Genomic DNA, 55,620 nt, shown 5'->3' with positions numbered 1-55,620 from the left:
CCAGGCCCGCGCGCAGCCGGCGCGAGACGCGATGCGCGCGCGACAGGTTCGCGGTCCACAGCCCGGAGCCGAGGCCATACGGCGAATCGTTGGCCATGCGCACGGCTTCGTCCTCGGTGTCGAACACGGTCACGGCCAGCACCGGGCCGAAGATCTCCTCGCGCACGATCGACAGCGACTGCGACGGGCACTCGAAGATGGTCGGCTCGAGGAAATAGCCGCCGCTCTCGCCGCGCACGCGCTGCCCGCCCAGGCGCAGGCGCGCGCCTTCGCGCCGGCCCGCGTCGACGAACGACAGCACGCGGTCGAGCTGGCGCGCGTCGACGATGGCGCCCACCGCCGAGGCCGGGTCGAGCGGGTCGCCGGGCTGCATGCGCGCCGCGGCCGCTTCCAGCCGCGCCATGAACGCATCGTAGATGCCGCGCTGCACGTACAGCCGCGAGCCGGCGATGCAGATCTCGCCCTGGTTGTTGAAGATGCCCACGGCGGCGGCCTGCGCGGCGCGGTCCAGGTCCGGGCAGTCGTCGAACACGATGTGCGGCGACTTGCCGCCGCACTCCAGCCACACGCGCTTGAGGTTGGACTGGCCCGCGTATTCCATGAAGCGCTTGCCGGTGGCGGTGGAGCCGGTGAAGGCGATGCAGTCCACGTCCGGGTGGCGGCCCAGCGCCTGGCCCGCTTCCGCGCCCAGGCCCGGCACCACGTTGAGCACGCCGGCCGGAATGCCGGCCTGCCCGGCCAGCTCGGCCAGGCGCAGCGCGGTCAGCGGCGACTGCTCGGCCGGCTTGAGGATGACGCTGTTGCCGGCGGCCAGCGCCGGCGCCACCTTCCAGCTCGCCATCAGCAGCGGGTAGTTCCACGGCACCACCGCCGCCACCACGCCGAGCGGCTCGCGCGTGATGGTGGCCAGCGTGTTGCCGTCGGTCGGCGCGATCTCGTCGTAGAGCTTGTCGATGGCCTCGGCGTACCACGCATAGGTGCGCGCGGCCTCGGGGATGTCGTACAGCAGCGCGTCGCCGATGGGCTTGCCCATGTCGAGCGTTTCCAGCAGCGCCAGTTCCTCGCGCTGCGCCTCGATCAGCGCGGCCAGCCGCAGCAGCGCGGCCTTGCGCTCGCGGCGCGGCATCTGCGACCACACGCCGGACTCGAAGGCCGCGCGCGCGGCGGCCACGGCGCGGTCCACGTCGGCGCCGCCGCACGCGGCGACGTGCGCCAGCAGCGCGCCCGTGGCCGGGTTGCGGGTCTCGAAGGTGGCGCCACCGGCGGCGTCGGTCCAGGCGCCGCCGATGTAGGCCTGGGTGCGCATCGGCACCGTGGCGGCGCGCTGGCGCCAGTAGGCGAGGTCGTGCAATTCACTCATCATGTTTCCGCGGTTGAAGTGGAACGAAGGCGCATGGCGGCGCTTACGCGCCGGCCTGCGCCACCATCGCGCCTAGCAGCACGTTGGCGCCGGCTTCCAGGTGCTCGGGCCGGGCGTCCTCCACCTCGTTGTGGCTGATGCCGTCCTTGCACGGCACGAAGATCATGGCGGTGGGCGCCACCGTGGCGATGTACACCGCGTCGTGCCCGGCGCCGGTGACGATGTCCTGGTGCGTGTAGCCCAGCGCCGCGGCCTGGCCGCGCACGTGGCCCACCAGCTCGTGCGCGAACGGCGTGGGCGGGAAATACTGCACGTCCTCGATCTTCACGCCGAGCGGCGCGCCGGTGGTCTCGCCGCGCGCCAGCGCCGCGCAGGCCGCGCGCAGGCGCGCGTCCATCTCGGCCAGGCGGCCGGCGTCCTGGTGGCGCAGGTCCACGGTGAACTTCACTTCGCCGGGGATCACGTTGCGCGAGGCCGGATGCACCGTCATCACGCCCACCGTGCCGCGCCCGTGCGGCGCGAAGTCATGGGCGATGCGCACCACTTCCTGCACGATGAACGAGGCGCCGTACAGCGCGTCGCGCCGCAGCGGCATCGGCGTGGGGCCGGCATGCGCCTCCATGCCGGTCACGGTCAGGTCGTACCAGCGCAGGCCCAGCGAGCCCGTCACCACGCCGATCACGTTGTCGGCGTCTTCCAGCACCGGGCCCTGCTCGATGTGCGCCTCGAAATACGCGCCGATCCTGCGCCCGCCCACTTCGGCGTCGCCGGCATAGCCGATCGCGCGCAGCTCGTCGGCCACGCGCTTGCCTTCGTTGTCGGTGGCGTCCAGCGCGGTCTGCAGCGGGAAGATGCCGGCGAACACGCCCGAGCCCATCATCACCGGCACGAAGCGCGTGCCTTCCTCGTTGGTCCAGATCGCCAGCTCCAGCGGCGCCTCGGTCCGCACGCCGTGGTCGTTGAGCGTGCGCATCACCTCCAGCCCGGCCAGCACGCCGAAGCAGCCGTCGAACTTGCCGCCGGTGGGCTGGGTGTCGATATGGCTGCCGGTCATCACCGGCGGCAGGCTGTCGTCGCGCCCGGCGCGGCGGCCGAAGATATTGCCCACGCGGTCCACCGTCACGGTCAGGCCGGCGTCGCGCATCCAGCCGGCCACGAGGTCGCGGCCCTGCCCGTCGAGCGCGGTCAGCGCCAGGCGCGCGTTGCCGCCGCGCGGCGTGGCGCCGATGCGGGCCAGGTCCATCAGCGACTGCCACAGGCGCTCGCCGTCGATCTTCAGTGCGGTCATGTCGGGTCTCCTTGTTCTCGGTTCAGGCCATCGCCGGGACGAGGCCGGACAGGAAGGCATCGAGCGCCGGGCCGATCGCCTCGACCTCGTAGCCGCCTTCCTGCACCACCACCGTGGGCACGCCCAGCGCGTTGATGCGCTCGCCGATGCCGCGGTAGGCGTCCAGCCCCACGCGCAGCACGCTGATGGGATCGTGGACGTAGGTATCGAAGCCCAGCGCCAGCACCAGCGCCTGCGGGCGATAGTCGCGCAGCGCGTCGAGCGCGTTGTCGAGCGCGGCCAGGAAGCCGTCGTCCTCGGTGCCGTGCGCGAGCGGGAAATTCAGGTTGTAGCCGTAGCCCGCGCCGTAGCCGCGCTCGTTGGCGTAGCCGGTGTAGAACGGGTAGTAGCCGCTCGGGTCGGCGTGCAGCGAGATCGTCATCACGTCGGAGCGCTGGTAGAAGATCTGCTGGGTGCCGTCGCCGTGATGGGCGTCCACGTCCAGCACCGCCACCTTGCCGAAGCGCTTGAGCAGCGTCTCCGCGGCGATGGCCGAGTTGTTGACGTAGCAGAAGCCCACCGCGCGGTCGCTGTGCGCATGGTGGCCGGACGGGCGCGACAGCGAATACGCGATGCCCTGGCGGTGCTGCTGCTCGCACACGTACTGCGCGGCGGCCACCGCGCTGTGCGCCGAGCGCAGGATGGCGCGCCAGCTCTGCGGCCCGAGCGGCGCGCTCAGGTCGCCGAGGTAGTAGCCGGCCTGCGCGATGATGGAATCGGTCGGGCACGGCGCGCGGCGCGGCTGGTCCACGCGGCCGTTGTAGTACGGCGAAAGATTCGGCAGCACCTCGATGCCGGGCTCGAAGCCGGGCCGCGCCAGCGCCATCCAGCGCTCGTAGGCGTAGCCGAGGAAATCGAGATAGGCCGGGCTGTGCACGGCTTCCAGCGGCGCGCGGCCGAAATCGGCCGGCTCGGCCAGCGCGATGCCGCGCCCGGCCAGCGCGCGCTGCAGCGCATGGGCGCGCGCCGGCACGTCGGTCGGTTCGCACAGGCGGCCCGCGCGCATGAACTGGCGGGGCTGGTGCAGCAGTTGGTCATCCGAGAAGAAGGCGCGCATGATGTTGGGTTCGTGGTGAAGCGTGGTGAAACCTGGTGAAACGCGTTGGCTGCCGGTTCGCGCCCCTCTCCCACGACGCGGGAGAAGGGCGCGACACCAGGCGCTAGGCGGCCGCCCGCTGCCGCGCGAACGCCGCTTCGCGGATCTCCGTCAGCGTCACGCCCGGGGCGATGCCGTCGGCGTCGTAGCGCAGCTCCAGCAGCGCCGGCAGCTTTTCCCGGGCGGCGAAGGCCCGCGCGCGCGCGAACGCGGGGCCGAACGCGGCGTCGTTGTCCACCACCTCGCCGTAGCCGCGATAGGCGCGGATCAGCTCGGTGAACTCGGGGTTGTCGAAACCCAGCGCGATCGTGCGGCCCGGGAACTCGCGCTCCTGGTGCGAGCGGATGGTGCCCCAGATGCCGTTGTTGAACACCAGGATCACGATGCCGAGCCGGTACTGCATGGCCACGCCGAGTTCCTGCAGGTTCATCTGGAAGCAGCCGTCGCCGGCATAGCAGACCACCGTGCGCTCGGGGTTCTCCAGCTTGGCGGAGATCGCCGCCGGCAGGCCGTAGCCCATCGAGCCGACCGTCGGCGCCAGGCTGGTGCCCACGCCCTTGAAGCGGTAGTACGCATGCGGGAACAGCGCGTAGTTGCCGGCGCCCACGGTAAGGCAGGCGTCTTCGGGCAGCACGTCGCGCACGTGGCAGGCGGCGCGGTTCAGGTTGAGGCTGCCGGGCGCGGCCTTGGGCTCCTGCGCGGCCAGCAGCTCCTGGCGCGCGGCGCGAGTGCGCGCGGCCCAGGCCGGCTCGCGCGCGGGCGACAGGCCGTCGAGCGCGACGGCGAACGCGTTCACGTCCGCCACCACCGGCAGCGCGGGCTGGAACACGCGGCCCAGCTCGTTGGCGTCCGGGTACACGTGCACCAGCTTCTGGCGCGGCAGCGGGCTTTCCACCAGCGTGTAGCCCTCGGTGGTGGCCTCGCCCATGCGCGTGCCCACGGCGATCAGCAGGTCGGCCTCGCGGATGCGCTCGCGCAGCGCCTCGCCCATGCCCCAGCCAACGTGGCCGACGTAGTTCGGGTGATGGTTGTCGAAGCACTCGAGCCGGCGCCAGGCCACGCCCACCGGCAGCGCGAAGCGCTCGGCGAACGCTTCGAGCCGGCGCTGCGCGGACGCGCTCCAGCCCGAGCCGCCCACCAGCATGAACGGGCGCTCGGCGCGCTCGAGCAGGCCGGCCAGCGCGCCCAGCGCCTCGGGCGTGGGCGCGCCGTGCGCGCGCTGGTAGCGCGGCATGTCGGCCACCGCCGCCTTGCCCCACAGCGTGTCCTCGGGCAGCGCCAGCACCACCGGGCCGGGCCGGCCGCTGGTGGCCACCGCGAACGCGCGCGCGATGAACTCGGGAATGCGCTCGGTGCGGTCGATCTGCGCCACCCACTTGGCCATCTGGCCGAACATGCGGCGGTAGTCGATCTCCTGGAACGCCTCGCGCTCGCTGAAGTCGTTGCCGACCTGGCCGACGAACAGGATCATCGGCGTGGAGTCCTGGTGCGCCGTGTGCACGGCGATGCTGGCATTGGTGGCGCCGGGCCCGCGCGTGACGAAGCAGATGCCGGGCTCGCCGGTGAGCTTGCCGTAGGCTTCCGCCATGTAGCCGGCGCCGCTTTCCTGCCGGCACACGATCGGCTGGATCGCGTCCTGGTGGTCGTACAGCGCGTCGATGCAGGGCAGGTAGCTTTCGCCCGGCACCAGGAACACGCGCCGGACGCCCTGGATGCGCAGTTGTTCCACCAGGATCTGGCCGCCGTTGCGCTCGCGCGGCGCGGCGGCCCGGGTTGAAGATACGCTCATCGCTTGATCTCGATTTCCACGAACACGCACTCGCCTTCGTGCGCGTTGATGACGTTGTGCTCCACGCCCGCCGCGCGGTAGTAGGCGCGGCCCGCCACGAGCTGGCTGACCACCTCGCCGGCCGGCGTCTCCAGCCGCAGCGCGCCGGTGGTCATCGGCACCACCACGTAGTCGTAGCCGTGGCGGTGATGGCCGGTCTCGGCGCCCGGCGCGAAGCGCCACTCGGTGACGGCCACGCGGTCGTTGTCGATCTGCACGGTGGGAACGGCTTGGGGTCTGCTCATGCGTTTCTCCTGAAGGTGTGCCGGTCAGCGATCCACGCCGCCCATGCACAGGTACTTGGTTTCCAGGTATTCCTCGATGCCGTAGCTGGAGCCTTCGCGGCCCAGGCCCGACTGCTTGACGCCGCCGAACGGCGCCACCTCGTTGGAGATCAGCCCGGTGTTGATGCCGACCATGCCGTACTCCAGCGCCTCGGCCACGCGCCACACGCGGCCGATGTCGCGGCTGTAGAAATAGGAGGCCAGGCCGAACTCGGTGTCGTTGGCCATGTCGATGACTTCCTGGTCGCTGCCGAAGCGGAACAGCGGCGCGAGCGGGCCGAAGGTTTCCTCCCTGGCCACCAGCATGGCCGGCGTCACGCCGGCCAGCACGGTCGGCTCGAAGAAGGTGCCGCCGAGGCGGTGGCGCTTGCCGCCCGAGAGCACGCGCGCGCCCTTGCCCACGGCGTCGGCGATATGCTGCTCGACCTTGGCCACCGCGTCCTGGTTGATCAGCGGACCCTGCAGCACGCCGGGCTCGAGGCCGTGGCCGACCTTGAGCTTTTCCACCGCGGCCACCAGCTTCTGCGCGAAGGCGTCGTACACCTTGTCGTGCACGTAGAGGCGGTTGGCGCAGACGCAGGTCTGGCCGGCGTTGCGGTACTTGGAGGCCATCGCGCCTTCCACGGCGGCGTCGAGGTCGGCGTCGTCGAACACGATGAACGGCGCGTTGCCGCCGAGCTCCAGCGACAGCTTCTTGATGGTCGGCGCCGACTGGCGCATCAGGATGCGGCCCACTTCGGTGGAGCCGGTGAAGCTGAGCTTGCGCACCACGGGGCTGCCGGTGAGCTCGCCGCCGATCTCGATCGAGCTGGCGGCGTCGCCCGTCACCACGCTGAGCAGGCCGGCGGGCAGCCCGGCGCGCTCGGCCAGCAGGGCCAGCGCGAGCGCGGACAGCGGCGTGTCCTCGGCCGGCTTGAGCACCATCGCGCAGCCGGCGGCCAGCGCGGGGCCGGCCTTGCGCGTGATCATGGCCAGCGGGAAGTTCCACGGCGTGATGGCCGCGCACACGCCGACCGGCTCCTTGACCACCAGCAGGCGCTTGTCGGCCGCGGGCGTGGCCAGCACGTCGCCGTTCACGCGCTTGGCTTCCTCGGCGAACCATTCGAGGAAAGAGGCGGCATAGAGCGCCTCGCCGCGCGCCTCGGCCAGCGGCTTGCCCTGCTCGCTGGTCATCAGCACGGCGAGGTCGTCGGCGTTGGCGATCATCAGGTCGTACCAGGCGCGTATGACCTGGGCGCGCTCGCGCGCGGTCTTGCGGCGCCACGCGGCCTGCGCCACGCGCGCGGCCTCGATGGCGCGGCGCGTCTCGGCCGCGCCCATCAGCGGCACCGTGCCGATCAGCGCGCCGTCGGCCGGGTTGGTGACGGCGAAGGTGGCGCCGTTGTCGGCGTCCTGCCACTGGCCGCCGACGAAAGCCTGCGCGCGCAGGAGGCTGGAATCCTTGAGTTGCATGATGTTCTGTCTCGTTATGTTGGTGTGGATGTGCCGGAGGGTGCGCGGATGCGGCCCGGTGTCAGCGCGTGAGCACGTCGGCCAGGATGTCCAGGCCTTCGTCCATCACCGCGTCCTGGATGGTGAGCGGGAACAGGAAGCGGATCACGTTGCCGTACACGCCGCACGACAGCAGCAGCAGGCCCTGCTCGAGCGCGCGGTTCTGCACCTCGCGCGTGAACTCGGGGTCGGGCGAGCCGTCGGCGCGGCGGAATTCCACCGCCACCATCGCGCCCAGGCCGCGCACTTCCGCGATCTGCGGCACGCGCGATTTCAGGCTTTCCAGCCGCGCCACCAGGCGCTGGCCGAGCGCGGCGCCGCGCGGAATCAGCTGCTCGCCGTCGAGCACGTCGAGCACGGCCAGCGCGGAGGCCACCGCCAGCGGGTTGCCGGCATAGGTGCCGCCCAGGCCGCCGGGCGCGGGCGCGTCCATGACCTCGGCGCGGCCGCACACGGCCGACAGCGGCATGCCGCCGGCCAGGCTCTTGGCCATCGTGGTCAGGTCCGGCGCCACCTCGTAGTGCTCCATCGCGAACAGGCGGCCGGTGCGGCCGAAGCCGGTCTGCACCTCGTCGGCGATCAGCAGGATGCCGTGCTCGTCGCAGACCGCGCGCAGCGCCTTGACGAAGGCCGGCGGCGCCACGTTGAAGCCGCCCTCGCCCTGCACCGGCTCGAAGATGATGGCGGCCACGCGCTTGGGATCGACGTCGGCCTTGAACAGGTGCTGCAGCGCCTTGAGCGAGTCGTCCACCGACACGCCGTGCAGCGCGCACGGGTACGGCGCGTGGAACACCTCGCCCGGGAACGGCCCGAAGCCGACCTTGTACGGCACCACCTTGCCGGTCAGCGCCATGCCCATCATGGTGCGGCCGTGGAAGCCGCCCGAGAACGCGATCACGCCGGGGCGGCCGGTGGCGGCGCGGGCGATCTTGATGGCGTTCTCCACGGCTTCGGCGCCGGTGGTGAAGAAGGCGGTCTTCTTGGCCGAGCGGCCCGGCGCGCGCTGGTTGATCTTCTCGGCCAGCTCGACGTAGCTGGCATACGGCACGATCTGGTACGCGGTGTGGGTGAAGCGGCCGAGCTGGCGCTGGATCGCCTCGACCAGGCGCGGGTGGCGGTGGCCGGTGTTGAGCACGGCGATGCCGGCGGCGAAGTCGATGTAGCGCTTGCCCTCCACGTCCCAGATCTCCGAGTTCTCGGCGCGCTCGGCGTAGAAATTGCACATCACGCCCACGCCACGCGGGGTGGCGGCGTCCTTGCGGCGAACCAGTTCGGCGTTCTTCATCTGTCGTTGCTCCGTCTTTGATGTCAGGTTGGTGCGCGCCGCGTTCAGGCGGCCGCGCGGATCAGGGTCGGGTCCCATTCCTTGCCGGGGACCGCGGCGATCAGGCGCTGCGTGTATTCGTGGCGCGGCGCGTCGAAGATCTGGTCGGGCGGGCCGGACTCCACCACGCGCCCCTTGTGCATCACGATCACGTGATGGCAGATCTGCGCGGCCACGCGCAGGTCGTGCGTGATGAAGATCAGGCCGATGTTCAGGCGCTTCTGCAGGTCGGCCAGCAGCTCCAGCACCTGCGCCTGCACCGAGACGTCGAGCGCGGAGACCGATTCGTCGGCCACCAGCAGCTTGGGCTCCAGCGCGAGCGCGCGCGCGATGCCGATGCGCTGGCGCTGGCCGCCCGAGAACTGGTTGGGATAGCGGTCGAACGCGGACGGCTCCAGCCCCACCAGTTGCAGCAGCTCGCGCCCGCGCGCCTGCGCCTGCGCCAGCGGCACGCCGTTGGCGACCGGGCCGTCGGTGATGATGCGGCCCACCGTGTGGCGCGGGTTGAGCGAGGCGAACGGGTCCTGGAAGATCATCTGCACGTCGCTGCGCAGCGGGCGGAACTGCCGCTCGGACAGGCGCGCGATGTCCTGGCCGTCGAACAGCAGCTCGCCGCCGTCGATGCCGGTCAGCTTGAGCAGGCACTTGCCGATGGTGGACTTGCCCGAGCCGGACTCGCCCACGATGCCGAGCGTCTGCCCGCGCTGCACGCGAAAGCTCACGCCGTCCACGGCGTTGACCACGCGCTTCTTGCTGAACAGGCCGCCGCCGGAGACGTAGGTCTTGCGCAGGTCGCGCACTTCCAGCACGGTCTCGGCCGCGTCCGCCTGGCGCTCCTTGGCGCGCCCGTGCGGCACGGCGCCGATGAGCCGGCGCGTGTAGGGATGCTGCGGGTGGTTGAGCACCTGCTGCGCCGTGCCCATCTCCACCAGCACGCCCTTTTCCATCACCGCCACGCGGTCGGCGATCTCCGCCACCACGCCGAAGTCGTGCGTGACGAACATCACGCCCATGCCCTTCTCGGCCTGGATGCGCTTGATCAGCGCCAGGATCTGCGCCTGCGTGGTGACGTCGAGCGCGGTGGTCGGCTCGTCGGCGATCAGCAGCGCGGGCTCGAGCGCCAGCGCCATCGCGATCACCACGCGCTGGCGCTGGCCGCCGGACAGGCGGAACGGATAGCTGTGGGTCAGCGTGGCGGGGTCGGGCAGGCCGACGAATTCCAGCAGTTCCAGCACGCGGCGGTGGCGCGCCTCGCCCGGATAGGCGCCGTGCACGCGCATCACCTCGGCGATCTGCTCGCCCACGGTCATCACCGGGTTGAGCGCGGACAGCGGCTCCTGGAACACCATCGCCATGTCCTTGCCGCGCATCGACAGCAGGGTGTTCTCGTCCTGCGCCAGCAGGTCGCGGCCCTTGAACAGGATCTGCCCGCCCTGCGGCTTGAGGTAGGGCGGCAGCAGGCCCATGATGGCGTTGGCGCTCATCGACTTGCCCGAGCCGGACTCGCCGACGATGCACAGGATCTCGCCGGCGTGCAGGTCGTAGGTCACGCCGCTGACCGCGTGCGGGCGGTCGCCGCCGGCGGGCAGCGCGATGGTGAGGTCGCGCACGGACAGCAGCGGCACGGCTGCCGGCGCGGGATTCTGGTCAGGTGATTGCATGTGCGGCATCCTTTGGCTCACTCGCCGCGGCGGCGCAGTTGGGGGTTCATGGCGTCGTTCAGGCCTTCGCCGATCAGGTTGATGGACAGCACCGTGAGCAGGATCGCCACGCCCGGCCACACGCTCATCCACCAGGCTTCGCGGATCATGGTGCGGGCCGCGCCGATCATGAAGCCCCAGCTCATCATGTTGCGGTCGCCCAGGCCCAGGAAGGACAGCGCCGACTCGGTCAGGATCGCCGTGGCCACCATGAACGAGGCCGACACGATGATCGGCGACATGGCGTTGGGCAGGATCTGCGTGAGGATGATGCGCAGCGGCTTCTGCCCGATCACCACCGCGGCCTGCACGAACTCGCGCTGCTTGAGCGTGAGGAACTCGCCGCGCACCAGGCGCGCCACCGGCGGCCAGGAGACCACCGAGATGGCCGCCACGATGGAGTAGATGGTCGGGTTGAAGATGGCCACGATCACCACCGCCATCGCCAGTTGCGGGATGGTCTGGAAGAACTCGGTGAAGCGCATCAGCGCGTCGTCCACGCGGCCGCCGCAGTAGCCGGCCACCGAGCCGATCAGGATGCCGAACACCAGCGCCACACCGGTGGAGATCACGCCCACCAGCAGCGAGACGCGCGCGCCGTACAGCATGCCGGCGGTGATGTCGCGGCCCAGCATGTCGGTGCCGAACGGATAGGCGGCGTCGGCGAACGGGTGCACCAGCGGCTCGCCCACCATCAGCCACGGCGAGTCCTCGTACAGCACGGGCGCGAGCAGCGCCACCGCCACCACGGCCAGCAGCACCAGCAGGCCGATCACCGCGCCGTAGTTGCGCGCATAACGTCGGGCGAAGGCTTTCATGCCGTGGCTCCCTTGCCGCCCACCGCGATGCGGGGGTCGATGAAGCGGTAGACGATGTCCGTCACCAGGTTGAAGAACACCACCAGCGCCGAGGTCACGAAGAAGATGCCGAGCAGCAGCTGGTAGTCGCGCTGCAGCAGCGCGTCGAACATCAGGCGGCCGATGCCGGGCCACGAGAACACGGTCTCGGTCAGCACCGCGCCGCCGGCCATCTGGCCGAGCTGGATGCCGGCGAACGTGATCACCGGCAGCAGCGCGTTGCGCAGCACGTGCACGCGGATCACGCGCCCGGCCGGCACGCCCTTGGCGCGCGCGGTCTTGACGAAGTCCATGCCCATCACTTCCAGCATCGAGGCGCGCGTGAGGCGCACGTACACCGCCATGAAGAAGCAGCCCAGCGAGATGGTCGGCAGCACCATGTGCAGCGCCACGTCCTGCACGCGCGCCAGGCCCGTGTAGCCGGCGCCGATGGTCTCCATGCCGAACGCGGGCAGCCAGCCCAGCACCACCGAGAACAGGATGATGGCCATCAGCGACAGCCAGAACAGCGGCGTGGCGTACAGCAGCAGCGCGCCGCTCATCACCGCGCTGTCGACCCAGCGGCGCTTGTTCTCGTAGCGCGTGCGCGCCGAGATCACGCCCAGCAGCACGCCGAGTACGAGCGAGAACACGAACGCGCCGCTCATCAGCACGATGGTGGCCGGCAGGCGGTCCAGGATCAGGTCCAGCACCGGCAGGTGGTTGCGGTACGAGTAGCCGAGGTCGAGCCTGGCCACGCCCTTGAGATAGATGCCGAGCTGCGTGAGCACCGGCTGGTCCAGCCCGAACTGCTGGCGCAGCTGCCCGACGAAGGCGGCATCGCCGGCGCCGGCCTCGCCCGCCATGACGGTGGCGGGGTCGCCCGGCGCCATGCGGATCAGGAAGAAGTTGATGATGACCACGCCGAGCACGACCACGAGGGCCTTCCACAGGCGGGACAACAGGAAAGAGAGGAAATTCACGGCATGCTCCACGCGGGGCAAAAGCTGGGTCCGGGCGCCATCGCGCCCGCATTGCTGCGCCGCCCCGCACGCGCGGGAGCGGCCCGGTGCGCGCGCGGGTTCCGCAGCGGAACCCGCGCGCGCCCGTCACGCACGACTCAGTTCTTCTCGATGGAAACGTTGTCGAACGACTCGTTCAGCCCGATCGCGGTGGTCACGAGGTTCTTGACGTTCTTGCGGTACAGCGTGGGGAACTCCAGCTCGAACAGGTTGCCGGCGGCCACTTCCGTCACCAGGATCTTCTGCACCTCGCTGTACAGCTTCTGGCGCTCGCCCGCGTCCAGCGCGACGCCGGCCTGGGCCCACAGCGCATCGGCCTGCGGGTTGCTGTAGCCCTGCACGTTGGCGAACGGCGTGCCCTTGACGATGTTCTTGGTCACGTAGAGCCGCTCCACGCCCAGCGCCGGATCGCCGTACTGGTAGGTGTAGGTGACGGTCAGGTCGAAGTCCCAGTTGCTCACGCGGCTGGACCACGTGCCGGCATCGGCCGACTCGATGCTGACCTTGAAGCCGAGCTGCTCGAGCATCTGCTTGGCGTACTCGTCGAGGCGGTCCCAGTTGGCGCCGTAGGAGGTCGACAGGATCTTGACCGGGTACTGGCCGACGTTGACGCCGGACTCCTTGATCAGGTCGCGCGCCTTCTTCAGGTTGAAGTCATAGGCCGGCATGTTCTTGTCGAAGAACAGCGTGCTCGAGGAGAACGGGCTCACCGCCGGCTTGCCCATGCCGAAGAAGATGTTGTCGACGATCAGCTTGCGGTTGAGCGCGTGCATCACCGCCTGGCGCACCTTGATGTTGTTGAACGGCGGCTTGCGCTCGTTCATCAGCATCGTGGACATCGGCGCGAACATCTCCCAGCCCTTGGTGGTGTATTCCACGTTGGGCAGCGCGCGCAGGCGCTTGACGTCCACGTTGTCGACGTCGCCGCCGCGCAGCACCTGCACGTCGCCCTTCTCGAAGGCCACCGCGCGCGAGGCCGAGTCCGGGATCACGTAGAACACCAGCTCGTCCAGGTAGGGCTTGCCCTTCTTCCAGTAGTTGGGGTTCTTGGCCAGCTTGATGTAGGCGCCCTTCTTCCATTCCTTGAACATGAAGGGGCCGGTGCCGATGGGCTTCTGGTTGGCCGGGTTGTTGCGGTAGTCGGTGCCGTCGTAGATGTGCTTGGGCATCATCGGCATGGTGCCGGTCTCGAACATCGAGATGAACGGCGGGAACGGCTCCTTGAGCTTGATCTCCACGGTGCTGTCGTTGACCGCGCGGATCGAGTCCATGTACTTGTTGATCACGGCGCGCGTGCGCACGTGCACCTCGCGCAGCATCTTGTCGATCGAGAACACCACGTCGGCCGAGGTGAACGGCTTGCCGTCATGCCACTTCACGCCCTGCTGCAGCTCGAAGGTGTAGGTCAGGCCGTCCGGCGAGATCTTCCACGACTTGGCCAGCTCGGGGCGCGGCTTGAGGTCCGGGCCGTAGGTCAGCAGGCCCTGGTAGATCTTGCCGGCGATGTACTGCGTGGGCGCCTGCGAGTTCATCGCGCTCACCAGGATCGGCGGCTCGGGCTGGACGATGCCGGACAAGGTGCCGCCCACGGTCTGCGCGGCGGCGCTGCCCGCGGGCAGCAGCACCGGCGCCAGGGCCAGGCCGGCGCTGGCCAGCGCCATCGACACCAGGCTTTTGCCAAAGCTCTTTTTCAGGTGTTGGGTGAAGGATTTCATCGGTCAGTTTCCTGTGGTAGTGATCGTGCTCTGCGGATACGGAAGGTACGAAAGACGATTGCTGCGGCTGCGGTGACTGCGTGGTGGCTCAGGCGGCGGCGGGCTCGACGCCGCACCAGTCGTGCATGAACTGCGCGAGCGTGGTGGCCACGCGCACCATGCTCTCGATGGAGACCGACTCGTCGATGCCGTGGATGTTGCGCGCCACCGGCCCGTAGCAGGTCACGGGCGTGTCCAGCATCATGCGGAAATGGCGCGCGTCGGTGGTGGCGGTGGAGGCTTCGTGCCGCACGGGCTCGCCGGTGGTTTTCCGGTGCGCGGCCGCGAGCGTCTGCATGCTGGCCACCTCCAGGTCGAACTCGCAGCCCGGCGCGTGGAAACCCTCGTAGCGGATGCCGAGCTGCAGGTTGCTGGCCAGGCGCGCGAGCGTGGCGCGCACGCAGTCCGCCACGCGCGCCTTGGCGTCGTTGACGTCCATGTCCGGGAAGAAGCCGATGCGCACGCCCAGCGTGCAGGTGCACGGCACCGAGGAATTCCACTCGCCGCCCTGGATCTGGCCGATGTTGAAATTGACCGGGTGCGCGTGGTCGCGGTACGCGGCGGGCCGGTTCTGCGGCAGGTTCCACTCGGCCTCGAGGCGGCGCAGGTCGGCGATCACCTCGATGGCGGCCTCGACCGGGTTCACGCCGCTGGACATGTAGGCGGCATGCGCCGGGTGGCCGGTGAGATCGACGAACATCCAGAACACGCCCATCTGCGCGCTCATCAGGGTTTCGCCGAACGGCTCGGGAATCACCACGGTGTCGAACGAGGCCAGCTTGCCCGCGCCGACCGCGCTGCGCAGCGCGGCCACCGTGGCCAGCGCGCCGTTGCCGGTGTTCTCCTCCTCAAGCACGGAGTTGAAGCCGACCGCGCCGGCGGGCTGCACGCCGAGGTCCTTGAGCGCCTTGAACGCGGCCAGCGTGCAGACGATGCCGGCCTTCATGTCGCCCGCGCCGCGGCCGAACAGCCAGCCGTCCTCGACGAACGGCGCATACGGCGACTGGCGCCACATCGACTCGGGGCCGGTCGGCACCACGTCGAGGTGGCCGTTGAACAGCACCGAGCGCCCGCCCTTCGCCGCGGGCCGGTGCGTGGCCAGCAGGTTGTAGCGGCCGCCGTCGGGGCAGCACGGCGGCGAGAACAGCGGCAGGTCCTTGAGCGCTTCGCTGCGCAGGTAGATGTGCTCGGACGCCAGGCCGAGCTCGCACAGCGCGCCTTCCATGAAGGCCACGGCGGGCTGCTCCTGGCCCGACGGGCTGGGCGCCGCCACGAAATCCGACAGCGTGCGCACCATGTACGGCTCGAGCGCGCGCACGGCGGCGGCGATGGCATCGGTTGTGAGCGCGGGAAGATCTGGCGTGGCGGCAATCGCGGCACTGCCGGCGGGACGTTGCATGGTGGCTCCACTGACTGGCCCGGCATGCGCGAGGGGGGCGCTTCCGGAGGGGGATCGAATCAGCCGAATCGGCAAGACGTCGTTCAAAAAAACGACGAACCCAACAAGATGTATCGAAAGTTAGCCGATCATTGGTACCATCGGTAGGTCCATGTTTCGCTTTTTAGCCGGTGCCACTTTGAAAGAGACCATTTTGTCGGAGCTGCTGCTGCAGCGTCTGGAAAGGCCCGCCGATGGTGCGGAAGACAAGAACGGCGCGCATATGAACCGCCAGCTCTACGAGATCATTCGGCAGGAAATCCTTGCTGGGTCTTTGGTTGCGGGTAGCAAGCTGCCCGCGTCGCGGCTCCTGGCGAAGGAGGTCGGGGTCTCGCGCAACACCGTGCTGTATGCCTACGAACAGCTCCTGGCGGAGGGTTACGTCACCGCATCGAGCGGAAGTGGCACCTTCGTGTCGCAGAGTTTTCCCGACCATAGTGCATTGCACAACGTTAGGGCGCAAAGTGGCACCATCACTGTGCCCGCAGCGCAGCAAAACCCGAACCGCTTCACGCTGTCGCGGCGCGGCCAGCACCTGGTGTCGCATTCCGGTGCATCGGACCGGCAATGGGGCGCGTTCGTCGCGGGCGTGCCCGACGTTTCGCTGTTTCCGCACGCTGTCTGGGCACGCCTGCTCAACAAGCACTGGCGCGCGCCCAAGCCCGAACTGCTGACGTATGCGCACAACGGCGGCTACATGCCGCTGCGCCGGGTGCTGGCCGAGCACCTGCGGCTGGTGCGCTCGGTGCGCTGCGAGCCCGAGCAGATCATCCTGACCACCGGCATCCACCAGGCCATCGACCTGATCGCGCGGCTGCTCGGCGACCCCGGCGACAAGGCGTGGATGGAAGACCCCGGCTACTGGGGCACGCGCAGCCTGCTCAACAGCGCCGGCATCGAGACCATCCCGGTGCCGGTGGACGGCGAGGGCATCGCGCCCGACGCGGCCACGCTGCAGAACCCGCCGCGCTTCATCTTCGCCACGCCGTCGCACCAGTATCCGCTCGGCATGGTGATGAGCCTGTCGCGCCGGCGCATGCTGCTCGAATACGCGCGCCAGCGCGGCGCGTGGATCGTGGAGGACGACTACGACAGCGAATTCCGCTTCGAGGGCCGGCCGCTGGCCTCGCTGCAGGGCCTGGACGAGCACGACCGCGTGATCTACATGGGCACCTTCTCCAAGACGCTGTTCCCGGGGCTGCGCATGGGCTTCATGGTGCTGCCCAAGCCGCTCGCGCCGCATTTCGCCACGGGGCTGTCGGAGCTGTTCCGCGAGGGCCAGCTGATGCAGCAGGCGGTGCTGGCCGACTTCATCGAGGAAGGCCACTACGCCACCCACATCCGCCGCGTGCGCCAGCGCTACGCGCAGCGCCAGGGCCTGCTGCGCGAGGCCATCGCCGCGCGCCTGGGCGCGGACTGGCCGACCTCCACGCACGAGGCCGGCCTGCACATGGTGCTGCACCTGCCGCCCGGCGCCGACGACCTCGGCATCAGCATGGCGGCGCGCACGCAGGGCCTGACCACGCGGCCGCTGTCGCGCTACTTCGCCGACCCGGCCCGGGCCGCCAGCCAGGGCCTGCTGCTGGGCTACGCCTGCGTGCCGGACGACCAGATCGCGCCGGCCTTCCACAAGCTCGCCGAGGTGATCGAGCCCGCGCTGGAACACCTCGCGCGCACGCAGGCGCCGCGCCGCGCGGCCGCCGCGGCGATCAACCAGGAGGCGTGGAGCGGGGCGTAGCGCGGCCCGCGTGCTGCCGTGGCGCCATGCCGGGGGCGGCGATTGGCCCTTCCCGCTGCTTGCGGCCGTGGCCTAGTATTGCGGCTTTCGCATCGCCATCAGGCCGACATGACCGACTCCGATCCCGCACGCAAGGCGCCCGGCGCCATCCTCGGGGCGCTGGCAGCCCTGCTGGACGGCCCCGGCCTGCAGGCCGGCGACGCCATCGAGACGCGCTTCCGCAAGGACTGGTACGCGCCGCTGGGCGCGCCGCCGCTGGCCGTGGCGCGCCCGCGCGGCACCGCCGAAGTCGCCGCCGTGCTGGCGCTGTGCAACCGCCTGGGCCAGCCGGTGGTGCCGCAGGGCGGGCTCACCGGGCTGGCCGGCGCGGCCACGCCGCAGGGCGGCGAGGTGGTGCTGTCGCTCGAGCGCATGCGCGGCGTGGAGGAGATCGACGCGCAGGCCGGCACCATGACCGTGCTGGCCGGCACCACGCTGCAGGCCGCGCAGGACGCCGCGCGCGAAGCCGGCTGGCTGCTGGCGGTGGACCTCGGCGCGCGCGGCAGTTGCCAGATCGGCGGCAACATCGCCACCAACGCCGGCGGCAACCGCGTGATCCGCTACGGCATGATGCGCGACCAGGTGCTGGGGCTGGAGGCGGTGCTGGCCGACGGCACCGTGGTGTCCTCGCTCAACAAGATGCAGAAGAACAATGCCGGCTACGACGTGCGCCAGCTCTTCATCGGCAGCGAAGGCACGCTCGGCGTGATCACGCGCGCGGTGCTGCGCCTCGCGCCACTGCCGGCCGCCACCCAGACCGCGCTGTGCGCGCTCGCGGGCTACGAGGACGTGGTGCGTCTGCTGCGCCATGCCCAGCGCGCGCTCTCGGGCCGCCTCAGCGCGTTCGAAGTGATGTGGGCCGATTTCTACGCGCTCGTCACCACGCGCGTGGCCGGCGTGCGCGCGCCGCTGCCCGCCGGCCATCCGTTCTACGTGCTGCTCGACCTGCAGGGCAACGACAGCGCGCAGGACGCGCCGGTCTTCGAGGCCATGCTGGAGTCGGCGCTGGAGGCGGGCCTGATCCAGGACGCGGCGGTCGCCGCCAGCCACAAGGAAGCCGCGAGCTTCTGGCTGCTGCGCGACGCGGTGGCCGAGTTCCCGACCATGTGGACGCCCAGCGTGGGCTTCGACGTCAGCGTGCCGATCGGGCGCATCGGCGAGTTCGCCGAGACGCTGCGCGCGCGCGTGCTGGCCGCGTGGCCCGGCGCCGAGATGATGCACTTCGGCCACGTCGGCGACAGCAACCTGCACTTCGGCGTGCGCCTGCCCGGCATGGACGCCGCGGACTTCCCCGAGCACGACATCACCGACCTGGCCTACGGCGTGGTGCGGGATTTCCACGGCAGCATCTCGGCCGAGCACGGCGTCGGCTTCCACAAGAAGCCCTACCTGCACTGCTCGCGCTCGCCCGAGGAACTGGCGCTGATGCGGCTGCTGAAGCGGTCGCTGGACCCGAACGGGATTCTGAGTCCGGGGCGAGTGTTCGATCTGGGGTGAAAGCGGAGACAGGCACGCAGTCAGACCGGTTCGAGATCGCGTGGCGCAATCTCGCTCGTGATCTCCCCGCCATGTTCGCGCCGGGCGATCTTCAGGTCATAGGACTGCTGCAGATTGAGCCAGGATTCCGCATCGCCGCCGAAGTACTGTGCCAGCCGCAGGGCAGTGTCGGGGGTGATGCCGCGGCGCTCGCGCACGATATCGTTGATGCGCGCCGGGGTGACGTGCAGCGCCACGGCGAGTGCGTTGGCGCTCATGCCGAACGGGACGAGAAACTCCTCGCGCAAGATCTCGCCCGGATGGACCGGACGCATGCCGTTCTGGAAGCGGGCCATGATGATTTCCTTTCAGTGATAGTCCACGATCTCGACGGCCTCCGGGCCATCGGGCGTCCAGACAAAACAGACGCGCCACTGATCGTTGATGCGGATGCTGTGCTGCCCCTTGCGGCGCCCGCCCAGCATTTCGAGCCGGTTGCCGGGCGGCGAGCGCAGGAAGTCGAGCGAAGCGGCAGCGGCCAGCATCTCCAGCTTGCGTTCCGCCGCTGCCTTGATGTTCGCGAACCTGGGTACCCGCCGGCCGGTGAACAGCGCCGCCGTGTCTGCGCATTTGAACGACTGGATCATGGCGGAATTATATATCGCTTACCGATAAACGGTATAAGAGAAAAGCGGGCCGCGAATTCGCGCGGCCCGTGTGGAGAACGAAGCACGCTGCCGAAGTCGGGGAACGCTACTTCAGCAACTTCCCTTCCTTCGCCCCCAGCGGCGTATGCGCCTGCGACGCCACGAACACGCCGGCGTTGTCGTCGCGGCCTTGCAGCAGGTACTTCGCATCCGCCTTGCCGTAGGTCTGCACCGCCACGCCGGAGAGCTTGCCGATGTCGCTGGCGCGCAGGCGGTTGACGATCAGCACGGCGCGGGTGTCGGCGAAGTCCTGCATCATGTTCTGGTCGCCCTCGCTGTCGCCGGCGACGAAGACCGGGCCGTAGCCGTAGCGCGACACCAGGAAGCGCTCGATGGTCTGCGTCTTGCCCTTGCCCTGCGTCTGCGCGTAGCCGCGGCGGAACTCGGGCTGGATCACGCCTTGCGCGTCGCGCTCGAGCTCCATCGCCAGCACGCGGTCGGCGGGATTGTTGTAGCCGTAGGCGGGATTGGACGAAATCTCCTTGACCACGTCGACGAACGAGGCCGAGCACACCCAGACGTCGAAGCCGGCCGCGCGCATGCGGGCGTAGAGGTCCTGCATCTCGGGCACCAGCCGCAGGCCGTTCTTCCAGCTCACCGAGACCACGCCGGCGCGGCCGGGCAGCGCGGCGGGGCTGGTCCACCTGACCTTCTCGATCGGCTGCCCGAGCTGCCAGGCGACGGTGTCGGCGGTCAGGCTGCGCACCTGCGCCTCGGTCATGCCGGCGAAGTGGTAGGTCACCCACGGATAGGCCACGGCGTGGTCGAAGCTGTCGCCGATGGCTTCGTACAGGTAGCGCATCTTGGCGACGAAGTTCTGGTAGTGCGGGCTGGCCTTGACCTGCTCGAGCGACTGGCTGCCCTTCAGGCCGCTGTAGTTCCGGTACAGCCAGGTGTAGCTCTCGATGATGTCGGGCGCCACCTTGTCGATGTCGACCGGCTGGCCGGCGGCGTTGTTGAACGGCGCGTTGAACGCCTTGTGCGGGATGTTCAGGCGGATGGCGGTGTCGAGCTGCTGCGGCGTGGCGCCGAAGCGCAGGTTCTGCAACTGGTACACCAGCACCGCCTCTTCGATGTCGAGGAAGATGCTGGTGTTGTCCCAGTCGAACACCGCGTAGGGCGGCTTGCGCGCGTCGTAGCCGGGGCTGCCCTTGCCGTGGGCGGCGATCAGCGCGTCGATGCGGGCGCGGTTGAAGGCGTCCCACCTGCCTTGCGCCAGCGGCTGCACCGCGCTCTGCGCGGCGGGAGCGCCGGCGCGCGGGTCTTGCGTGGCGCAGCCGCCCGCGGCGAGCGCGGCGGCCAGCAGGGTTGCGATCAGCAGGCTCTTTTGCTTTTGCTTCATGGCGATTTCCTCGTTTTCGTTGTCGTGGGTGCAGCGGGAAAAAAGGCGTCACGAAGCCGGCCGGCCGGAGCCGGCGGCTTGGTCGGGCGGGGGTTCACTCGGATGCGGGCAAGGCGTCCGGCGCGGCGTCTGGCGCGATGTCCGGCGCGATGTCTGGCGGAGAGGGCGGCAGCGCAACCTCGCCGCTGTCGTCCTTCAGGTCCACGCCGCTGCGCCCGAGCGCCAGCGCGCCGCGCAGCAGGAAGGCGAGCTTGTCCGCCGCCTGCGCGTAGGGCAGCCCTTCGGGACGCACGTTGGAGATGCAGTTGCGCTCGGCGTCGCTGCGGCCCGGGCGCGGCGCGTGGGTGAGATAGATGCCGAGGCTGTCCGGCGAGCTCAGCCCCGGCCGCTCGCCGATCAGCATCACCACCTGGCGCGCGCCGAGCAGGTGGCCGGCCTCGTCGCCGAGCGCCACGCGCGCCTGCTCGGCCACCACCACCGGACCGATGGACCAGCCCGGCAGGCGCGCGCGCGCGGCCAGCAGCAGCGGCACGCCGTGGCGCCCGGCGGCCAGCGCGGAGAGGCCGTCGGCGATCACGAACACCACGTCGGGCGCCTCGACGGGGCGCGCCTGCGCCAGCCGCGCGCGGCTGTCGTCGTCGAGGCGGCGGCCCAGGTCGGGCCGGCGCAGGTAGTGCTGGCGGTCCGCCGCGGCGCTGTGCGCGGGCACGCTGGCGAAGCCGGCCGCGGCCAGCGCCTGCTCGATGTCGGCGCGCGCCAGCGGCAGGTGCACGGCGTCGCGCGCCTGCGCGTGGGCCAGGCCGAAGGCGAGCACGGTCTCGGTGGTCTGGCTGTTGCCGGCGCGGCCCAGCGCGATGCGCGCCGCGGTGAACTGGCGCAGGCGCTGCCACGGGTTGGGCTGGGTCAGCTTGCGGGACATGGCGGGCGGCTCACAGTCCGTGCGCCAGCTGCAGCAGCGGCTGCCGCTCGCCCGGCTCCAGCAGGCGGCCGTCGTCGCCGAGGATGCCCATGCGCCGCAGCCAGTCCTCGAACTCCGGCGCGGGCCGCAGGCCGAGCGTGTCGCGCAGGTAGAGCGCGTCGTGGAACGAGGTGCTCTGGTAGTTCAGCATGATGTCGTCGGCGCCGGGCACGCCCATGATGAAGTTGATGCCGGCCACGCCGAACAGCGTCAGCAGCGTGTCCATGTCGTCCTGGTCGGCCTCGGCGTGGTTGGTGTAGCAGACGTCGCAGCCCATCGGCACGCCCAGCAGCTTGCCGCAGAAATGGTCTTCCAGCCCGGCGCGGATGATCTGCTTGCCGTCGTACAGGTACTCGGGGCCGATGAAGCCCACCACGGTGTTGACCAGCAGCGGCGAGAACTCGCGCGCCACCGCGTAGGCGCGCGCCTCCATCGTCTGCTGGTCCACGCCGTGGTGCGCGTTGGCGGACAGCGCGCTGCCCTGCCCGGTCTCGAAATACATCACGTTGTTGCCCACGGTGCCGCGCGCCAGGCTCTGCGCCGCGTCGTGCGCCTCGGCCAGCAGCGCCAGGCCGATGCCGAAGCCGGCGTTGGCGCGCTCGCTGCCGGCCACCGACTGGAACACCAGGTCCACCGGCGCGCCCTGCTCGATGGCGCGCACGGTGTTGGTGACGTGGGTCAGCACGCACGACTGCGTGGGCACGTCGTAGCGGCAGCGCAGGTCGTCGATCAGGCGCAGCAGCGTGACGATGGCGCCGAGGTTGTCGGTGGCCGGGTTGATGCCGATGGTGGCGTCGCCGCAGCCGTACAGCAGGCCGTCGATCATCGAGGCGGCGATGCCCTTGGGATCGTCGGTCGGGTGGTTGGGCTGCAGCCGCACCGAGAGCCGGCCGGGCAGGCCGATGGTGTTGCGAAAGCGCGTGACCACGCGACACTTGCGCGCCACCGCCACCAGGTCCTGGTTGCGCATGAGCTTGCTCGCCGCCGCCGCCATCTCTGGCGTGATGCCGGGCGCCACGCGCGCCAGGGTGGCGCTGTCGGTCTCGTGCAGCAGCAGCCAGTTGCGGAAGTCACCCACGGTCAGCGCGGCGATCTCGCGGAAGGCCTCGCGGTCGTGCCGGTCGAGGATCAGGCGCGTGACCTCGTCGTCCTCATACGGCACCAGCGCTTCGCGCAGGAAATGCGCGAGCGGCACCTCGGCCAGCGCCATGCGCGCGGCCATGCGCTCCTCCTCGCTGGCGGCGGCCACGCCGGCCAGGCAGTCGCCCGAGCGCGCCGGGCTGGCCTTGGCCAGCAGCGTCTTGAGGTCGGCGAACAGGTGGCGGCGCGCGCCGACGGTGTGGGTGAAGGCCATGACGGTATCTCAGTCCGCGGCGGGCACCTGCGCGGGCGCGCCGCCGGCGAGGTCGCCGTGCGCCACCTGGTGGCGCGCGCGCCAGTGGTAGTGCGCGTAGCCCACGGCCAGCACGCCGGCATACAGCAGCGCGATCAGCGGGTTGAACCAGACCATCGCGCCGAGCGAGACCAGCGCGCCGGCCAGCGCGACGAGCGGGAAGACCGGATAGCACGGCGTGCGCCAGGGCCGCGCCATGTCCGGCGCGCTGCGGCGCAGGCGGAACAGGCTGGCCATGCTGAACAGGTACATGGTGAGCGCGCCGAACACCGACATGGTGACGATGTTGGCGGTCAGCGGCTGGCCGCCGATGACGATCAGGCCGTCGCTGTAGATGGCGAGGATGCCCACCACGCCGCCGGCCAGCACGGCGCGGTGCGGCGTGGCGAAGCGCGGGTGCACGCGCGCCAGCCAGCCCGGCAGGAAGCCGGCGCGCGCCAGCGCGAAGATCTGCCGCGAGTAGCCCAGGATGATGCCGTGGAACGACGCCACCAGCCCGAACAGGCCCAGCCACACCAGCATGTGCAGCCAGCCCGAGTGCTCGCCCACGATCATCTTCATGGCCTGCGGCAGCGGGTCGTTGATGTTGGCCAGCCGGGTCCAGTCGCCGGCGCCGCCGGCGAACACCATCACGCCCACGGCCAGCGCCAGCAGCGTGAGGATGCCGGTGGTGTAGGCGATCGGGATCGAGCGGCGCGGGTCGCGCGCCTCTTCCGCCGCCATCGCCACGCCCTCGATGGCGAGGAAGAACCAGATCGCGAACGGGATCGCGGCGAACATGCCGGGCACCGCCGCCAGCGAGAAGCCGTCCTGCCCGGCCCAGCCGCCGCGGGCGAAATTGGCCACCGAGAAGCCCGGCGCCACCACGCCCATGAAGACCAGCAGCTCGAAGATGGCGAACAGCGTCACCACCAGCTCGAAGGTGGCGGCAATGCGCACGCCGATGATGTTGAGGCCCATGAACACAATATAGGCGCCGACCGCGGCATGCTTGGGATCGAGCCCCGGGAACTGCACATTGAGGTAGGCGCCGATGGCCAGCGCGATGGCCGGCGGCGCGAACACGAACTCGATCAGCGTGGCCAGCCCGGCGAGGTAGCCGGCGCCGGGGCCGAATGCGCGGTAGGCATAGGCGAACGGCCCGCCCGCGTGCGGGATGCTGGTGGTCAGCTCGGTGAAGCTGAAGATGAAGGTGGCGTACATGGTGGCCACCGCCAGCGCCGTGACCATGAAGCCCAGCGTGCCGGCGCTGGCCCAGCCGAAGCTCCAGCCGAAGTATTCGCCCGAGATCACCAGCCCCACGGCGATGCCCCACAGCTGCACGGTGCCGAGCGTCCGGGTGAGCGTGCCGCCGCCGGCCGGGTGCGAGGGGCTGGCCGGGGACGGCGGATGCGGGGGCTGGCTGGACATGGCTAGGGTTTCTCCGGACGGTGTGCCGGCGACGGATCGTTGCCCCGGCCGCGGCGTTTCCGGCATCATCGCCAAAAGCGCGCGGGCAGCGTTATCGAAAATCGGCACCATTGCGAATCGGCACCATCGCGGATGTGGCATGCGGCGGCCGGCAGGCGCGGCACCCCCGGTGGAATGGAACTTGCAACGTTCAGGATCGTCCTGCGTACCCAAATCTTCGCCATGAACACCACCCGCGCCACCCGCGATATCCCGCCCGCAGCCCTCGCCACCTTCCGCGTCACCGCCGCGCGCGACGCCGACGAGCACGCCGCCAACCTGTCGCGCTGGAACCAGACCTACGACCAGCTATCGCCGGGCGCCTTCGCCGGCGAGGTGCGCGAACTGTGGCTGCCGCATGCGCAGGTGTTCGTCGAGCGCACCAACCGCAGCCTGCGCCAGTCCTGCATGGCCTGGCCCGATGCGATCTGGTTCGGCGTGCCGCTGCCCTCCGCGCAGGCGCCGGCCACCGTGGGCGGCACCGCCATCGCGCATACCGACATCGCGGTGCGGCCCGGCGGCACGGAATTCGAGCTGCGCACGCCCGAGGATTTCGGCATCTTCGGCATCGTGGTGCGGGCCGAGGAACTGGCGCGCTACATGGACGAGGTGGAACACCGCGACCCCGCCAGCGTGCTCGGCCAGCGCGCGGTGCTGTCGGTGCAGCCGTGGGCGCGCGCCCGGCTGTGCCGCGCGCTGCTGGAGATCCTGTCCGAGGCCGCGCGCCACGCCCCGCCGGACGGCCTCGCCACCGCCGACGCCAGCGAGGCCGCCCAGGCCTGCGGCGACCTGCAGGAGCGCCTGCTGGGCAGCCTCGTCACCCTGCTGATGGCCGCGAACGACAGCGCCGCGCGCCCCACCATCACGCACATCAACCGCCAGCGCACCGTGCAGCGCATCCGCGACTACCTGCTGGCCCACGCCGCGGACCCCATCGCCGTGCCCGACCTGTGCCGGCACTTCCACCTGAGCCGCCGCGCGCTGCAATACTGCTTCGAGGACGTGGCCGGCATGTCGCCGGCGGCCTACCTGCGCGCGCTGCGCCTGAACGGCGTGCGCCGCGACCTGCGCGCCGGCGCCGGACAGCGCACCGTCTCCGACGTGGCCGCGGCCTGGGGCTTCCACCATCTCTCGCAGTTCGCCCAGGACTACCGCCGCATGTTCGGCGAGCTGCCTTCGGCGGCGCTGCGCGGCGGCGCGAACTAGGCCCGCGCCCGCCGGCCGCTCCCCGGCGCCCTTCCCCCGCCGCTTCCTGCCCGCTTCCTGCCCTCTTCCCACCTCCTCCTGCATCTTCCCGCCGCGCCGCTGCCCCGGAAATTGCCCGGCCCGCCGCCGCGCCCGCCTTTGCGCGCGCGGGCGCGCTTGCCTTAGCCGCCTGCGGGACCGACAATCGAGCGCCGTACCATCCACAGATGCCGGCCGCCAGCGTGGGGCGGCCGTCCATGCAGGAGTCTCGATGAATCAACCCGATCCGCCACGCCTGCCCCGCTTGCCGGAGGCAGCGTGGTTCAACGTCGGCCTGGCCGCCTACGTCCTCACCGCCCTGGCCCTGTGGGTGGTGATGCAGGCCAACCTGGTCGCGGCGCTGCTGGCCGGGCTGCTGCTGTATTCGCTGGTGGACGTGCTGGCGCCGAGGCTCGCCGGCCTGCACCAGAAGCATGACGCACTGGCCGTGGCGCTGCTGTCCGCCATCACGCTGCTGGTGCTGACGCTCGGCGGCTGGGCGCTGATCCGCTTCGTCGGCGGCGACGGCAACCGGCTGGACACGCTGCTGATCCGCTCCGCCGACATCATCGACAAATCGCGCGCGCAGTTGCCGGGCTGGGTCAGCGACGCGCTGCCGCGCGGCGTGGACGAGCTGGCCAACGCGCTGATCGCGTGGCTGCGCGAGCACGCGCAGATGGCGCAGAAGTTCGGCGCGGAGGTGCTGCGCACGCTGGCGCATATCCTGATCGGACTGGTGATCGGCGCGATGGTGGCGCTGTACCGCGCCATCGCCAAGCCCAACCGCAGGCCGCTGGCCGCCGCGCTGGTGGAGCGCGCGCGCAACCTGCAGCGGGCCTTCGCGCAGTTCATCTTCGCCCAGATCAAGATCTCGCTGATCAACACCGTGCTGACCGCGATCTACCTGCTGGTGGTGCTGCCGCTGTGCGGCGTGCACCTGCCGCTGACCAAGACGCTGGTGGCGCTGACCTTCCTGGTGGGGCTGCTGCCGGTGCTGGGCAACCTGATCTCGAACGCGGGCATCGTGGTGGCGTCGCTGTCGATCTCGCTGCCGATCGCGGTCGCCTCGCTGGTCTACCTGGTGGTGATCCACAAGCTCGAATACTTCCTCAACGCGCGCATCATCGGCGCGCGCATCAACGCCGCCGCGTGGGAGCTGCTGACGGTGATGCTGCTGATGGAGTCGGTCTACGGCATCGCCGGCGTGATCGCCGGACCGATCTTCTATGCCTATCTCAAGCGCGAACTGGCGGCGAAAGAGCTGATCTGAGGCCGGCGCGCGCCAGGTCGGACCAATCCGGCCGCCGGCGCCGGTCAAGGCCCCGCCGGCCCGCCTTCCGCTTCCACCTCCACCCGGCTGCGCACGAAATCGATATGCGTCTGCATGGCCGTGCGCGCCTCCTCCGGGCGGCGCGCGAGGATGGCTTCGCACAGCGTGCGGTGCTGCAGCAGCAATAGCGCCGAGGCGCCCTCGTCCTGCACGCGCAGGCCGGTGCCGTTGATGGTGATGTGTTCGCGCAGCATGCCGATCACGCTGGTGTGCAGGTGCAGGAACATGGTGTTGTGCGAGGCCTGGGCGATGGCTTCGTGCAGCTTCGCGTCGGCCTCGGCCTCGGCGGCCTTGTCGTCCCGCTCGCGCGAGGTCTCCAGCGCGCGCAGCAGCGCGCGGATGCGCTTGAGGTCGGCCGGATCGGCGCGCAGCGCGGCGAAGTAGGCGGTGGCGCCTTCGAGCACGCGGCGAAACTCCAGGATGTCGTCGCGCAGCACCGGGTGGTCGGCCACCAGTTGCCGCCACGGCGAGGCGATGCCCGCGCGCAGCTGCTCGGTGACGAACACGCCGGCGCCGCGGCGGCTCTGCAGCAGGCCGCGCGCGCCGAGGCGCTGGATGGCCTCGCGGATGGTGTTGCGGGCCACGCCGTATTGCGCGGCGAGCAGCCGTTCGGCGGGCAGCCGGGTGCCGGCCGGCCAGGTGCCGTCGAGCAGCGCCGTCTCCATTTTCCGCATGACCTGTTCCACGCGCCCGCGCGCCTGCATGCCCCCCGCCATCCTCGTCCCCGTGTCATCCCGTCCGTCGCTGGTCCAACCAATTTGAACTGCGGCGCGTCTCGCGGAATTATGCGCCAAACAGTGGCGGACCTGATGGCCAGGCGACCGCCCCCCACGGAGCGAGACATGAATCCAAGGCGCTATCCCCCCGCCGCCGCCGCCCCGGCGCAGGCCTACCTGTTCGCCACCTGCCTGGTCGACCTGTTCGTGCCGCAAGCCGGCCTGGACGCGGTGCGCCTGCTCGAGCGCGAAGGCCTGACCGTGCATTTCCCGCGCGGGCAAAGCTGCTGCGGCCAGCCGGCCTACAGCAGCGGCAACCCGGAGCAGGCGCGCAAGGTGGCGCTGGCGCAGCTCGACCTGTTCGCCGAGCCGTGGCCGGTCGTCGTGCCTTCCGGCTCGTGCGCCGGCATGATGCGCCACCACTGGCCGCTGCTGTTCGCCGACGACCCGGTGGCCGGCCCCAAGGCACGCGCGCTGGCCGAGCGCGTCTACGAGCTGAGCGAATTCCTGCTGCACGTGCTGAAGGTGCGCTTCGACGCCACCGTGTCCGCCCAGCCCGACGAAACCGTGGTGCTGCACACCTCGTGCGCGGCGCGCCGCGAAATGGGCACGCGCCAGCACGGCGTGGCCCTGGTCGACGCGCTGCCCGGCGTGACGCGCGCCGAGCACGCGCGCGAATCCGAATGCTGCGGCTTCGGCGGCACCTTCTCGCTCAAGCATCCCGACATCTCCGGCGCGATGGTGCAGGACAAGATCGCCTCGGCCTGCGCCACCGGCTGCGACCGGCTGGTCTCCGCTGACTGCGGCTGCCTGCTCAACATCGGCCACGCCGCGCGGCACCAGGGCGCGCCGCTGCCGGTGGAGCACCTGGCCAGCTTCCTGTGGCGGCGCACCGGCGGCAACGGAGAGCCGGCATGAGCGCACTCTCCGCACGCGAGCGCATGCTGGGCCGCCTGCGCGCCGCCGCGCCGGCCGCCGCCACCACCGCCGCCGTCGACGCGCTGGACGCGCGCATCGACGCGCATTTCGACAACCGCCGCGCGCCGGCCACGCCGGCCGGCCTGGCGCAGGCCATGCAGGCCGCGCTGGACGCCGCGCACACGCAGGTCTGGTGCGCGAGCGGCGACGCCTGGCCGGCGCAACTGGCCCACAGGCTCGCCGCCGCCGGCGTGCGCCGCCTGCTGCTGGACCCGGCCGGCGCGGAAGGCGCGGCGCTGGCGCAGGCGCTGCCCGCCGGCGTGGCCGCGCTCGCCTACGACCGCCCCATCGAGGACTGGAAGGCCGAACTGTTCGACACCGTGGACGCCGGCTTCACCGTGGCGCGCTCCGGCATCGCCGCCACCGGCACGCTGATCCTGGCGCCGGACGCGCGCACGCCGCGCACGGTCTCGCTGGTGCCGCCGCTGCACGTGGCGCTGGTGTACGCCGACACCCTGCACGCGGACCTGCACGCCGCCGCGCGCGCCGAGCGCTGGCGCGACGGCATGCCGACCAACCTGGTGCTGGTGTCCGGCCCGTCCAAGACCTCCGACATCCAGCAGACGCTGGCCTACGGCGCGCACGGCCCGCGCGCGCTGTGGGTGGTCATCGTGACGCGCACCGCCAGCGCAGACGCACGATGAGCACGCACGCCACCTCCGGCGCACCCGCCGCCGCCCCGCTGCACTTCGTCCCCGCGGCCGACTTCAAGGCGCGCGCGCGCGCCGCGCTGGACGACCCCAAGCTGCGCAGCAGCTTCCGCGGCGCGATGGACTTCCTGCAGGCCAAGCGCGCCGTGCAGTTCCCCGACGGCGACGAGCTCGAACAGTTGCGCGACCTCGGCGAGGCGATCCGCCAGCATGCGCTCTCGCGCCTGCCGGACCTGCTGGCGCAACTGGAAGACAAGCTCACCGCGGCCGGCGTGCAGGTGCACTGGGCCGAGACCGCGGAGCAGGCCAACGCCATCGTCCACGGCATCGCGCAGGCGCACCGCGCGCGCCGCGTGATCAAGGGCAAGTCGATGGCCAGCGAGGAAATCGAGCTCAACCACTACCTGGCCGAGCGCGGCATCGACTGCATCGAGTCCGACATGGGCGAGTACATCGTGCAGCTCGCCGGCGAGAAGCCCTCGCACATCGTGATGCCGGCCATCCACAAGACGCGCGGCGACATCGCCGCGCTGTTCGAGCGGCACATCCCCGACACGCCCTACACCGAGGACGTGGACGAGCTGATCCAGACCGGCCGCCGCGCGCTGCGCCAGGCCTTCGTCGAGGCCGACATCGGCCTGTCCGGCGTGAACTTCGCCGCCGCCGACACCGGCACGCTGTGGCTGGTGGAGAACGAGGGCAACGGCCGCCTCTCCACCACCGTGCCGGACGTGCACATCGCCATCATGGGCATGGAGAAGGTGGTGGCCAAGCTCGAGCACATCGTGCCGCTGGCCAGCCTGCTGACGCGCTCGGCCACCGGCCAGGCCATCACCACCTACTTCAACCTGATCTCCGGCCCGCGCAACGCCGGCCGCGGCGAGCGCGACGGCCCGCGCGAGGTCCACCTCGTGCTGCTCGACAACGGCCGCAGCCAGGCCTACGCCGACGAGCAGCTGCGCGCCACCCTGCAATGCATCCGCTGCGGCGCGTGCATGAACCACTGCCCGGTGTACACGCGCATCGGCGGCCATGCCTACGGGACCACCTACCCGGGGCCGATCGGCAAGATCATCTCGCCGCACCTGCTGGGGCTCGAAGCCACCGCCGACCTGGCCACCGCGTCGAGCCTGTGCGGCGCGTGCGGCGAGGTGTGCCCGGTGCGCATCCCGATCCCGCAACTGCTGATCCGCCTGCGCACCGAGGCCAACCGCGATCCCGCCGAGCAGGTCGCGCACCCGCTGCGCGGCCAGGGCGCGAAGTTCAGCCGCAGCGAGCACCTGGTGTGGCGCTTCTGGAGCGGCGCGTTCGCGCATCCGTTCACGTACCGCGTGTTCCGCTGGGCCGCGACGCGGCTGCGCGCGTTCGCGCCGTCGCGGCAACTGGGCTGGACCAGGCACCGCGCGCCGCTGACGCCGGCGCCGCGCAGCCTGTCGGACCTGCTGCGCGAGCGGGGGCAGGCGGAGTAGGCGCGGCCTTTTGGGCCTGCCCTCGGTTTGCTCCCCTCTCCCACGCAGTGGGAGAGGGGAGCAAACCCGCAGCGACGGGACCGCTCCTGCAGCCCACAAGCCCACAAGAAAAACACAAAACACAAACCAAAACCACGCAAGAAGGCGCCCCCTTCAAGTTCATTTCAAACGCATCCATCGGAGGAGACCCGACCATGCAACCCTGGACCCAGATCTACACGCCGCTGGGCAGCTTGTGGCTGTCCGCGCTCGCGGCTGCGCTGCCCATCCTGTTCTTTTTTCTCGCGCTGGCCGTGCTGCGCATGAAGGGCCACGTGGCCGCGGCGATCACGCTGCTGCTGGCGCTGGGCGTGGCCGTGCTGGCCTACGGCATGCCGGTGCCGCAGGCGCTGGCCGCGGCCGGGTTCGGCTTTGCCTACGGCCTGTGGCCGATCGCGTGGATCATCGTGACCGCGGTGTTCCTCTACAAGATCGTGGTCAAGACCGGGCAGTTCGACATCGTCCGCGCCTCGGTGCTGGCCATCACCGACGACCAGCGCCTGCAGATGCTGCTGATCGGCTTCGCGTTCGGCGCCTTCCTCGAAGGTGCGGCGGGCTTCGGCGCGCCGGTGGCGATCACCGCGGCGCTGCTGGTCGGGCTGGGCTTCAACCCGCTCTACGCGGCGGGGCTGTGCCTGATCGCCAACACCGCGCCGGTGGCGTTCGGCGCGATGGGCATCCCCATCATCGTGGCGGGGCAGGTAACGGGCATCGACGCCATGCGCATCGGCGCGATGGCGGGCCGGCAACTGCCGCTGCTGTCGCTGGCGGTGCCGTTCTGGCTGGTGTTCATCATGGACGGCAAGCGCGGCGTGAAGGAGACCTGGCCGGCGGCGCTGGTGACGGGCGCCAGCTTCTCGGTGACGCAGTACTTCACCTCCAACCACATCGGGCCGGAACTGCCGGACATCACCTCGGCGCTGGTGAGCCTGATCTCGCTGACGCTGTTCCTGAAGGTCTGGCAGCCGCGCAGTGCCAGCCAGCGCGCCGGCGGCGCGGTGGCCGTGGGCGGCGGCGGCGCGGCGGCGCTGGCGCGCGTGGGCGGCGGGCTGGCCGCGGGCGGCCTCGGCAAGGTGGCGGGCGACAACCGCCGCGCCTCGCCCTACACCACCGCGCAGACGCTGCGCGCGTGGGCGCCGTTCGGCATCCTGACGGCCATCGTCACGGTGTGGAGCCTGCCGTCGTTCAAGGCGCTGTTCGCCGGCAACGGCGCGCTGGCCGGATCGGTGCTCAAGTTCAAGGTGCCGGCGCTGGACCAGCTGGTCATCAAGGCCGCGCCCATCGTGGCGCAGCCCAAGGCCTACGAGGCGGTACTGAAGCTCGACCTGCTGTCCGCCGTGGGCACCGCCATCCTGCTGACCGCGCTGATCTCCGCCGTGCTGCTGCGCATGAAACCGCGCGACGCGCTGGCCACCTTCGGCGAGACCGTGGCGGAACTGCGCCGCCCGATCCTGTCGATCGGGCTGGTGCTGGCCTTCGCGTTCGTCGCCAACTATTCGGGCATGTCCTCCACGCTGGCGCTGCTGCTGGCCGGCACCGGCGCCGCGTTCCCGTTCTTCTCGCCGTTCCTGGGCTGGCTGGGCGTGTTCCTGACCGGCTCGGACACCTCGTCCAACGCGCTGTTCTGCTCGTTGCAGAGCACCACCGCGCACCAGATCGGCGTGTCCGACACGCTGCTGGTGGCGGCCAACACCACGGGCGGCGTGACCGGCAAGATGATCTCCCCGCAGTCGATCGCGGTGGCCTGCGCGGCCACCGGGCTGGTGGGCAAGGAGTCGGAGCTGTTCCGCTTCACGGTGAAGCACAGCCTGCTGTTCGCGGTGATCGTGGGGGGGATTACGATGGTGCAGGCTTATGTTTTGACGGGGATGGTGTCGTAGTTTTTGGTATTTTAGTTTTCGACTTTAAAGTCGAAGGTTTTAACTTCAAAGTCAAATTCAAAAGCTTAAAGTCAAAGGCTTTCGCTCCCCCGGAGCGACCTACTTTCTTTTCCCCGAAAAGAAAGTAGGCAAAGAAAGCGGGCTGCCTGGCCGGCAGGGGCAGAAACGTTGGGGTTTCTAGGGTTGGTGGTTTCGTGGTGGGGGCGGTGGTTCTGCTGGCCTGCTGCCGTTACCGGTGCGAGCGGCCACGATCTGGCTGGCGGTATGGGTTTCGGGGTCAGACCTATGGTGGCGAGTGCACTGCTGGTTCGGGCATCTGCCGTTACCAGTTCGAGCCGCCACGACATAGCATCCTCGTGGTTTCGCGGTGGGCGTGGTGGACCCCGCGCGGGTGTGTTGGGTTTCGGTAAGCGCTGAGGGCTCCCCGCTGGCACATCTCAAGATCCCGCACCGGGTTCAAACCGGGGCCACCGCGCCCACCACGAATCCAGCACCGCCCCTATGCCGCACCCATCCGCCCCGGTCGCGGCAGCAGCCCGAAGGGCCTGGGCCTCCGCCATCATGCAGCGCCACCACGAATCGAACACCACCCGAGAGACAGTGGCCGCCAAAACCGGTACCGGCAGAATCCCAGCAGAACCACAAACCCCACCACGAAACCACCAACCCAAGCAACACTGTTCGGCTCTGCCCCTGCCGGCCAGGCAGTCCGCTTTCTTGGCCTACTTTCTTTTCGGACAAAAGAAAGTAGGTCGCTCCGGAGGAGCGAAAGCCTTTGACTTTGACTTTAAGCCTTTGACTTTGAAGTTAATCCTTTAAAGCCTTTGACCGTAAATTCCCCAAAAAGAAACCCCCTTATTCCCCATCATTCGCCGCCACCACCGGCAAAAACCGCTCCCCTTCCGCCAACGGCGCAAACCGATACGTCGCCGGCGTGCGGCTAAGCTTCACAGGCGCCCCCAGCCCCTTATACCCCCCCGCCATCTCCACCACCATCCCGCGGTGCGCGGTATGCGGATGCTGCAAGGCATCCGCCACCGACAGCACCGGCGCGCACGGCACGCCGGCGGCTACCAGCGTGTCGGCCAGGACCTTGCCGTCCAGCCTGGCCATGCGCGACTCCAGCTCGACCTTCAGCGCCGAGCGGTTGACCGAGCGCGCGCCCGCGGTGGCGAAGCGTTCGTCGTCGGCATATTCGGCGATGCCGAGGTGCTCGCACAGGATGCGGAACTGGCGGTCGTTGCCAACCGCGAGGAAGATCGGGTCGGTGGCGGTGGCCACGGTGTCGTAGGGATAGATGTTCGGGTGCGCGTTGCCGGTGCGCGCCGGCTCCTTGCCGTTCATGAACCAGTTGGCGGCATGCGGGTGCAGCAGCGACAGGCCCGAGTCGTACAGCGCGGCCTCGACGAACTGGCCGCGGCCGCTGCGCTCGCGTTCCTGCAGCGCCAGCAGCACGCCGAGCGCGGCGTTCAGGCCCGTGACCATGTCCACCACCGGCAAACCCACGCGCAGCGGGTCGCCGCCGGCTTCGCCGTTGATGCTCATGATGCCGGCCATCGCCTGGATCGCGGCGTCGTAGCCGGGCAGGCCGCCGAGCGGGCCGTCGGCGCCGAAGCCGGACACGCGGCAATGCACCAGGCGCGGGAAGCGCGCGCACAGCGCGTCGTAGCCCAGGCCCCATTTCTCCAGCGTGCCGGTCTTGAAGTTCTCCACCAGCACGTCGGCGTCGGCCAGCAGGGCGAGTAGCACCTCGCGGTCGGCCTCGGTGGTCAGGTCCAGCCGCATCACGCGCTTGTTGCGATTGAGGCCGAAGTAGTACGAGGCCACGCCGTCCTTGAACGGGGGGCCCCAGGTACGCGTGTCGTCGCCTTGCGGCGGCTCGATCTTGAGCACGTCGGCGCCGTGGTCGCCGAGGATCTGTCCGCAGAACGGACCGCCGAGGATGCGCGAGAGATCGACCACGCGGATGCCGGCGAGCGCGCCGGGCGATGCAGGGGGTTGGCTCGGGGATTGGCTCATCAGGGGGCTCCGTTCATGGCGGGAATGGCTTGGGAAGTGGCCTCGCCGGCGGCGCGGCGAGGCGGTGTCCGGTTATTTGGCGGGCACGCGCTCCACCAGCTTGAAGGTGCCGGTGGCCAGCGCCAGCAGCTCGCCCTGCTCGTTGCGGATCTCGCCGCGCGCGAAGCACATCGCGCGGCCGCGCCGCTCGCACCAGGCGATGCCGGTCAGCTCGCCGCGGCCGGGCGCGGTGAAGTGCACGGTCAGGTCGATGGTGGCCACGCCGTAGTTGCGCGGGTCGTGGCCGCGCGCGGCGCACGACAGCACGCAGTCGAGCAGCGTGGCGATGGCGCCGCCGTGGACTTCGCCGCGGCTGTTGGTATGGTCCGGGTGGTAGGGCATGCTCACGCGCGCCTCGCGCGCGTCGATCTGCACGCCGCGCAGGCCGAACACGCGCGACATCGGCATGGTCAGGCCGAACAGCGTGCCGGGGGGCTCGCCGGCGAATTCGTTGACGGGCGCGTTGGCGGGCGTGGCGGTGCGAAGATCGTTCATGGCGTTGCGGATACGAAAAAAGGAAGGGGGCGCGCCGCGGCGCAAGCGCGGCGCCCGGCGGACGGAGGTCGATACTACCGCCGATTGGCCCTTCCCTGACTGGCCGGCGCGGGTTGCCGCCGTAATGCTGCGCGATGATCGGCCATCGGCGGCATCGCGCGGCAGGCCGTCCGCGTCAGTCGAGCTGCGCGCCCGATTTCTGCACCACGCCGCGCCACTTGGCGACTTCCGCCTTGACGAAGCCGCCCAGCTGCTCGGGCGTGGTCGACGGCGGGAACTCCAGGCCCTGGGCCTGCAGCGTCTTGCGCACCTCGGGCTGCCTGAGCGCGTCGGCGAAGGCCTGGTTCAGCCTGGCGATGACCGCCGGCGGCGTGCCGGCCGGCGCCACCACGCCGAAGAACACCGAGACGTCGAAGCCGGGCACGCCCTGCTCGGCCACGGTGGGCACGTCGGGCAGCGCCTGCGAGCGGCCTTTAGTGGTCACGCCGAGCACGCGCACCTTGCCGCCCTTGATGAACGGCAGCGCGGTCAGCACGTCGGTGAAGGTCATGCTGACCTGGCCGCCGAGCAGGTCGTTGAGCGCGGGGCCGGTGCCCTTGTAGGGGATGTGGCGGAAGTCGGTGCCGGCCAGATTGTTGAACAGCACGCCAGCGAGGTGCGAGGAGGCGCCGTTGCCGGACGAGGCATAGGTCAGCTCGCCCGGGTGCGCCTTGCCGTAGGCGACCAGTTCGCCCACGGTCCTGGCCGGCACCGTGGGGCTGACCACCAGCACGTTGGGCAGCTGCCCGATCTGGATCACCGGGGCGAAGCTCTTGACCGGGTCGTAGTTGATCTTGCGGTAGAGGCTGACGTTGATGGCCAGCGGGGCCGAGGTGCCGAACATCAGCGTGTAGCCGTCCGGCTCGGCGCGCGCCACCGCCTCGGCGCCGATGTTGCCGCCGGCGCCGGCGCGGTTCTCCACCACCACGGTCTGGCCGAGGCTGGTCTTGAGCGCCGCGGCCAGCGTGCGCGCCATCACGTCGGTGGGGCCGCCGGGCGGGTAGGTCACGATCATCATGATCGGCTTGGAGGGGTAGTCTTTCTGCGCCAGCGCGGGGGCGATGCCCACGCACAGGGTGCACGCGGCGACGGCGGCAAGGCGTTGCCAAAGGGTCATGGTGGTCTCCTGTTGTCGGTCGTCTTCCGCCGGGCGAGGTGCGCCCGGGCGGAGTGCGCGGGCGCCGGGTGGGCGCGGCCGCGGGGGCTTGCTGGTGTTGCGGTGTTGCGGTGCTGCGGTGCTGCGGTGCTGCGGTGCTGCGGTGCTATGGTTCGTGGTGCCTTGGGGACTGCGGCATGGCTTGCGCTGGCCCTCTCCCCCGGCCCCTCTCCCGCGGGCGGGAGAGGGGAGCACGCAACGGGTGATCTCTTTTTTCCGCGGTGTGTTCAGAACAGGTTGATGTGGTCGACCGCGGCGGCGGCGCGCACGGTGCCGTCGGCCGGCGGCGCCACGGTGTCGGCCAGCCAGTCGGGCTCGGCCTCGCCGGCCAGCGGGTCCTGCGGCAGCACGCGGTGCACCAGCACGAGCTGGGCCAGGCGCATGCGGCGCTCGGAGCCGATGCGGCCGGCTTCCCATGCCATCGCCACGGCGCTGGTCACGTGGTACAGCGCGGAGGCGGCCTGGCGCGCCAGCACGTCGCCGTCGGCGCCGGCCTCGGCGGCGCGCGCGGCCAGCGCCACGGCGCGGCCGAGCGCGGCATCGAACGCGGCGCGCGCGCCCGGGTGCAGCGGCGTGTCGCGCAGCAGGCCGTCCAGATGGGCCTGCAGCACCGGCAGCGCGCCTTCGCGGCGGATCGCGCGCAGCACGTCCAGCGCGACGATGTTGCTGGTGCCTTCCCAGATCGAGCCGAGGTGGGCGTCGCGCACCAGGCGCGGGTCGCTCCATTCCTCGATGTAGCCGCAGCCGCCGCGGATCTCCATCGCGTCGCCGGTGACTTTGCGCGCGTCGCGGCAGGCGCGGAACTTGATCAGCGGCGTGAGCACGCGCATCAGCGCGTAGGCGCCTGCCTCGCCGGCGTCGGCGCGGCGCAGCGCCTCGGCGGTCTGGAACACCATCGTGCGGGCCTGCTCGGTGGGCAGCGCGAGCTTGAGCAACTGGCGGCGCATCAGCGGCATGTCGACCAGGCGCTTGCCGAACGCGCGGCGCTCGCGCGCGATGAACTGGCCTTCGGACAGCGCGCGGCGCATCAGGCCGGCGGCGCGCACGCCGTTGGACAGGCGCGAGTTGTTGATCATGTCGGCCATCTGCACGAAGCCGCGGCCGAGCTCGCCGACCAGGTGCGCCTGCGCGCCCTCGAGGCGGATCTCGCCGCTGGCCATCGAGCGCGTGCCGAGCTTGTCCTTGAGGCGGATGATGCGGTACTGGTTGGCGCTGCCGTCGGCCAACGTGCGCGGCAGCAGGAACAGCGACACGCCCTTGATGCCGGGCGCGGCATTGCCGTGCTCGTCTTCCACGCGCGCCAGCACCATCGCCAGCGCGGCGTCCGGGTTGGAGCAGAACCACTTGTCGCCCGACAGGCGCCAGCCGCCTTCGGCCCGCGCGTCGCGCACGGCGCGCGCGGTGGTGGCGGCCACGTCGGAGCCGGCGCCCTGCTCGGTCATGAACATGGCGCCCTGGTACAGGTCCTCGAAGACCTGGGTGGTCAGGTTGGGCAGATAGCGCGCGACCAGCGCCGGGTCGCCGAACTTGCGCAGCGTGCGCGTGAGCGAGTCGGTCATCGAGAGCGGGCAGCACAGCCCGAACTCGGCCTGCACGAACAGGTAGGTCAGCGCGTACTTGGCCGCCGCCGGCATCGGCTTGTCCCAGCCGAGCACGCCGCCGCGGTGCGAGGCCGCGGCAAGGCCGAACTCGGAGAACGCCACGCGCTCCAGCTCCACGTAGGCCGGATGCTTGTCGATGGCCTGCGCGTCCAGCCCGGTGCGGGTGCGGTGCGACAGCACGGGCTTGTTGTGGTCGGCGGTGTGCGCCAGCCGGTCCAGCACGCCGCCGGCCAGCGCGCCCATGCGGTCCAGGTGCGGCAGCAGGTGGGCGAACAGGTCGGGCGGCAGGTACAGCGGCAGCAGCGCGCGCAGGTCCGGGTCGCTGGCGAACAGGTTCACGCCCTGCTGGTCGGGCACCGGATGGGCCGGGGTGGCCGGGGTCGCAACGGAAACGGAAGCGGAGGCGGAAACGGAAGCGGAAGCGGCCGGCTGGCGCGCAGCGCTGGTCTGCATGAGGGATCTCCTGTGTTGGCCGGCACGCGCCGGCGGCGCCGGGCCGCGCTGGCAGCGGGGCTGCATGCGGGCCGGCGGTATTGCGGTAGCGGGTGTTGGTTGTCTCTGTTGCTTGTATTTGTGCTTTTCGCGGCCCTTTCTGGCTTCCTGGCGTTCCAGGACGGGGCGCTGCGGCAATCCGCCACACTGGCGCGGGACGGATGCCCTGCCTGCATTATTCAAAGCGCGGCGATTCGTGTCTAATTCTAAAATTGGCTTGATCCATATATTTTTTGTATCGACATGGAATTCCGTCACCTGCGCTACTTCCTCGTGCTGGCCGAAGAGCTGCATTTCGGCCGGGCCGCCCGCCGCCTGTCGATCTCGCAGCCGCCGCTGTCGCTCAACATCCAGCAACTGGAGGCGTCGGTGGGCGCCCGCCTGTTCGAGCGCGACAGCCGCGGCGTGCGCCTGACCGCGGCCGGGCGCGCCTTCCGCGAGGCGGCCGGCGCGCTGCTGGCGCAGGCCGAGGACGCCCGCCAGCAGGCCCGCGAGATCGAGGCCGGCGCCATCGGCCGGCTGCGCATCGGCTTCGTCGGCTCGATGCTGTACCGCGGGCTGCCGCAGCGCCTGTGCGAGTTCCAGGCCGGCTACCCCGGCATCCAGGTGACGCTGACCGAACTCAACTCGCAGGAACAGATCGACGCGCTGCTGCACGACCGGCTCGACGCTGGCTTCATCCACACCAACCGCGTGCCCGACGAGCTGGCCACGGCGCTGGTCCACAGCGAGCCGTTCCTGTGCTGCGTGCCGGCCGACCATGCGCTGGCCGGCCAGCCGAGCGTGGCGCTGGCCGCGCTGCGCGGCGAGCCGTTCGTGCTGTTTTCCCGCAAGGTCTCGCCGGACTACTACAACCGCATCTTCGAGATGTGCGCGGCGCAGGGCTTCTACCCGCAGATCCGGCACGAGGTGCGCCACTGGCTGTCGGTGGTGTCGCTGGTCTCGCAGGGCACCGGCGTGGCGGTGGTGCCGGCGGCGCTGCAGCGCTCGGCGATGGCGGGGGCGGTGTTCCTGCCGCTGGCCGAGGCCACGGTGCCGTCGGAGGTGTACTGCGCCTGGAAGGGCGCGGTGGAAGATCCGGCGCGCGAGCGCTTCCTGGAGATGGTCAGGGCGGGGTGAACGCCGCCCCGGAAAGAAAAATGCCGCCTGCTTTACCGGCAGGCAGCATTGTCAAGTACGCGTGGAACGGGGTGTTCAGCGTGAGGCCAGCTTACCGCCTGCACCGGCCTCAACCAATAACGCAAATGCGTTATTCCCCTCCCCCCATCTGGGAGGGGCGCGGGCGGCGGGCGGCCCCCGCCGCTCAGAAACCTTCGACCGCGATGCTGACGTGCCCCACGTCGGGCGCGGAGGCGAAGTGCTCGCCGACCAGCTTGCGCCATTCGGCGAAGTCTTCGGACTCGCGGAAATCCACCATGTGGTTCTCGACCGTCTCCCACTTCACTTCGAGCGTGAAGCGCGACGGGTTCTCGATCGAGCGGAGCAGGCGCAGGCCGTGGCAGCCGCGGGCGCGCCGGAACAGCGGCGCGGCCTTGGCCACGGCGGCTTCGAAGGCCGACTCCGAGCCGGCCTTGATCTGGAACTGGGCGATTTCGAGGATCATGTCTCTTGACTCCGTATTGGCTTGTCTTGCGGATGGGAAAGCCGGCCCCGCGGGCGCCGGGCGCGGCGGCCATGCCATGACGGCGGCATGTGTCGACTCGCATTCTATGCCCGGGCACGCTATGCTGTTGCGCCTTCGCCGCCGGAGCCTGGCGCAGAGCCTTGTCCGGCCCCGCCGTCAGCACGCTGGCGGCACGGCGAAAACCGGACGTCCCCAGGCAAAAGCGGCTACAATGGGAACGATTTTCATTTACGTACCCTGGCGTGAGTTTGCCGACCGCGTGCCGTGCCTCGCGCCAACGGACTGGAAGCCTCATGCGGTTGTCTGAACTTCCGCGGCGCACTGCCGCTGTCATTGTCTCGGTCGATGACACCTCCTCCAGCGATCCCGTTGCGCGGCGCCTGCGCGAGCTCGGCTTCGTGCCCGGCGAAGCCGTGCAGGTCATCGCGCTGGGACCGTTCGGCATGGACCCCCTGGTGGCCCAGGTCGGCTTCACCCGGTTCGCGCTGCGCCGCTCGGAAGCGGCGCGCATCACCGTGGAGGCCGTGAGCGCTTCCGTATCCAGCATCGCGCCGGCCGCGCAGCCCGACGCGCCCGCCGCCAAACGCACCGCCGCCTGAAGCGCGGCCCCTGCCAAGAACATGTCCGCCGCATCCCCGACCTCCGCCGCCCAGCGTCCCGCCTTGCGCGTGGCGCTGGTGGGCAACCCCAACTGCGGCAAGACCGCGCTGTTCAACCGCCTGACCGGCAGCCGCCAGAAGGTGGCCAACTATGCCGGCGTCACCGTCGAGCGCAAGGAAGGCCATTTCGTCTCGCCGGCCGGCCGCCAGGTGCGCGTGCTGGACCTGCCGGGCGCCTACAGCCTGCACGCGGCCAGCCTCGACGAGGCCATCACGCGCGACGTCTGCCTGGGCCAGCGCCCAGGCGAGCCGCGCCCGGACCTGCTGGTGTCGGTGGTGGACGCCACCAACCTGCGCCTGCACCTGCGCTTCGTGCTGGAGCTGCGCCGCCTGGGCCTGCCGATGGTGCTGGTGCTCAACATGAGCGACGCCGCCGAACGGCGCGGCATCCATATCGACCGCGACAAGCTCGCCGCCGCGCTCGGCATGCCGGTGGTGGAGACCATCGCGGTCAGGCGCGACGGCGCGGCCAGCCTGCTGGCGGCGCTCGACGCGGCCCTGCCCGACGCGCCGCCGGCCACCGACGCGCCGCCCTCGGACCTGGACGTGCACCATGAGGTCAAGCGCCTGCTGGAAGCCGCCGTCACCATGCCGGCGCGCACCGCGGCGATCGACGACCGGCTCGACCGCATCGTGCTGCATCCGGTGTTCGGCCTGGCGATCCTGGCCGTGCTGCTGTTCCTGATGTTCCAGGCGGTGTTCTCGTGGGCCGCGCCGGTGATGGACGGCATCGAGGCCGCCGTGCACTGGTTCGGCGAGCTGGTCGGCAGCCACCTGCCCGAGGGCATGCTGCGCAGCCTGCTGGTGGACGGCCTGATCGCCGGCCTGGGCAGCGTGATCGTGTTCCTGCCGCAGATCCTGATCCTGTTCCTGTTCATCCTGACGCTCGAGGAATCGGGCTACCTGCCGCGCGCGGCCTTCCTGCTGGACCGCCTGATGATGGGCGCGGGCCTGTCCGGGCGCTCGTTCATCCCGCTGCTGTCGAGCTTCGCCTGCGCGATTCCCGGCATCATGGCCACGCGCACCATCCAGGACCCACGCGACCGCATCACCACCATCCTGGTGGCGCCGCTGATGACCTGCTCGGCGCGCCTGCCGGTGTACGCGCTGCTGATCGGCGCCTTCATCCCGGCGCGCACGGTGGCCGGGCTGTTCAACCTGCAGGGGCTGGTGCTGTTCGCGCTGTACGTGGCGGGCATCGTCAGCGCGCTGGTGGTGGCCTACGTGCTGAAGTACTTCCGCCGCGACCGCACCGACCATCCGCTGCTGATGGAGCTGCCGTCGTACCGCATCCCCAACCCGCGCGACATCGCCATCGGGCTGTGGGAGCGCGCGCGCATCTTCCTGTCGCGCGTGGGCAAGGTGATCCTGACGCTGACGGTGCTGCTGTGGTTCCTGGCCACCTTCCCGTCGCCGCCGGACGGCGCCACCGCGCCGGCCATCGACTACAGCTTCGCCGGCATCATCGGGCGCGCGCTGGAGCACGTGTTCGCGCCGGTGGGCTTCAACTGGCAGATCTGCATCGCGCTGGTGCCGGGCCTGGCCGCGCGCGAGGTTGCCGTGGGCGCGCTGGCCACCGTCTATGCGCTGTCGGGCAGCGACGACGCCGTGGCCAGCCAGCTCGCGCCGATGATCGCCTCGCAGTGGTCGCTGGCCACCGCGCTGGCGCTGCTGGCGTGGTACGTGTTCGCGCCGCAGTGCATCTCGACGATGGCGGTGATCCGCCGCGAGACCAATTCCTGGAAGGTGATGGCCGCCTCCACGCTCTACCTGTTCGCGCTGGGCTACCTGGCCGCGTTCGCCACCTACCGCATCGCCCTGATGTTCAGCTGACCCGAGGTGCCGCTGCCATGAGCCTCTACCACGCCTTCGAAACCCTGCTGGTGCCGCTGATCGTGCTGGTCTGCGCGGTCTCCGTGCTGTCGCGCTACGCGCCGCGCTCGCGCGAGCGTTTCAAGGCCTGGCTGGCGACGCGCCTGGGCGGCGCGGCGGCCACCGGCTGGCGCCTGCGCGCGGTGGCGTGGCTGGCGCCGCAGGCGGTGGCGGGCTGCGCCAGCGGCTGCGACAGCGGCGGCTGCAATACCTGCGGCTCGAGCACCACCGAGGGCCAGCCGGCCGAGCCCGCGCGCAACGAGCAGGTCATCCGCTTCATCGCCAGGCGCTGAGGCGCGGCGGCCCCGGCGGCGCGAAACCGCCCGCCGGAGAATGCATCCGGCCCTCGCGCGGGCCACGCAGAATTGGGTACGCCCTGGCTTCCGGCCGGTTTACCGGCCGCCCTCCGGCACGGCCGCGACGCGGCTTTTCTCCGCGCGCTTCCCCAGCTTTCCCCAGCACAAGACGATGCCCGGCAGGCTTCCCCGCCGGGCATCGTTGCGTTGCGCGCTCAGCTCACCGTGCCCGGGATCGTGACCGTGACCGGCTCCTGCTCGGGGCCGGCCGTGCACGTTGCCGTCACCGAGAAGCTGCCCGCCGCCAGCGGCGTCACCAGGACCTGCGCGGCATTGACGCCGGGCGCGAGCGCCACGTTGGCGCTGGCGGTCCAGTTCCAGCCCGCGCAGTCGGAGAAGACGTCGTCGGCGCCGTACAGCTTGAGCGTGGCGGTGGCCGGGATCGGCAGCGGCAGGCCCAGCAGCAGGCGCAGCGGCTGCGGCCCGTTGTAGACCAGCGCCCACTTGGGCTGCTCGGTCACGGCCAGGCTCGCCCTGGGCGTGGCGGCGATCTTGCTGCTGGCCGCCGTGACCTGCAGCACGCTCTGCACGGTGGGCATGCCGGGCGCGATGGCGGTGCTGACCGTGGCCTGCCGCGTGGCCGCGTCCGCCGCCACCGACAGCGTGGGCGAGGCGGCGGCATAGGTCCAGGCGCCGTCGAAATCGGCCGTCACGTCCTGCGCGTCGCTGCGGATCACGCGGGCGGCGAAGGTCTGCGGATAGCCGTTGAGCACCGACAGCGCGTTGACCGGCGTGCCGCCCTGCGACAGCGCCAGCCGGTAGGTGTAGCCGGCGTTCTTCAGCACCGTGACCAGCATCTGCCCGCTGACCGCGACGCCGTTGGGCGCGGTGACGGAGACCGTGACCGTGCCGAGTGCGGCGGTGGCCGAGCTGTTGCTGCCGGTGAGCGTGGCGCTGTTCTGCGCGGCGCTGACCTGCACGTTGGCGCTGGAGCTGGCCCAGGCCCAGTCGTGCACGGCGGCGCTGACGTCGCTGCCGTTGGCGTCGAGCAGCGTGGCCTTGACCGGCTGCGCCTGGCCGTCGGCCAGCGACAGCACCGGGTTGGACAGCGCCAGGTTGTAGCTGGCGGCGGTGGGCAGCACGGTGATGGTGGCGGCCTGCGCCGGCAGCGTGAGCGTGCTGCTGTCGGAGGTCCTGATGGTGGCCAGCACCTGGATGACGGCGGTGCCGGCGGCCACGCCGGTGACGGTGGCGGTGCCGTTGGCGGCGGCCGGCACCACGGTGGCCAGCGTGGTGCTGGAGGAAGCCCACGCAAAGGTGCTGCCGGCGGTCAGGTCGTTGCCCTTGCTGTCCACCACCGACGCGCTCACCGAGATGCTGCGCCCGATGGCGACCTGTCCCGAGGTCGTGGAAAGCGAGACCGAGTACTGCACCGGCGTGAGGTCCGCCGCGGTGCCGGTGGTGGACGGCGCGGTCCCGGCGCCGCCCCCGCCACCGCTGCCTCCGCCGCCGCACGCGGCGAGCATCAGGGCCATCCACGCGCACGCCAGCCACGCCAGCCACGCCCGCTGTCCGCCGGCGCATTTCCCGGTGTTCTTCATGATGCCTGCCTCCTCCGTTGGTGTCTTGTCTGCGCCGGCAGCGAAACACTTCGATTCTTCTCAAGGCTAGTCACGATGCGCGCGTGGCTGTACCAGCCATACGGTTGAAGGTTCGAGGCCTGTGTGCGCCGTCGCACGCGCGAATGTGGGCCGCAGGGAAAGCCGCCGGTCCGGCAACGCGGACCCCGTCACGCCGGCGCGCGATCTCTGGCTCGCGGCAGGATGCGATCCGCCAGGGCCGCGCCGCGACCGGGGAAATGCAATGCCGGCCGATCGGCCCGGGAGCGGAATGCCCGAAAGCCGGCGCGAACCCGCGCCGGCTGGAATCGCCAGGATGGATGAAGGACAGATGGAGACGGCCTTGCCGTGATGCGGACAGAACTTGCGCGGATGGAACCCGTGCGGGCGAAGCCCGTGTGGCATGATCCGTACAGCAAGGCCCGCGCAGAAAAGCCGGTGTGCCCCGCCCCCACGGGGCACACCCGGAAAGACGCCTTTGCGGGGCGCCCACGACATGCTCGTTGCTGTGTTGCTCTTTGCTGTAACCGTGTGCACAGCGTAAGGCCAGCCGCCGCGCGCGGCCACGAATATTTGCGCATGTCCTTAGAGCGTGTCTGGCGCTTGGGAGCCGGCCACGCCAGGCCGGAGCGGGCCCCGGGCCGCGGCCGGGCGTCGCGGTTCCGGCGTTGCTGCATCGCCGCAAACCCGGGGCGCCGATCCACTCCAGCGCGCGCCCCAACGCGCGCCCCGGCCGCCATGCCGGGAGTCCGGCAGGGAGCCAGGCGGGGCCAGCGGCCCGCCCGGCGACGGCCCGGCAGCCCACTGTCGCGGCTTCGCGACGCAGCCGCCAGCGCCGGCAGCCGATACTGCTATTCTTGCTCTTGGTCAAGGTTCACATGGGAACGCTCCGCCACACTGTGCGTGAAGTCTTCCAATTAACGAGCCAACATCATGAAGAATCGTCTGCTTGTCCCCACCCGTCTCGCCACCACCGCCGTCGCCGTCCTGGCCCTGTTCGGCGCGCTTGCCGCCACGCCGGCAGCCGCAGCGGACGAAGCCCAGGGCAACTGGATGGTGCGCCTGCGCGCCACCTATCTCGACATGGCCGACAAGTCGGACCCGATCGGCGGGGTCGGCCCTTCGGACCTGATCACGGTCAACAACAAGTGGATCCCGGAACTCGACGTCACCTACTTCATCACGCCGCACATCGCCACCGAACTGGTGCTGACGGTGCCGCAGAAGCAGGACGTCTACCTGGGCGGCAGCAAGATCGGCACGTTCTCGCACCTGCCGCCGAGCCTGCTGCTGCAGTACCACTTCCTGCCTGAAGCCACGTTCCGCCCGTATGTGGGCGCCGGTATCAACGTCACCCGCATCTGGGGCGCCAACCTCGCCGGCAACACGCTGTCGCTGGACCGCTGGAGCGTCGGCCCGGTCCTGCAGATCGGCATGGACTACAAGCTCACGCGCAACTGGTTCCTCAACGCCGACGTCAAGAAGACCTGGATCTCGTCGGACGTGAAGGCCGGCGGCGTCAAGCTCTCGAACGCGAGCCTCGATCCGTGGCTGTTCAGCGTGGGCGTGGGCTACCGCTTCTGAGGCGGGCGCATGCGCAAGGCAAGCGGTCGTCCGCGGCGGGATGCGCGGGCGGCGGCAACGCGGCGGCGCGCAGGGCCGGTGACGGCGCTCGCGCCGCGCGTGCGTTTGTTGCGCGTTTTTGTTTTTTTGTCGTGACCGCGGGACCGACGAGCTAGCGGAACGCCGGCTCGTCGAAGCTGCGCAGCTTGCGCGAGTGGAGTTGCTCGGCGCCGGCCTCGCGCAGGATGCGGATCGCCTCGAGCCCGATCGTCATGTGCTGGCTCACGCGCTGGCGGTAGAACGCATTGGCCATGCCGCGCAGTTTCAGCTCGCCGTGCAGCGGCTTGTCGGACACGCACAGCAGCGTGCCGTAGGGCACGCGCAGGCGGAAGCCGTTGGCCGCCACGGTGGCGCTTTCCATGTCGATGGCGATCGCGCGCGACTGGTTGAAGCGCGCGTACAGCGACTTGGACTTGAGTTCCCAGTTGCGGTCGTCGGTGGAGACCACCGTGCCGGTGCGCATGCGCGTCTTCATCTCGTTGCCGGACAGGCCGGTGATGCGCGCCACCGCTTCCTGCAGCGCGACCTGGATCTCGGCGATGGGCGGCACCGGCACCCACGGCGGCAGGTCGTGGTCGAGCACGTGGTCGTCGCGCACGTAGGCGTGCGCGAGCACGTAGTCGCCAAGCTGCTGCGAGCGGCGCAGGCCGCCGCAGTGGCCCACCATCAGCCAGCAATGCGGACGCAGCACGGCGAGGTGGTCGGTCATGGTCTTGGCGTTGGACGGACCCACGCCGATGTTGACCAGCGTCACGCCGAGCCGGTCCTCGCGCACGAGGTGGTAGGCCGGCATCTGCGGCAGCGCGCGCGGGCGCTGCGCGTCGTCGGGCTCGGCCGCGCCGCGCACCTGCACCACGTCGCCGGGCTCGACGAAGCGCGCGTAGCCTTCGGCGCCCTGCGCATCGTCCGCCGCCATCAGCGAGCGGCCCAGCTCGATGAACTCGTCGACGTAGCGCTGGTAGTTGGTAAACAGCACGAAGCGCTGGAAATGCTGGGGCGCGGTGCCGGTGTAGTGGTACAGGCGCTGCAGCGCGAGATCCACGCGCTCGCCGGTAAACAGCGACAGCGGCCAGGCCTCGCCGGACACGGGCTCGAAGGTGCCGTTGGCGATGGCGTCGTCGATGCGGCTCAGTTCCGGAAGCACGAACGACGCCTCCAGCTCGCGCGCCTGCGTGTAGCTGATGTCGGTGGTGGAGGCTTCGATGACGAACGGCAGCGGGATCGGCCGCCGGCTCACGCCGACCACCACGGGCACGCGGTGGTAGCGCAGCAGGCGCTCGATCTGGTCGCGGTAATAATCGGCCAGCAGGTCGGGGCGCGTGACCGTGGTGCCGTACACGCCGGGGTAGGCCACCGTGCCCCACGAGGGCCGGCTGTCGGTCACCATCGTCTCGAGGTTGACCGAGATGCCAAGATAGGGATAACAGGCGTGCGCCGCGGACGGCAGCGGCTGCCCGTGCGCGAACGCGTCGAAGCGCGCGCGTATGGCGCCGACCGATGCCTCGTAGATCTCGAGGATGCGGGCGAGCGCCGCGTCGGCGTCGCTGAACTCGGCCAGCTGATCGGCCGGATGGGCGGAAGAGAAGATCGAGGCGTTCATGGCAAGCATGATACCCCGCCGCAAGAGGGAAGCAACATGGCGGGCCGCCAAATTGACGGGCCTGCGCGCGCTCGCTACACTGCCAGCAGTCTTTGGCGGCCCCGCGCCGTCCTCGCCTCGTGACGCCCCCCGACAGAAGGGCTGCGCCGAGTTGCCGTATGTGCTTGCATGGGAGCCCCGATGGAAATCCGCAATCTGCTGCCCGACGAAATCGAGGCGGCCAGGCAACTGCTTGCGGCCAACGGCTGGGCACACCGGGTTGCCAACACCGAGCGCTTCGCCCGCCTGATCGCCAATTCGCAGCGCGTCGCGGTCGCGGTCGACAAGGGGGAGATCGTCGGCTTCGCGCGCGCCCTGTGCGACGACGTCTCCAACGGCTACCTGTCGATGGTGGCGGTGGCGCCGAGCCACCGGCGCCGCGGCATCGGCCGCGCACTGGTGCGCCACATCGTCGGCAACGATCCCGACATCACCTGGGTGCTGCGCGCCGGCCGCTCTTCCGAGGCGGCCTTCTTCGGCCAGCTCGGCTTCGTGCCGTCGCTGGTGGCGATGGAACGCCGGCGCCTCTGAGCCGCCGCATCATGTCTTCCGCCACGGGCTGGTTCCACTGGGCGCTGCTGTCGGCGGTGTTCGCCGCGCTGACCGCGATCTTCGCCAAGATCGGCCTCGCGGGCATCGACTCCGACCTCGCCACGCTGGTGCGCACCGCGGTGATCATCGTGGCGCTGGCCTTGTTCGTGGTGCTGACCGGCAAGTGGAGCAACCCGCTGGCGCTGTCGCCGCGCACCTGGATCTTCCTGCTGCTGTCCGGCCTCGCCACGGGCGCTTCATGGGTGTGCTACTTCCGCGCGCTGCAGATCGGCGACGCCTCGAAGGTGGCGCCCGTGGATAAGCTCAGCCTGCTGCTGGTGGCGGTGTTCGCCGTGGTCTTCCTGGGCGAGCGCCCGAGCCTGCGCGAGTGGGCCGGCATCCTGCTGGTGGGCGCCGGCGTGCTGGTGCTCGGCTTGCGGCGCTAGCGCCGGCACGTCGCGGCAGCGGCGCCCGCGCGCGCTACCGGTCGGTGCGCACCGGCCCGTACTCGACCGGCACCCAGACATAACCGTGGCCTTCGGCGCGCACGTGGCCGATGCCCGGGAACGGCAGGTGCGCGCCGGCCACCCACAGCTTGCCGCGCGCGGCCTGCGCCAGGATCGCCTTGCGCGCGCTCACGGCCTGGCGGCTGTCCACGTCGAACGCCATCGCCACCTCCGGCCGGCGGAACTGCACCGCGTGGCTGTGCACGACGTCGCCCCAGACCAGCATGCCCTGCCCGCCCGACCTGAACAGGTAGCCGCTGTGGCCCGGCGTGTGGCCGTGCTCCGGCACCGCGGTGACGCCGGGCACCAGTGTGTCGCCGGCGCCATAGGCGCGCAGCCGGCCGGCGGCCTGGTAGGGCGCGACGGCGGCCCGCGCCAGCGCGAAGACCGCCTGCGCGTCCTGCGGCGCGCGCGCGGCGGCGGCTTCGTCCAGCCAGTAGGCGGCATCGGCCTGGTCGACGTACACCGTGGCGTTGGCGAACACCGGCTTGCCGTCGGCCACCAGGCCGCAGGCGTGGTCGGGATGCAGGTGGGTGAGCAGCACGGTGTCGACCTGGGCGGGCTCGTAGCCGGCCGCGCGCAGGTTCTGCGCCACGTGGCCCAGCGCGGAGCCGAAGCAGGCCGCCGTGCCGGTATCGACCAGCACCAGGTTGCCGCCGGTGTGGATCAGGTAGGCATTGACCGCGGTCTGCATGCCCGGCGTGCTGGCCACGAACATGCGCGCCAGCAGGCGCTGCACCTCGCGCGGGCTGCTGTACCTGAATATCTTTGTGTCGAGGTCGACATGCCCGTCGTACAGCGCGGTCACCTCGAACTGGCCCAGCATCATGCGGTAGTAGCCGGGCACCTGCGTCTTCTGCTGGGCCGGCGGGGCCGAGGCCGCCGGCGCCTGGGCCAGCGCGCCGGCCAGGGCCAGCACCACGCTCAGGGAAACCGCCAGCCGGCGGCGGCGGAGGAAACAAGGCAGGGTCGTCATGCAGCGCTCCAAAGCAATCCGGGGGCGGCGATCCTGCATTATCCCCGCAAAGTGCACTACGCGGCGGATCCGGCGGACCTGAGGTACGCCAGCACCGGTGCCAGCCCGGCCAGCGCGGGCGCCGCCTCGACCGCCCGCGCCGCCGTGCACCACGGATAGGGCAGGCGCGCCAGCCAGCCGTCGATAACCGGCTGCGCGGCCTCGGCGGGCAGGACCTCCATCGCCTCGATCACGATCTCCAGCGCCCGCACGCGGCGCTCGCCGCCGGTGCCGCCGAAGGTCCAGGCGTAGCGGCCGCAGCCCGCGCGCACGCTGCCGCTGGCCTTGTCGGTCATGCCGACCAGCCAGTCGCAGCGGTAGGTGGCGGCGTCGGCGGCCGGCGGCGCATCGGCCAGGCAGACGGTGTAGACGTTGTCGTAGGTCTGGCCGAAGCGCCGCACCAGCACCTCGCTGATCGCGGCCAGCCCCTCGCTGCGCGCGGGAAAGGCGATGGCCTCGGACTTGACCGTCATCTCCAGCACCGCGTCGGCGGCGAACGCATGCGCCATCCGGTGCGGGCGGTTTTCGTCCTTGGCGCGGATGTAGGCGACGATCAGCGACTGGGGATCGGAGGATGGCGAGAACGCCGGCGCGGAGGAAGAGTGCATGTTGGGCCTGTGTCGTGACTTGCGGATCTGCGCGCATGGTAGCCCGTGGCCGCGCGCCGCGGCGGCGCGGCCCTGCTGCCGGCAAGGTTGCCCGCCGCCGCGCTCACTCCGGCTGGATGTTGGCCGCCTTGATGATCTTGCCCCACTTGGCCGATTCCGCGGCCTGGAACTTCGCCAGTTCGGCCGGCGTGCTGGTGAACACGTCGGTGCCCGTGGACTGGTAGAAGCTGGCCGCGGTCTCGCTCTTCGCGGCCTTGACCATCAGCGCGTTGAGCTTGTCGACCACCGCCGGCGGCGTCTTCGCCGGCGCGTAGGCGGCGAACCAGTAGCTCATCTCGTAGCCCTTCACGCCGGCCTCGTCGATGGTCGGCACGCCGGGCGCCAGCGGCGAGCGCGTCTTGCCCGACACGCCCAGCGCCTTGAGCTTGCCGCTCTTGACCTGGGGCAGGCCGGTGGCGGTGTCGGTGATCATCATCTGGATCTGGTTGCCGAGCAGGTCGGTCACGGCGAGCGGGTTGCTCTTGTACGGCACGTGCAGCAGCTGCACGTGCGCCATCTGCTGGAACAGCTCGCCGGCGATGCGCGACGAGGAGCTGCCGCTGCCGAAGCTGAGCTTGCCCGGCTCCTTGCGGGCCAGCGCGATGAAGTCGCCCACGCTGTTGACCGGCAACTGCGGGTTCACCACCATGATCTGGCCGCCGCGGCCCAGCGCCGTGACGGGCGCGTAGTCCTTGACCGGATCGTAGGGCAGCTTCTTGAACAGGTGCTCGTTGGCGGCGTGCGTGGTGTTGGTGGTGATCAGCACGGTGTAGCCGTCGGGGCCGGCCTTGGCCACGTCGCTGGCGGCGATGAAGCCGTTGGCGCCGGGCTTGTTGTCGACCACCACCGTGACCTTGGCATCCACCGTGATGGACTGGCCGATCGCGCGCGCGAGCTGGTCGGTAGCGCTGCCCGCGGCGAACGGCACCACGAAGCGGATCGGCTTGTCCGGAAACTCCGCGCGCGCCGGCCCCGCCAGCAGCGCGAGCGCGGCGGCGACGATGCCGGTGGCCGCCTTGAGGGCGGGGGCAAGCTGGGTGTGTACGGACATGTTGGGTCTCCAGTTGGAATTCTGATGTTGTGGTTTGTGGTGGTGGCCGGCTGTGGTACCGGGTCAGGCAGATCAGCCGGCGCCGGCCAGGCGCGGCGGCAGGGGCAGCCGGAGCTGCAGCAGCAGGAAGGACAGCGCCTTGCCGTGCGTGTCGAGGTTGAGCGCGTCGTTGACGCCGCCGTCGAGCACGCCGTCGATGACGAAGTTCATGGCCTGCAGCGACGGCACCAGGTAGCGCCTGACCGCGGCCGGGCGGCGATGGCTGAACAGCGCGGCCACCGCGTCCTCGGTGACGTGGGCCGCGAGATGGTCGAAGTCGCGCGGGTCGTAGGCGATCACGCTGATGTTGGAGCGGTCGCCCTTGTCGCCGGTGCGGCCGTGCGCGAGCTGGTAGAGGGCAATATCGGCGGTGGCGCTGGTGTGGGCAGTATTCATGGCAGCAGGGTATGGCTGGCGGTGACGGCGCCGCGCGGCACCAGGCAGGACATGGCGTTCAGGCGCGCGCGCAGCGCGGTGCGCACGCCGCCGCCGCCGGCGGGGCCGCAGGTGTAGAGCGCGTTGACTTCGCGCAGCAGCGCTTCGGCCACCGCCTTGTCCTCGTGCGCGAGCGCGGCGCGCAGGCGCACGTCCTGCGCCTGCGCTTCGCCGGGCTGGGGCTGCCGCACGAGCTCGCCGGCGTCGTCGGCGAACACGCTGCACACGCCGATCAGGTCGAAGCGCACCGGCGCGTCGTGGCCGAGCACGCCCATGCGCCGGCGCACGATGTCCGCGGCCAGGCGCGCGCGCGCCGCGGCGTTGGGGCCGGCGTAGGAGATCTCGCCCTCGGCGATCCAGCCGCCTTCGCAGAACAGGTTGGCCTTGAGCTGCGCGGGCCGTTCGTGGCCGCGCACGTTGCGCACCGCCACGCGGTCGGGGCCGAGCTGCTCGACGGTGGCCGCGCCGATGTCGGCCACCACGTCGGGCGTGAGGTAGGCGGCCGGGTCGTGCACCTCGTACAGCAGTTGTTCCTTGACGGTGCGCAGGTCCACGCAGCCGCCGGTGCCGGTGGCCTTGCCGACCTCGATGTTGCCGTCGGCGTCCAGGCGCACGATCGGATAGCCGACCGCGTGCACGTCGGGCACGTCTTTCATGCCGGGATCGGCGAAATAGCCGCCCGTGACCTGGGCCCCGCATTCGAGCAGGTGGCCGGCGATGGTGGCGCGCGCGAGGCGGTCCCAGTCCTGCCACGACCAGCCGAAATGCGCCATTGCCGGACCCACCGCCAGCGCCGGGTCCGCCACGCGGCCGCACACCACCACCTGCGCGCCGTCGGCCAGCGCGTCGGCGATGCCGCGCGCGCCGAGATAGGCGTTGGCGCAGACGAAGCGCGCCTCGGGAAAACCGGCGCCGATGGCCTGCCGCAGCAGCGCGCGGCCGGCCTCGTGCGAGAGATCGTCGCCCTCCACCACCGCCACGCGCGGCGGCGCCAGGCCGAGTTCGGCCGCCAGCGCGCGCACGCGCGCGGCGGCGGCGCGCGGGTTGGCGGCGCCGAAATTGCCGACGATGGGAATGCCGTGGGCCAGGCACAGCCCGAGCACCGGCGCCAGCAGCGCGTCGAGCAGCGGCTCGTAGCCGCGCGCCGGGTCGGCGCGCCGCGCGAGCTGCGCCAGCGCCAGCGTGCGCTCGGCCAGCGTCTCGAACATCAGCACGGCGGGGCCGCCCGCGGCGATCATGGTGCGCACCACGGGCAGCGCGGCATCCGTGCGGTCGCCGGAAAAGCCGGCGCCGCAGCCGATCTGCAAGGTGGCGCTGGCGGGGACGGAAGCGGTCATGGGACGAAGCCTGGTGAAGCGGGCGCGGGCCCGCGATGCAAGGTCGGCGCCCGTGGGCACCGTGGGCAGATTCTAGGGCCGCCGGCCTGCGCCGAAAAACGGATAATTTGGATTAATCTATCGACTTTCCGGATAAAAGCGCGGCCGCGGGAAATGCGCTTGCGCACCCCGCCGCCGCCCGCTGCGATGAACCTCTCCGTCAAGCACCTGCGCGCCTTCGTGGCGCTGGTCGCGCACCGCAACTTCACCCGCGCGGCGCAGGCCTGCCACCTGTCGCAATCGGCCTTCAGCGCGCTGATCCAGACGCTGGAGGAACAGGCCGGCACGCGCCTGTTCGAGCGCACCACGCGCCATGTGGAGCTGAGCGTGGAGGGGCGGCGCTTCGAGGAAGTGGCGGCGCGCCTGCTGGCGGATTTCGAGACCGCGTTCGCGGAGCTGCGCGACCACGCCGAGCGCCGCAAGGGGCGGGTCTCGGTCGCGGCGCTGCCCTCGCTGGCGGCGGGCGACCTGCCGCCGCTGCTGGCCGCGTTCCACCAGCGCTATCCGGGCATCGCCATCGAGCTGTTCGACCTGCTGGCCGACGGCTGCATCGACATGGTCCGGCGCGGCCGCGCCGACTTCGCGCTGGCGCCCGCGCCGGCGCAGGACGGCGACCTGCGCGTGGAGCCGCTGGTGGCCGACCGCTTCCACCTGGTATGCCCGGCGGACCATCCGCTGGCGCGGCGCCGCCGCGTGGCGCCGCAAGCGCTGGCGGGGCTGCCGTTCATCCAGCTGTCGCGCACCAGCAGCGTGCGCCAGCACCTGGACGCGGCGCTGCATCCGCTCAAGCTCAACGGCGTGATGGAAGTGGAGCATCTCGCCACGGTGGCGGCGCTGGTGGCGGCGGGGCTGGGCGTGACGGTGGTGCCGGCGCTGGCGCTGTTCCAGTTCCAGCAGGAGAGCCTGGCGATCCGGCCGCTGCAGCTGCCGTCGCTGGTGCGCGACATCTGCCTGGTGCGGCTGCGCGAGCGCGGCGATTCGGCCGCCGCCGCGGCGATGATCGAAGCCGTGCGGGCGCACTTCGGGCGCGCCGCGGGCGGCGGCGCGCGCTGAACGGCGGTGCTGCCGTCAGAAGTGCGCGAGGTAGCCGCCGTCCACCGCCAGCACGTGGCCGGTGACGTAGGACGCGGCCGGCGAGGCGAGGAACACCGCCGCGCCCGCGACCTCCTCCGGCTGGCCCCAGCGGCCCAGCGCGGTGCGCTGGCCCAGCCATTGCGCCACGCTCTCGTCGGCCACCATCGGCTGGTTGGGCTCGGTGGCGAAGTAGCCGGGCGCGATGGCGTTGACGGTCACGCCGTCGCGGCCGAGGTCGGCCGCCATCGCGCGCGTGAGCGCGTCGAGGCCGCCCTTGGTGGCGGGATAGAGCACGTCGTTGGCGCGCGCCACCTGCCCGGCGATCGAGGTAACGTTGATGATGCGGCCGTAGCCGCCATCGCGCATGCGCTGCGCGGCGTGGCGGCACAGCGCGTAGGGCGCGACCAGGTTGGTCTCCAGCATCTCGCGCAGGTCGCCGGCGCCGAGCTCGGCCATGCCGCTGCGCTTGCGCGCGCCGGCGTTGTTGACGAGGATGTCGAGGCGACCGTGGCTGGCGTCGATGCGCGCGAAGGCGGCCGCGACCGCGGCTTCATCGGTGATGTCGAGCACCAGCGGCTCGGCGCCGCCGTCAAGCCGCGCCACGGCCGCGTGCACGCGGTCGGCATTGCGGGCGGCGATGATCACGTGGGCGCCGGCCTGACGAAGGGCGGTGGCGATGGCCAGGCCGAGGCCCTGGGCGCCGCCGGTGATCAGGGCCACGCGGTTGGTTAGGGAGAAGGGGGAGGTAGTCATTTGGGGACTATACCTCAGGGGGGATATGGGGGGGGCGTGGTTGGTTTATTATTTTTTATCTCTCAATTACCTGGATCTTCTCTTATATTGTTTAAATTCAACTTCTTAAATATTTAACTTCAAAGTCAAAGTATTTAAATCAAAGACTTAAAGTCAAAGGCTTAAAGTCAAA

48 protein-coding genes (1 of these 48 only partly in view) are annotated in these 55,620 nt (G+C 70.6%); 16 read left to right on the top strand and 32 right to left on the bottom strand.

The genetic code is table 11. The annotated features are described in order from the left end of the window. From KF708C_RS12900 to KF708C_RS12845, 12 genes are all read right to left on the bottom strand, one after another. A protein-coding gene (locus KF708C_RS12900; RefSeq protein ID WP_059412082.1) for an aldehyde dehydrogenase crosses the window boundary here: on the bottom strand, window positions 1–1,360 show its 5' portion. The gene continues 140 nt to the left of window position 1, outside the view; only the first 1,360 of its 1,500 coding nucleotides appear in the window; it begins with the start codon at window positions 1,358–1,360; its stop codon lies off the left edge, out of view. A 43-nt stretch (window positions 1,361–1,403) separates the two neighbouring features. After that, complete coding sequence (locus KF708C_RS12895; RefSeq protein ID WP_059412081.1) at window positions 1,404–2,648, bottom strand: Zn-dependent hydrolase; 1,245 nt, start codon at window positions 2,646–2,648, stop codon at window positions 1,404–1,406. A gap of 22 nt (window positions 2,649–2,670) precedes the next feature. Continuing rightward, window positions 2,671–3,744, bottom strand: a complete 1,074-nt coding sequence (locus tag KF708C_RS12890) for a histone deacetylase family protein (protein ID WP_020202439.1) — start codon at window positions 3,742–3,744, stop codon at window positions 2,671–2,673. A 103-nt stretch (window positions 3,745–3,847) separates the two neighbouring features. Beyond that, window positions 3,848–5,572, bottom strand: a complete 1,725-nt coding sequence (locus tag KF708C_RS12885; RefSeq protein ID WP_059412080.1) for a thiamine pyrophosphate-binding protein — start codon at window positions 5,570–5,572, stop codon at window positions 3,848–3,850. Continuing rightward, complete coding sequence (locus KF708C_RS12880) at window positions 5,569–5,856, bottom strand: cupin domain-containing protein (protein ID WP_029043477.1); 288 nt, start codon at window positions 5,854–5,856, stop codon at window positions 5,569–5,571. The genes KF708C_RS12885 and KF708C_RS12880 overlap by 4 nt, the downstream gene beginning before the upstream one ends. Before the next feature lie 24 nt (window positions 5,857–5,880). Continuing rightward, window positions 5,881–7,347: an NAD-dependent succinate-semialdehyde dehydrogenase gene (locus KF708C_RS12875; RefSeq protein ID WP_059412079.1), complete on the bottom strand. Its 1,467-nt coding sequence runs from the start codon at window positions 7,345–7,347 to the stop codon at window positions 5,881–5,883. 61 nt (window positions 7,348–7,408) lie between these two features. Continuing rightward, window positions 7,409–8,671 (bottom strand): 4-aminobutyrate--2-oxoglutarate transaminase, encoded by a 1,263-nt coding sequence (gene gabT / locus KF708C_RS12870; protein WP_020202435.1) that lies wholly within the window; start codon window positions 8,669–8,671, stop codon window positions 7,409–7,411. A 44-nt stretch (window positions 8,672–8,715) separates the two neighbouring features. Further along, a complete protein-coding gene (locus KF708C_RS12865) occupies window positions 8,716–10,380 on the bottom strand; it encodes an ABC transporter ATP-binding protein (protein WP_156173811.1) in 1,665 nt (554 codons plus the stop codon). Between the two features lie 8 nt (window positions 10,381–10,388). Continuing rightward, a complete protein-coding gene (locus tag KF708C_RS12860) occupies window positions 10,389–11,228 on the bottom strand; it encodes an ABC transporter permease (protein ID WP_020202433.1) in 840 nt (279 codons plus the stop codon). After that, window positions 11,225–12,229 carry an ABC transporter permease gene (locus KF708C_RS12855; protein WP_020423742.1) on the bottom strand — a complete coding sequence of 335 codons (1,005 nt, stop codon included), beginning with the start codon at window positions 12,227–12,229 and terminating at the stop codon, window positions 11,225–11,227. The genes KF708C_RS12860 and KF708C_RS12855 overlap by 4 nt, the downstream gene beginning before the upstream one ends. Before the next feature lie 137 nt (window positions 12,230–12,366). Beyond that, a complete protein-coding gene (locus KF708C_RS12850) occupies window positions 12,367–13,983 on the bottom strand; it encodes an ABC transporter substrate-binding protein (protein ID WP_020202431.1) in 1,617 nt (538 codons plus the stop codon). A gap of 88 nt (window positions 13,984–14,071) precedes the next feature. Continuing rightward, on the bottom strand, window positions 14,072–15,421 hold the full coding sequence (locus KF708C_RS12845; protein ID WP_059412078.1) for an ArgE/DapE family deacylase: 1,350 nt from the start codon (window positions 15,419–15,421) through the stop codon (window positions 14,072–14,074). A 178-nt stretch (window positions 15,422–15,599) separates the two neighbouring features. On the opposite strand from KF708C_RS12845, the gene pdxR reads away from it, so the two are divergent. Both pdxR and KF708C_RS12835 read left to right on the top strand, forming a co-directional pair. After that, the gene (gene pdxR / locus KF708C_RS12840; protein ID WP_029043475.1) at window positions 15,600–17,198 is read left to right on the top strand and encodes a MocR-like pyridoxine biosynthesis transcription factor PdxR; all 1,599 of its coding nucleotides are present in this window, start codon (window positions 15,600–15,602) and stop codon (window positions 17,196–17,198) included. A 108-nt stretch (window positions 17,199–17,306) separates the two neighbouring features. Continuing rightward, complete coding sequence (locus KF708C_RS12835) at window positions 17,307–18,734, top strand: FAD-binding oxidoreductase (protein ID WP_059412077.1); 1,428 nt, start codon at window positions 17,307–17,309, stop codon at window positions 18,732–18,734. 20 nt (window positions 18,735–18,754) lie between these two features. On the opposite strand, the gene KF708C_RS12830 is transcribed toward KF708C_RS12835, so the two are convergent. The 6 genes from KF708C_RS12830 to eat form a co-directional block, all read right to left on the bottom strand. Then, window positions 18,755–19,069 carry a HigA family addiction module antitoxin gene (locus KF708C_RS12830; RefSeq protein ID WP_059412076.1) on the bottom strand — a complete coding sequence of 105 codons (315 nt, stop codon included), beginning with the start codon at window positions 19,067–19,069 and terminating at the stop codon, window positions 18,755–18,757. A gap of 12 nt (window positions 19,070–19,081) precedes the next feature. Further along, the gene (locus tag KF708C_RS12825; protein ID WP_059412075.1) at window positions 19,082–19,360 is read right to left on the bottom strand and encodes a type II toxin-antitoxin system RelE/ParE family toxin; all 279 of its coding nucleotides are present in this window, start codon (window positions 19,358–19,360) and stop codon (window positions 19,082–19,084) included. Window positions 19,361–19,466: 106 nt separating this feature from the next. Beyond that, on the bottom strand, window positions 19,467–20,762 hold the full coding sequence (locus KF708C_RS12820; RefSeq protein ID WP_059412074.1) for a haloacid dehalogenase-like hydrolase: 1,296 nt from the start codon (window positions 20,760–20,762) through the stop codon (window positions 19,467–19,469). Window positions 20,763–20,856: 94 nt separating this feature from the next. Next, window positions 20,857–21,681, bottom strand: a complete 825-nt coding sequence (eutC, locus tag KF708C_RS12815; RefSeq protein ID WP_059412073.1) for an ethanolamine ammonia-lyase subunit EutC — start codon at window positions 21,679–21,681, stop codon at window positions 20,857–20,859. 10 nt (window positions 21,682–21,691) lie between these two features. Beyond that, complete coding sequence (locus KF708C_RS12810; RefSeq protein WP_059412072.1) at window positions 21,692–23,074, bottom strand: ethanolamine ammonia-lyase subunit EutB; 1,383 nt, start codon at window positions 23,072–23,074, stop codon at window positions 21,692–21,694. 9 nt (window positions 23,075–23,083) lie between these two features. Next, on the bottom strand, window positions 23,084–24,523 hold the full coding sequence (gene eat, locus KF708C_RS12805; RefSeq protein ID WP_059412071.1) for an ethanolamine permease: 1,440 nt from the start codon (window positions 24,521–24,523) through the stop codon (window positions 23,084–23,086). A gap of 222 nt (window positions 24,524–24,745) precedes the next feature. Between eat and KF708C_RS12800 the strand changes: the two genes are divergently transcribed. Beyond that, a complete protein-coding gene (locus KF708C_RS12800; protein ID WP_063923008.1) occupies window positions 24,746–25,768 on the top strand; it encodes a helix-turn-helix domain-containing protein in 1,023 nt (340 codons plus the stop codon). Window positions 25,769–26,018: 250 nt separating this feature from the next. Beyond that, window positions 26,019–27,056 carry an AI-2E family transporter gene (locus tag KF708C_RS12795; protein WP_029043473.1) on the top strand — a complete coding sequence of 346 codons (1,038 nt, stop codon included), beginning with the start codon at window positions 26,019–26,021 and terminating at the stop codon, window positions 27,054–27,056. Window positions 27,057–27,100: 44 nt separating this feature from the next. Here KF708C_RS12795 and KF708C_RS12790 read toward each other — a convergent pair whose 3' ends face one another. After that, window positions 27,101–27,790, bottom strand: a complete 690-nt coding sequence (locus tag KF708C_RS12790; protein ID WP_059412285.1) for a FadR/GntR family transcriptional regulator — start codon at window positions 27,788–27,790, stop codon at window positions 27,101–27,103. A 168-nt stretch (window positions 27,791–27,958) separates the two neighbouring features. On the opposite strand from KF708C_RS12790, the gene KF708C_RS12785 reads away from it, so the two are divergent. From KF708C_RS12785 to KF708C_RS12770, 4 genes are all read left to right on the top strand, one after another. After that, on the top strand, window positions 27,959–28,750 hold the full coding sequence (locus KF708C_RS12785; RefSeq protein ID WP_059412069.1) for a (Fe-S)-binding protein: 792 nt from the start codon (window positions 27,959–27,961) through the stop codon (window positions 28,748–28,750). Beyond that, entirely contained in the window at window positions 28,747–29,454 is a 708-nt protein-coding gene (locus KF708C_RS12780; RefSeq protein WP_059412068.1) for a LutC/YkgG family protein, read from the top strand. The genes KF708C_RS12785 and KF708C_RS12780 overlap by 4 nt, the downstream gene beginning before the upstream one ends. Further along, complete coding sequence (locus KF708C_RS12775) at window positions 29,451–30,929, top strand: LutB/LldF family L-lactate oxidation iron-sulfur protein (protein WP_059412067.1); 1,479 nt, start codon at window positions 29,451–29,453, stop codon at window positions 30,927–30,929. The genes KF708C_RS12780 and KF708C_RS12775 overlap by 4 nt, the downstream gene beginning before the upstream one ends. Before the next feature lie 194 nt (window positions 30,930–31,123). After that, on the top strand, window positions 31,124–32,848 hold the full coding sequence (locus tag KF708C_RS12770) for a lactate permease LctP family transporter (protein WP_059412066.1): 1,725 nt from the start codon (window positions 31,124–31,126) through the stop codon (window positions 32,846–32,848). 855 nt (window positions 32,849–33,703) lie between these two features. Here the strand turns inward: KF708C_RS12770 and KF708C_RS12765 are convergent. From KF708C_RS12765 to KF708C_RS12750, 4 genes are all read right to left on the bottom strand, one after another. Continuing rightward, the gene (locus KF708C_RS12765) at window positions 33,704–34,867 is read right to left on the bottom strand and encodes a CaiB/BaiF CoA transferase family protein (protein ID WP_029044257.1); all 1,164 of its coding nucleotides are present in this window, start codon (window positions 34,865–34,867) and stop codon (window positions 33,704–33,706) included. Between the two features lie 72 nt (window positions 34,868–34,939). Continuing rightward, window positions 34,940–35,401: a PaaI family thioesterase gene (locus tag KF708C_RS12760; RefSeq protein ID WP_020206080.1), complete on the bottom strand. Its 462-nt coding sequence runs from the start codon at window positions 35,399–35,401 to the stop codon at window positions 34,940–34,942. A gap of 175 nt (window positions 35,402–35,576) precedes the next feature. Beyond that, window positions 35,577–36,557, bottom strand: a complete 981-nt coding sequence (locus tag KF708C_RS12755) for a Bug family tripartite tricarboxylate transporter substrate binding protein (protein ID WP_020206081.1) — start codon at window positions 36,555–36,557, stop codon at window positions 35,577–35,579. A gap of 266 nt (window positions 36,558–36,823) precedes the next feature. Next, on the bottom strand, window positions 36,824–38,650 hold the full coding sequence (locus KF708C_RS12750; protein ID WP_059412065.1) for an acyl-CoA dehydrogenase family protein: 1,827 nt from the start codon (window positions 38,648–38,650) through the stop codon (window positions 36,824–36,826). 282 nt (window positions 38,651–38,932) lie between these two features. Between KF708C_RS12750 and KF708C_RS12745 the strand changes: the two genes are divergently transcribed. Beyond that, complete coding sequence (locus tag KF708C_RS12745; RefSeq protein WP_059412064.1) at window positions 38,933–39,808, top strand: LysR substrate-binding domain-containing protein; 876 nt, start codon at window positions 38,933–38,935, stop codon at window positions 39,806–39,808. A 184-nt stretch (window positions 39,809–39,992) separates the two neighbouring features. On the opposite strand, the gene KF708C_RS12740 is transcribed toward KF708C_RS12745, so the two are convergent. Continuing rightward, window positions 39,993–40,292, bottom strand: coding sequence for an antibiotic biosynthesis monooxygenase family protein (locus KF708C_RS12740; RefSeq protein ID WP_059412063.1), 300 nt, complete (start codon window positions 40,290–40,292; stop codon window positions 39,993–39,995). Between the two features lie 314 nt (window positions 40,293–40,606). Between KF708C_RS12740 and KF708C_RS12735 the strand changes: the two genes are divergently transcribed. From KF708C_RS12735 to KF708C_RS12725, 3 genes are read left to right on the top strand one after another with little or no spacing between them, the layout of a single operon-like run. Continuing rightward, on the top strand, window positions 40,607–40,912 hold the full coding sequence (locus KF708C_RS12735) for a FeoA family protein (protein WP_059412062.1): 306 nt from the start codon (window positions 40,607–40,609) through the stop codon (window positions 40,910–40,912). A 21-nt stretch (window positions 40,913–40,933) separates the two neighbouring features. Continuing rightward, window positions 40,934–42,805 carry a ferrous iron transport protein B gene (gene feoB / locus KF708C_RS12730; RefSeq protein ID WP_029044258.1) on the top strand — a complete coding sequence of 624 codons (1,872 nt, stop codon included), beginning with the start codon at window positions 40,934–40,936 and terminating at the stop codon, window positions 42,803–42,805. A 17-nt stretch (window positions 42,806–42,822) separates the two neighbouring features. After that, a complete protein-coding gene (locus tag KF708C_RS12725; RefSeq protein WP_059412061.1) occupies window positions 42,823–43,137 on the top strand; it encodes a DUF6587 family protein in 315 nt (104 codons plus the stop codon). A 218-nt stretch (window positions 43,138–43,355) separates the two neighbouring features. Here the strand turns inward: KF708C_RS12725 and KF708C_RS12720 are convergent, their stop codons facing one another. Continuing rightward, window positions 43,356–44,741 carry a hypothetical protein gene (locus KF708C_RS12720; protein WP_059412060.1) on the bottom strand — a complete coding sequence of 462 codons (1,386 nt, stop codon included), beginning with the start codon at window positions 44,739–44,741 and terminating at the stop codon, window positions 43,356–43,358. A 951-nt stretch (window positions 44,742–45,692) separates the two neighbouring features. On the opposite strand from KF708C_RS12720, the gene KF708C_RS12715 reads away from it, so the two are divergent. Next, entirely contained in the window at window positions 45,693–46,343 is a 651-nt protein-coding gene (locus KF708C_RS12715) for an OmpW/AlkL family protein (protein WP_020206090.1), read from the top strand. Window positions 46,344–46,494: 151 nt separating this feature from the next. On the opposite strand, the gene KF708C_RS12710 is transcribed toward KF708C_RS12715, so the two are convergent. Beyond that, on the bottom strand, window positions 46,495–47,991 hold the full coding sequence (locus KF708C_RS12710; RefSeq protein ID WP_059412059.1) for an AMP nucleosidase: 1,497 nt from the start codon (window positions 47,989–47,991) through the stop codon (window positions 46,495–46,497). Between the two features lie 171 nt (window positions 47,992–48,162). On the opposite strand from KF708C_RS12710, the gene KF708C_RS12705 reads away from it, so the two are divergent. Together KF708C_RS12705 and KF708C_RS12700 are read left to right on the top strand one after the other, a co-directional pair. Next, window positions 48,163–48,552 (top strand): GNAT family N-acetyltransferase, encoded by a 390-nt coding sequence (locus tag KF708C_RS12705; protein WP_020206092.1) that lies wholly within the window; start codon window positions 48,163–48,165, stop codon window positions 48,550–48,552. Between the two features lie 11 nt (window positions 48,553–48,563). After that, complete coding sequence (locus KF708C_RS12700) at window positions 48,564–48,998, top strand: EamA family transporter (protein WP_059412058.1); 435 nt, start codon at window positions 48,564–48,566, stop codon at window positions 48,996–48,998. 34 nt (window positions 48,999–49,032) lie between these two features. Here the strand turns inward: KF708C_RS12700 and KF708C_RS12695 are convergent, their stop codons facing one another. The 5 genes from KF708C_RS12695 to KF708C_RS12675 form a co-directional block, all read right to left on the bottom strand. Beyond that, on the bottom strand, window positions 49,033–50,034 hold the full coding sequence (locus KF708C_RS12695; RefSeq protein ID WP_020206094.1) for an MBL fold metallo-hydrolase: 1,002 nt from the start codon (window positions 50,032–50,034) through the stop codon (window positions 49,033–49,035). A gap of 56 nt (window positions 50,035–50,090) precedes the next feature. Further along, the gene (locus tag KF708C_RS12690) at window positions 50,091–50,681 is read right to left on the bottom strand and encodes a nuclear transport factor 2 family protein (protein ID WP_020206095.1); all 591 of its coding nucleotides are present in this window, start codon (window positions 50,679–50,681) and stop codon (window positions 50,091–50,093) included. Between the two features lie 103 nt (window positions 50,682–50,784). Further along, a complete protein-coding gene (locus KF708C_RS12685; protein ID WP_020206096.1) occupies window positions 50,785–51,771 on the bottom strand; it encodes a Bug family tripartite tricarboxylate transporter substrate binding protein in 987 nt (328 codons plus the stop codon). A gap of 72 nt (window positions 51,772–51,843) precedes the next feature. After that, window positions 51,844–52,206 carry an AtuA-related protein gene (locus tag KF708C_RS12680; RefSeq protein ID WP_059412057.1) on the bottom strand — a complete coding sequence of 121 codons (363 nt, stop codon included), beginning with the start codon at window positions 52,204–52,206 and terminating at the stop codon, window positions 51,844–51,846. Then, window positions 52,203–53,582: an acyclic terpene utilization AtuA family protein gene (locus tag KF708C_RS12675; protein ID WP_059412056.1), complete on the bottom strand. Its 1,380-nt coding sequence runs from the start codon at window positions 53,580–53,582 to the stop codon at window positions 52,203–52,205. Before KF708C_RS12675 ends, KF708C_RS12680 begins: the two co-directional genes overlap by 4 nt. A gap of 186 nt (window positions 53,583–53,768) precedes the next feature. Between KF708C_RS12675 and KF708C_RS12670 the strand changes: the two genes are divergently transcribed. After that, window positions 53,769–54,674: a LysR family transcriptional regulator gene (locus tag KF708C_RS12670; RefSeq protein WP_059412055.1), complete on the top strand. Its 906-nt coding sequence runs from the start codon at window positions 53,769–53,771 to the stop codon at window positions 54,672–54,674. Between the two features lie 15 nt (window positions 54,675–54,689). Here the strand turns inward: KF708C_RS12670 and KF708C_RS12665 are convergent, their stop codons facing one another. Then, complete coding sequence (locus KF708C_RS12665) at window positions 54,690–55,448, bottom strand: SDR family oxidoreductase (RefSeq protein WP_059412054.1); 759 nt, start codon at window positions 55,446–55,448, stop codon at window positions 54,690–54,692. Window positions 55,449–55,620: the final 172 nt, after the last annotated feature.

Source organism: Cupriavidus basilensis (genome assembly GCF_000876015.1).
Taxonomy (GTDB): Bacteria; Pseudomonadota; Gammaproteobacteria; order Burkholderiales; family Burkholderiaceae; genus Cupriavidus; species Cupriavidus basilensis_B.
The sequence above is the reverse complement of the archived record's forward strand: the minus strand, read 5'-3'. Positions and strand labels throughout refer to the sequence as shown.

Excerpts from the sequence above, each read along its gene's own strand:
- KF708C_RS12715 (WP_020206090.1), top strand. The coding sequence starts at position 45,693 with ATGAAGAATCGTCTGCTTGTCCCCACCCGTCTCGCCACCACCGCCGTC.
- KF708C_RS12845 (WP_059412078.1), bottom strand. The coding sequence starts at position 15,421 with ATGCAACGTCCCGCCGGCAGTGCCGCGATTGCCGCCACGCCAGATCTT.
- KF708C_RS12835 (WP_059412077.1), top strand. The coding sequence starts at position 17,307 with ATGACCGACTCCGATCCCGCACGCAAGGCGCCCGGCGCCATCCTCGGG.
- KF708C_RS12890 (WP_020202439.1), bottom strand. The coding sequence starts at position 3,744 with ATGCGCGCCTTCTTCTCGGATGACCAACTGCTGCACCAGCCCCGCCAG.
- KF708C_RS12875 (WP_059412079.1), bottom strand. The coding sequence starts at position 7,347 with ATGCAACTCAAGGATTCCAGCCTCCTGCGCGCGCAGGCTTTCGTCGGC.
- KF708C_RS12825 (WP_059412075.1), bottom strand. The coding sequence starts at position 19,360 with ATGATCCAGTCGTTCAAATGCGCAGACACGGCGGCGCTGTTCACCGGC.
- KF708C_RS12880 (WP_029043477.1), bottom strand. The coding sequence starts at position 5,856 with ATGAGCAGACCCCAAGCCGTTCCCACCGTGCAGATCGACAACGACCGC.
- KF708C_RS12795 (WP_029043473.1), top strand. The coding sequence starts at position 26,019 with ATGAATCAACCCGATCCGCCACGCCTGCCCCGCTTGCCGGAGGCAGCG.
- KF708C_RS12785 (WP_059412069.1), top strand. The coding sequence starts at position 27,959 with ATGAATCCAAGGCGCTATCCCCCCGCCGCCGCCGCCCCGGCGCAGGCC.
- KF708C_RS12765 (WP_029044257.1), bottom strand. The coding sequence starts at position 34,867 with ATGAGCCAATCCCCGAGCCAACCCCCTGCATCGCCCGGCGCGCTCGCC.
- KF708C_RS12760 (WP_020206080.1), bottom strand. The coding sequence starts at position 35,401 with ATGAACGATCTTCGCACCGCCACGCCCGCCAACGCGCCCGTCAACGAA.
- KF708C_RS12745 (WP_059412064.1), top strand. The coding sequence starts at position 38,933 with ATGGAATTCCGTCACCTGCGCTACTTCCTCGTGCTGGCCGAAGAGCTG.
- KF708C_RS12750 (WP_059412065.1), bottom strand. The coding sequence starts at position 38,650 with ATGCAGACCAGCGCTGCGCGCCAGCCGGCCGCTTCCGCTTCCGTTTCC.
- KF708C_RS12725 (WP_059412061.1), top strand. The coding sequence starts at position 42,823 with ATGAGCCTCTACCACGCCTTCGAAACCCTGCTGGTGCCGCTGATCGTG.
- KF708C_RS12740 (WP_059412063.1), bottom strand. The coding sequence starts at position 40,292 with ATGATCCTCGAAATCGCCCAGTTCCAGATCAAGGCCGGCTCGGAGTCG.
- KF708C_RS12895 (WP_059412081.1), bottom strand. The coding sequence starts at position 2,648 with ATGACCGCACTGAAGATCGACGGCGAGCGCCTGTGGCAGTCGCTGATG.
- KF708C_RS12780 (WP_059412068.1), top strand. The coding sequence starts at position 28,747 with ATGAGCGCACTCTCCGCACGCGAGCGCATGCTGGGCCGCCTGCGCGCC.
- KF708C_RS12790 (WP_059412285.1), bottom strand. The coding sequence starts at position 27,790 with ATGCGGAAAATGGAGACGGCGCTGCTCGACGGCACCTGGCCGGCCGGC.
- eat (WP_059412071.1), bottom strand. The coding sequence starts at position 24,523 with ATGTCCAGCCAGCCCCCGCATCCGCCGTCCCCGGCCAGCCCCTCGCAC.
- KF708C_RS12720 (WP_059412060.1), bottom strand. The coding sequence starts at position 44,741 with ATGAAGAACACCGGGAAATGCGCCGGCGGACAGCGGGCGTGGCTGGCG.
- KF708C_RS12860 (WP_020202433.1), bottom strand. The coding sequence starts at position 11,228 with ATGAAAGCCTTCGCCCGACGTTATGCGCGCAACTACGGCGCGGTGATC.
- KF708C_RS12670 (WP_059412055.1), top strand. The coding sequence starts at position 53,769 with ATGAACCTCTCCGTCAAGCACCTGCGCGCCTTCGTGGCGCTGGTCGCG.
- KF708C_RS12735 (WP_059412062.1), top strand. The coding sequence starts at position 40,607 with ATGCGGTTGTCTGAACTTCCGCGGCGCACTGCCGCTGTCATTGTCTCG.
- KF708C_RS12705 (WP_020206092.1), top strand. The coding sequence starts at position 48,163 with ATGGAAATCCGCAATCTGCTGCCCGACGAAATCGAGGCGGCCAGGCAA.
- KF708C_RS12820 (WP_059412074.1), bottom strand. The coding sequence starts at position 20,762 with ATGAAGCAAAAGCAAAAGAGCCTGCTGATCGCAACCCTGCTGGCCGCC.
- KF708C_RS12885 (WP_059412080.1), bottom strand. The coding sequence starts at position 5,572 with ATGAGCGTATCTTCAACCCGGGCCGCCGCGCCGCGCGAGCGCAACGGC.
- KF708C_RS12830 (WP_059412076.1), bottom strand. The coding sequence starts at position 19,069 with ATGGCCCGCTTCCAGAACGGCATGCGTCCGGTCCATCCGGGCGAGATC.
- KF708C_RS12755 (WP_020206081.1), bottom strand. The coding sequence starts at position 36,557 with ATGACCCTTTGGCAACGCCTTGCCGCCGTCGCCGCGTGCACCCTGTGC.
- KF708C_RS12865 (WP_156173811.1), bottom strand. The coding sequence starts at position 10,380 with ATGCCGCACATGCAATCACCTGACCAGAATCCCGCGCCGGCAGCCGTG.
- KF708C_RS12770 (WP_059412066.1), top strand. The coding sequence starts at position 31,124 with ATGCAACCCTGGACCCAGATCTACACGCCGCTGGGCAGCTTGTGGCTG.
- KF708C_RS12665 (WP_059412054.1), bottom strand. The coding sequence starts at position 55,448 with ATGACTACCTCCCCCTTCTCCCTAACCAACCGCGTGGCCCTGATCACC.
- KF708C_RS12850 (WP_020202431.1), bottom strand. The coding sequence starts at position 13,983 with ATGAAATCCTTCACCCAACACCTGAAAAAGAGCTTTGGCAAAAGCCTG.
- KF708C_RS12700 (WP_059412058.1), top strand. The coding sequence starts at position 48,564 with ATGTCTTCCGCCACGGGCTGGTTCCACTGGGCGCTGCTGTCGGCGGTG.
- KF708C_RS12695 (WP_020206094.1), bottom strand. The coding sequence starts at position 50,034 with ATGACGACCCTGCCTTGTTTCCTCCGCCGCCGCCGGCTGGCGGTTTCC.
- KF708C_RS12690 (WP_020206095.1), bottom strand. The coding sequence starts at position 50,681 with ATGCACTCTTCCTCCGCGCCGGCGTTCTCGCCATCCTCCGATCCCCAG.
- eutC (WP_059412073.1), bottom strand. The coding sequence starts at position 21,681 with ATGTCCCGCAAGCTGACCCAGCCCAACCCGTGGCAGCGCCTGCGCCAG.
- KF708C_RS12810 (WP_059412072.1), bottom strand. The coding sequence starts at position 23,074 with ATGGCCTTCACCCACACCGTCGGCGCGCGCCGCCACCTGTTCGCCGAC.
- gabT (WP_020202435.1), bottom strand. The coding sequence starts at position 8,671 with ATGAAGAACGCCGAACTGGTTCGCCGCAAGGACGCCGCCACCCCGCGT.
- KF708C_RS12685 (WP_020206096.1), bottom strand. The coding sequence starts at position 51,771 with ATGTCCGTACACACCCAGCTTGCCCCCGCCCTCAAGGCGGCCACCGGC.
- KF708C_RS12675 (WP_059412056.1), bottom strand. The coding sequence starts at position 53,582 with ATGACCGCTTCCGTCCCCGCCAGCGCCACCTTGCAGATCGGCTGCGGC.
- KF708C_RS12710 (WP_059412059.1), bottom strand. The coding sequence starts at position 47,991 with ATGCTTGCCATGAACGCCTCGATCTTCTCTTCCGCCCATCCGGCCGAT.
- KF708C_RS12680 (WP_059412057.1), bottom strand. The coding sequence starts at position 52,206 with ATGAATACTGCCCACACCAGCGCCACCGCCGATATTGCCCTCTACCAG.
- KF708C_RS12775 (WP_059412067.1), top strand. The coding sequence starts at position 29,451 with ATGAGCACGCACGCCACCTCCGGCGCACCCGCCGCCGCCCCGCTGCAC.
- feoB (WP_029044258.1), top strand. The coding sequence starts at position 40,934 with ATGTCCGCCGCATCCCCGACCTCCGCCGCCCAGCGTCCCGCCTTGCGC.
- KF708C_RS12800 (WP_063923008.1), top strand. The coding sequence starts at position 24,746 with ATGAACACCACCCGCGCCACCCGCGATATCCCGCCCGCAGCCCTCGCC.